This window comes from uncultured Neptuniibacter sp. (assembly GCF_947498015.1).
Lineage (GTDB): Bacteria > Pseudomonadota > Gammaproteobacteria > Pseudomonadales > Balneatricaceae > Neptuniibacter.
On sequence record NZ_CANMIR010000018.1, the window covers coordinates 1 to 46,250 of the forward strand.

The 46,250-nt window shown below is 47.1% G+C and carries 44 protein-coding genes and 1 riboswitch; of the genes, 27 read left to right on the forward strand and 17 right to left on the reverse strand.

The features are described from left to right. Nucleotides 1-115: 115 nt before the first annotated feature. Nucleotides 116-958: an HDOD domain-containing protein gene (locus Q0882_RS16075; protein ID WP_299183814.1), complete on the reverse strand. Its 843-nt coding sequence runs from the start codon at nt 956-958 to the stop codon at nt 116-118. Between the two features lie 140 nt (nt 959-1,098). Here Q0882_RS16075 and Q0882_RS16080 point away from each other — a divergent pair, with 140 nt between their 5' ends. Both Q0882_RS16080 and Q0882_RS16085 read left to right on the forward strand, forming a co-directional pair. Continuing rightward, nucleotides 1,099-1,596: a hypothetical protein gene (locus Q0882_RS16080; RefSeq protein ID WP_299183817.1), complete on the forward strand. Its 498-nt coding sequence runs from the start codon at nt 1,099-1,101 to the stop codon at nt 1,594-1,596. Nucleotides 1,597-1,598: 2 nt separating this feature from the next. After that, entirely contained in the window at nt 1,599-2,291 is a 693-nt protein-coding gene (locus Q0882_RS16085; RefSeq protein WP_299183820.1) for a tRNA-uridine aminocarboxypropyltransferase, read from the forward strand. On the opposite strand, the gene dtd is transcribed toward Q0882_RS16085, so the two are convergent. The 3 genes from dtd to typA form a co-directional block, all read right to left on the reverse strand. Continuing rightward, nucleotides 2,269-2,706 carry a D-aminoacyl-tRNA deacylase gene (gene dtd / locus Q0882_RS16090; protein WP_299183822.1) on the reverse strand — a complete coding sequence of 146 codons (438 nt, stop codon included), beginning with the start codon at nt 2,704-2,706 and terminating at the stop codon, nt 2,269-2,271. The two genes, Q0882_RS16085 and dtd, sit on opposite strands and share 23 nt — an antisense overlap. 23 nt (nt 2,707-2,729) lie before the next feature. Then, entirely contained in the window at nt 2,730-3,680 is a 951-nt protein-coding gene (pip, locus tag Q0882_RS16095) for a prolyl aminopeptidase (protein WP_299183825.1), read from the reverse strand. A gap of 117 nt (nt 3,681-3,797) precedes the next feature. Beyond that, nucleotides 3,798-5,609: a translational GTPase TypA gene (gene typA, locus Q0882_RS16100; RefSeq protein ID WP_299183828.1), complete on the reverse strand. Its 1,812-nt coding sequence runs from the start codon at nt 5,607-5,609 to the stop codon at nt 3,798-3,800. 448 nt (nt 5,610-6,057) lie between these two features. On the opposite strand from typA, the gene glnA reads away from it, so the two are divergent. From glnA to Q0882_RS16125, 5 genes are all read left to right on the forward strand, one after another. After that, nucleotides 6,058-7,464, forward strand: coding sequence for a glutamate--ammonia ligase (gene glnA / locus Q0882_RS16105; protein WP_299183831.1), 1,407 nt, complete (start codon nt 6,058-6,060; stop codon nt 7,462-7,464). Between the two features lie 276 nt (nt 7,465-7,740). Further along, nucleotides 7,741-8,823 carry a nitrogen regulation protein NR(II) gene (gene glnL / locus Q0882_RS16110; RefSeq protein WP_299183834.1) on the forward strand — a complete coding sequence of 361 codons (1,083 nt, stop codon included), beginning with the start codon at nt 7,741-7,743 and terminating at the stop codon, nt 8,821-8,823. Continuing rightward, nucleotides 8,807-10,240 (forward strand): nitrogen regulation protein NR(I), encoded by a 1,434-nt coding sequence (gene glnG, locus Q0882_RS16115; protein ID WP_299183837.1) that lies wholly within the window; start codon nt 8,807-8,809, stop codon nt 10,238-10,240. The genes glnL and glnG overlap by 17 nt, the downstream gene beginning before the upstream one ends. Before the next feature lie 75 nt (nt 10,241-10,315). Beyond that, nucleotides 10,316-10,780 (forward strand): tRNA (uridine(34)/cytosine(34)/5-carboxymethylaminomethyluridine(34)-2'-O)-methyltransferase TrmL, encoded by a 465-nt coding sequence (gene trmL / locus Q0882_RS16120; protein WP_299183840.1) that lies wholly within the window; start codon nt 10,316-10,318, stop codon nt 10,778-10,780. A gap of 47 nt (nt 10,781-10,827) precedes the next feature. Then, nucleotides 10,828-11,160, forward strand: a complete 333-nt coding sequence (locus Q0882_RS16125; protein WP_299183843.1) for a hypothetical protein — start codon at nt 10,828-10,830, stop codon at nt 11,158-11,160. Between the two features lie 63 nt (nt 11,161-11,223). On the opposite strand, the gene secB is transcribed toward Q0882_RS16125, so the two are convergent. Genes secB through Q0882_RS16140 form a run of 3 tightly spaced genes read right to left on the reverse strand, consistent with a single transcriptional unit; the run spans nt 11,224 to nt 12,409 of the window. Beyond that, nucleotides 11,224-11,706, reverse strand: coding sequence for a protein-export chaperone SecB (gene secB, locus Q0882_RS16130; RefSeq protein WP_299183846.1), 483 nt, complete (start codon nt 11,704-11,706; stop codon nt 11,224-11,226). Nucleotides 11,707-11,728: 22 nt separating this feature from the next. After that, entirely contained in the window at nt 11,729-11,986 is a 258-nt protein-coding gene (gene grxC / locus Q0882_RS16135) for a glutaredoxin 3 (RefSeq protein ID WP_299183926.1), read from the reverse strand. A 9-nt stretch (nt 11,987-11,995) separates the two neighbouring features. Continuing rightward, complete coding sequence (locus tag Q0882_RS16140; protein ID WP_299183849.1) at nt 11,996-12,409, reverse strand: rhodanese-like domain-containing protein; 414 nt, start codon at nt 12,407-12,409, stop codon at nt 11,996-11,998. A gap of 225 nt (nt 12,410-12,634) precedes the next feature. On the opposite strand from Q0882_RS16140, the gene gpmI reads away from it, so the two are divergent. Genes gpmI through Q0882_RS16160 form a run of 4 tightly spaced genes read left to right on the forward strand, consistent with a single transcriptional unit; the run spans nt 12,635 to nt 17,580 of the window. Next, nucleotides 12,635-14,185: a 2,3-bisphosphoglycerate-independent phosphoglycerate mutase gene (gene gpmI / locus Q0882_RS16145; protein WP_299183852.1), complete on the forward strand. Its 1,551-nt coding sequence runs from the start codon at nt 12,635-12,637 to the stop codon at nt 14,183-14,185. Between the two features lie 51 nt (nt 14,186-14,236). Further along, a complete protein-coding gene (locus Q0882_RS16150) occupies nt 14,237-15,367 on the forward strand; it encodes a peptidoglycan DD-metalloendopeptidase family protein (protein WP_299183855.1) in 1,131 nt (376 codons plus the stop codon). A 21-nt stretch (nt 15,368-15,388) separates the two neighbouring features. Continuing rightward, complete coding sequence (locus Q0882_RS16155; RefSeq protein WP_299183858.1) at nt 15,389-16,693, forward strand: S41 family peptidase; 1,305 nt, start codon at nt 15,389-15,391, stop codon at nt 16,691-16,693. After that, nucleotides 16,693-17,580, forward strand: a complete 888-nt coding sequence (locus Q0882_RS16160) for a divergent polysaccharide deacetylase family protein (protein ID WP_299183860.1) — start codon at nt 16,693-16,695, stop codon at nt 17,578-17,580. The genes Q0882_RS16155 and Q0882_RS16160 overlap by 1 nt, the downstream gene beginning before the upstream one ends. On the opposite strand, the gene Q0882_RS16165 is transcribed toward Q0882_RS16160, so the two are convergent. The 5 genes from Q0882_RS16165 to coaBC form a co-directional block, all read right to left on the reverse strand. After that, entirely contained in the window at nt 17,527-18,309 is a 783-nt protein-coding gene (locus Q0882_RS16165) for a sulfite exporter TauE/SafE family protein (protein WP_299183863.1), read from the reverse strand. The two genes, Q0882_RS16160 and Q0882_RS16165, sit on opposite strands and share 54 nt — an antisense overlap. Before the next feature lie 63 nt (nt 18,310-18,372). Then, nucleotides 18,373-18,963: a nucleoid occlusion factor SlmA gene (slmA, locus tag Q0882_RS16170; protein ID WP_299183865.1), complete on the reverse strand. Its 591-nt coding sequence runs from the start codon at nt 18,961-18,963 to the stop codon at nt 18,373-18,375. 10 nt (nt 18,964-18,973) lie between these two features. Then, on the reverse strand, nt 18,974-19,873 hold the full coding sequence (gene argB, locus Q0882_RS16175) for an acetylglutamate kinase (RefSeq protein WP_299183867.1): 900 nt from the start codon (nt 19,871-19,873) through the stop codon (nt 18,974-18,976). Nucleotides 19,874-19,937: 64 nt separating this feature from the next. Further along, on the reverse strand, nt 19,938-21,326 hold the full coding sequence (locus Q0882_RS16180; RefSeq protein WP_299183869.1) for a phosphomannomutase/phosphoglucomutase: 1,389 nt from the start codon (nt 21,324-21,326) through the stop codon (nt 19,938-19,940). Nucleotides 21,327-21,372: 46 nt separating this feature from the next. Then, a complete protein-coding gene (gene coaBC / locus Q0882_RS16185) occupies nt 21,373-22,578 on the reverse strand; it encodes a bifunctional phosphopantothenoylcysteine decarboxylase/phosphopantothenate--cysteine ligase CoaBC (RefSeq protein ID WP_299183871.1) in 1,206 nt (401 codons plus the stop codon). Nucleotides 22,579-22,730: 152 nt separating this feature from the next. Here coaBC and radC point away from each other — a divergent pair, with 152 nt between their 5' ends. The 3 genes from radC (at nt 22,731) to rpmG (ending at nt 24,033) form a co-directional block, all read left to right on the forward strand. Further along, a complete protein-coding gene (gene radC / locus Q0882_RS16190) occupies nt 22,731-23,405 on the forward strand; it encodes a DNA repair protein RadC (RefSeq protein ID WP_299183874.1) in 675 nt (224 codons plus the stop codon). A 212-nt stretch (nt 23,406-23,617) separates the two neighbouring features. Continuing rightward, nucleotides 23,618-23,854 (forward strand): 50S ribosomal protein L28, encoded by a 237-nt coding sequence (gene rpmB / locus Q0882_RS16195; protein WP_297310281.1) that lies wholly within the window; start codon nt 23,618-23,620, stop codon nt 23,852-23,854. 11 nt (nt 23,855-23,865) lie between these two features. Further along, entirely contained in the window at nt 23,866-24,033 is a 168-nt protein-coding gene (rpmG, locus tag Q0882_RS16200; protein ID WP_007023004.1) for a 50S ribosomal protein L33, read from the forward strand. Between the two features lie 60 nt (nt 24,034-24,093). Here rpmG and Q0882_RS16205 read toward each other — a convergent pair whose 3' ends face one another. Then, nucleotides 24,094-25,686 carry a cation:proton antiporter family protein gene (locus Q0882_RS16205; protein WP_299183879.1) on the reverse strand — a complete coding sequence of 531 codons (1,593 nt, stop codon included), beginning with the start codon at nt 25,684-25,686 and terminating at the stop codon, nt 24,094-24,096. A 137-nt stretch (nt 25,687-25,823) separates the two neighbouring features. Here Q0882_RS16205 and mutM point away from each other — a divergent pair, with 137 nt between their 5' ends. The 8 genes from mutM to Q0882_RS16245 all read left to right on the forward strand — a co-directional run bounded on the left by mutM (nt 25,824) and on the right by Q0882_RS16245 (nt 35,923). Further along, complete coding sequence (mutM, locus tag Q0882_RS16210; protein ID WP_299183882.1) at nt 25,824-26,636, forward strand: bifunctional DNA-formamidopyrimidine glycosylase/DNA-(apurinic or apyrimidinic site) lyase; 813 nt, start codon at nt 25,824-25,826, stop codon at nt 26,634-26,636. Nucleotides 26,637-26,648: 12 nt separating this feature from the next. Further along, the gene (locus Q0882_RS16215) at nt 26,649-27,581 is read left to right on the forward strand and encodes an alpha/beta hydrolase (protein WP_299183885.1); all 933 of its coding nucleotides are present in this window, start codon (nt 26,649-26,651) and stop codon (nt 27,579-27,581) included. Between the two features lie 104 nt (nt 27,582-27,685). Further along, the gene (locus tag Q0882_RS16220; protein WP_299183887.1) at nt 27,686-28,222 is read left to right on the forward strand and encodes a phosphatase PAP2 family protein; all 537 of its coding nucleotides are present in this window, start codon (nt 27,686-27,688) and stop codon (nt 28,220-28,222) included. Next, on the forward strand, nt 28,174-29,277 hold the full coding sequence (locus Q0882_RS16225; RefSeq protein ID WP_299183889.1) for an MJ1255/VC2487 family glycosyltransferase: 1,104 nt from the start codon (nt 28,174-28,176) through the stop codon (nt 29,275-29,277). Before Q0882_RS16220 ends, Q0882_RS16225 begins: the two co-directional genes overlap by 49 nt. 567 nt (nt 29,278-29,844) lie before the next feature. Further along, nucleotides 29,845-29,936: riboswitch (TPP riboswitch) on the forward strand. 55 nt (nt 29,937-29,991) lie between these two features. Continuing rightward, complete coding sequence (thiD, locus tag Q0882_RS16230; protein WP_299183892.1) at nt 29,992-30,807, forward strand: bifunctional hydroxymethylpyrimidine kinase/phosphomethylpyrimidine kinase; 816 nt, start codon at nt 29,992-29,994, stop codon at nt 30,805-30,807. 43 nt (nt 30,808-30,850) lie between these two features. Then, on the forward strand, nt 30,851-32,749 hold the full coding sequence (thiC, locus tag Q0882_RS16235; RefSeq protein WP_299183895.1) for a phosphomethylpyrimidine synthase ThiC: 1,899 nt from the start codon (nt 30,851-30,853) through the stop codon (nt 32,747-32,749). Nucleotides 32,750-32,812: 63 nt separating this feature from the next. Continuing rightward, nucleotides 32,813-33,046 carry a hypothetical protein gene (locus tag Q0882_RS16240; protein ID WP_299183898.1) on the forward strand — a complete coding sequence of 78 codons (234 nt, stop codon included), beginning with the start codon at nt 32,813-32,815 and terminating at the stop codon, nt 33,044-33,046. A 204-nt stretch (nt 33,047-33,250) separates the two neighbouring features. Continuing rightward, nucleotides 33,251-35,923: an EAL domain-containing protein gene (locus tag Q0882_RS16245; protein WP_299183901.1), complete on the forward strand. Its 2,673-nt coding sequence runs from the start codon at nt 33,251-33,253 to the stop codon at nt 35,921-35,923. Nucleotide 35,924: 1 nt separating this feature from the next. Here Q0882_RS16245 and Q0882_RS16250 read toward each other — a convergent pair whose 3' ends face one another. Both Q0882_RS16250 and Q0882_RS16255 read right to left on the reverse strand, forming a co-directional pair. Continuing rightward, nucleotides 35,925-36,410: a winged helix DNA-binding protein gene (locus Q0882_RS16250; RefSeq protein WP_299183904.1), complete on the reverse strand. Its 486-nt coding sequence runs from the start codon at nt 36,408-36,410 to the stop codon at nt 35,925-35,927. A 234-nt stretch (nt 36,411-36,644) separates the two neighbouring features. Next, nucleotides 36,645-36,908, reverse strand: a complete 264-nt coding sequence (locus tag Q0882_RS16255) for a DUF5062 family protein (protein ID WP_299183905.1) — start codon at nt 36,906-36,908, stop codon at nt 36,645-36,647. Nucleotides 36,909-37,114: 206 nt separating this feature from the next. Here Q0882_RS16255 and Q0882_RS16260 point away from each other — a divergent pair, with 206 nt between their 5' ends. Next, the gene (locus Q0882_RS16260) at nt 37,115-37,744 is read left to right on the forward strand and encodes an MBL fold metallo-hydrolase (RefSeq protein WP_299183908.1); all 630 of its coding nucleotides are present in this window, start codon (nt 37,115-37,117) and stop codon (nt 37,742-37,744) included. Here Q0882_RS16260 and zapE read toward each other — a convergent pair. Further along, entirely contained in the window at nt 37,741-38,895 is a 1,155-nt protein-coding gene (gene zapE / locus Q0882_RS16265; RefSeq protein ID WP_299183911.1) for a cell division protein ZapE, read from the reverse strand. The genes Q0882_RS16260 and zapE overlap by 4 nt on opposite strands. 54 nt (nt 38,896-38,949) lie before the next feature. After that, the gene (gene pfkA, locus Q0882_RS16270; RefSeq protein ID WP_299183914.1) at nt 38,950-39,957 is read right to left on the reverse strand and encodes a 6-phosphofructokinase; all 1,008 of its coding nucleotides are present in this window, start codon (nt 39,955-39,957) and stop codon (nt 38,950-38,952) included. Nucleotides 39,958-40,090: 133 nt separating this feature from the next. Here pfkA and aceK point away from each other — a divergent pair, with 133 nt between their 5' ends. From aceK to Q0882_RS16290, 4 genes are all read left to right on the forward strand, one after another. Further along, nucleotides 40,091-41,827: a bifunctional isocitrate dehydrogenase kinase/phosphatase gene (aceK, locus tag Q0882_RS16275; protein WP_299183917.1), complete on the forward strand. Its 1,737-nt coding sequence runs from the start codon at nt 40,091-40,093 to the stop codon at nt 41,825-41,827. Between the two features lie 234 nt (nt 41,828-42,061). Next, on the forward strand, nt 42,062-43,042 hold the full coding sequence (locus Q0882_RS16280; RefSeq protein ID WP_299183920.1) for a TAXI family TRAP transporter solute-binding subunit: 981 nt from the start codon (nt 42,062-42,064) through the stop codon (nt 43,040-43,042). Nucleotides 43,043-43,183: 141 nt separating this feature from the next. Beyond that, entirely contained in the window at nt 43,184-45,724 is a 2,541-nt protein-coding gene (locus Q0882_RS16285) for a TRAP transporter permease (protein ID WP_299183929.1), read from the forward strand. After that, nucleotides 45,717-46,142: a universal stress protein gene (locus tag Q0882_RS16290; protein WP_299183923.1), complete on the forward strand. Its 426-nt coding sequence runs from the start codon at nt 45,717-45,719 to the stop codon at nt 46,140-46,142. Before Q0882_RS16285 ends, Q0882_RS16290 begins: the two co-directional genes overlap by 8 nt. The last annotated feature ends 108 nt before the right edge of the window (nt 46,143-46,250 follow it).

A 46,250-nucleotide genomic window follows, 5' to 3' on the forward strand; every position in this document is an offset into this window, starting at 1 on the left:
TGAGAGTAGGTCATCGCCAAGCATTTAATTAAGAGAAAGCCCCGGTCACCCAGTGATCGGGGCTTTTTCGTTTTAGGGCTAGAGAACCAAGTGAATGGCTCGTGAGTTGTGTTGGTTATTGCTCAAATGAGAGTTCGTGTAGGATATCTTCTTTGATGTCAGCATATTCATAATCACTAATGCCTAGGAAATTTAACATCGGTTCTAGTTTAACTAGCGGTTCTTTCGTATCTGGTATGCGCCAGAAGTGTCTGTAGATATCACTTATATCTCTAGCTAGCATCAATAGGCAAAGGCTAAATCGCATCTGTTCATTTTCATCTGCGGCCTCTGTGAATGTCGCTTCATAAACAGGCTGGCGTGAAATCGCTTCCGCCATATTGTTGTTTATGTTCCATTTCTTGGCAAGCTCAGCGCATAGGTTGTAATGGCTAATACCATAACGTTCTAGCTCTCTGTTATGAATCTCTGCCAGGCTACGACCGTTCATGCTGCGAAGAAAGTCTTTGAAGTCTGAATTAGATTGAAGCATGAGGGGTATTCCGCAGTCATGCAACATCCCCAGGGTATAGGCATCATCTTGATTGAGCTTCGCGAGTTTTTTTGAGAGCTTTGCGCTGACTTTAGCCACATCAGTGGCGGTATCCCAGAAGCGCTCCAAAGGGCCAATTGCTGATAAGCTGTTTCGTAACGCGGCTAGCTGCACAATATTAAAAATACGTTTAACCCCAAGAATCGAAATGGCACGTTCCACGGAGGTGATCTCAACGCTACGGGCGTAGTAAGCTGAGTTCACAGTCGCAATGACTGAGGTGAATAGTGCAACATCTTGCTTAATCAGCTGTGTTAGCTTGGATTGATCTGGTTCCTTGAGTCTTAGTTCTTCTGTTAGCTGGATAAGTACTTCAGGGCGTGCTGGGATAATGTAGCTAGTGGCTTGAGGGACTACTGATGACATGTTTTTCAATTCCAAATTGCTATCCGTTACAAATTACGGCATCCTTTGGCGGCCCGCAAACCCTGAGGGACTATAATTAGTCTTAGGTTGATCGAAATCGCGATCTGTTCCTATTCATAGCCACTGCTAAGGTTGTATGAGTGCTTAATATAGCTGCGTTTACTTTCACATACGATCACGTGGAAGATCGTATACTTCTGATCGGTAATTTCAGTAATGGGCAGCAGCGCATAGATCTCTGGTTAACCCGAAAATTGGTCCTGCGTTTGCTTAATGCGGCTCCAGAGTTGGTGAGTTTAACTTCTGGGGTTGTCTCTGAAGCAGCAGTTAATCATAAACTTCAGATTGCTCAGTTCCATCACGATCAAGCTCAGCATCAAGCTTCGGTTCAGGCGGAACAACAGCACGTGATAGCTCAAAGCGGTTCATTACTGACCCGCTTGGACATCAGTCACCAATCTGGAAGGTATCGGCTAATGTTTTTTGCCAATACTGATCAGGCAGTTGCCATGAGTATTCTTAGTTATGAAGAGCTGCATCAGATTCTGCACCTGATGCACAAGGGTGCGCAGGAGCTAGATTGGGGAGTTGCGTCTCATCTGTTTGACCATTCCCCATCATCAACTACTGTTCAATAGCTATGTATAAACCTTTTGTTGCCAGGGGATCTCGAGTTTCCCGTTGCCCAGCATGTTTGTTGGCCTCTCGTGTATGTATCTGCAGTTATCGGATTAGATATCCTGCCGTAGCCGATTTCTACCTGCTAATGCACCATAATGAATCATTCAAGCCGACTAATACTGGCCGTCTCATTGAGAATTGCCTTGAGGGTACGCGCCGGTTTATATGGTCACGCACAGCGCCTTGTAATGAGTTTATTGCTGCAATTCAAGCGCCTGATATCGACCCGTATATTGTTTTTCCCGAGGGCGCTGGTTATGAGGAGCGTATGGTTCCATTTGTTAGTAAAGCAGGGAAAAAACCAGTCTTTATCATTCTTGATGGTACTTGGCGTCAGGCAAGAAGGATGTTTCGGCATAGTCGTTATCTGGACGAACTACCGGTAATTCAGCCGGAAGCCAGTGCTAGTTCGATCTATAAGCTTAGGAAGGCCGCTGTGCCAGGGCAGTTGTGTACAGCAGAAGTTGCCAGTGAAATGTTGAGGGTTACTTCTGATATTGAAGGTGCCGAGCTGCTGAGTGCCTATTTTAATGTTTTTAATGAGCACTACCGAGCAGCAAGGCTTCATCGCCCTTTGCTTGAAGATACGGATGAGAAAGTATTGATTCGTACTTACCAGTCTGCTGCAGCTAACTCTCCAGCAGGAACGTGACAGGACCGTCATTGAGTAACGATACTTTCATATCTGCGCCGAATTCTCCTGTTTCAACCTTTGCATGGATCTGTTGTGCTTGGGATACAAAATAGTCATAGAGGTGTTCCCCCTGTTCTGGAGTAGCACCTGATGAAAATCCAGGCCTCAAACCCTTTTGAGTATTAGCAACCAGAGTAAACTGAGAGACGATCAGTAGGCCGCCTTCAGTGCTTTGAACGTCCAGATTCATTTTGCCTTCGTTATCTGGGAATACCCGGTATCCAAGGACTTTTTTTAATAGTTTATCAGCGGAGCTTTGGGTGTCTTTCTTTTCTACACCCAGAAGAAGCAATAGTCCTTTATCGATAGCCCCGATCGTTTGACCATCTACATCAACTGATGCAGAACTTACACGTTGAATGAGTGCTTTCACGCTTTATCCTTAGCTAGCTGCCGTTAAGCCATCGATAGGGCGAACTGTTCGGTTGCCTGAATGAGGTTGTCTGTAATCCCGCGTTCGAAGGCCGAATGGCCTGCATCTCTAACAATGTGAAGCTCTGAATCCGGTAGTGCTTCATAGAGTGCGAGGGCTTGTTCTACCGGACAAACCATGTCATATCTGCCGTGTATGATTGTTGTTTTGATCTGTCTTATCTTATGACAGTTTTTTAGGATCTGGTTGTCTTCGATAAACGCCTTGTTGATAAAATAGTGTGCTTCGATTCTTGCCATCGCCAGTGCGAAATGGGGATCGGCGAAGTGGTCTACTATGTCTTGATTAGGATCTAAGGTTGAGCACCGACCCTCCCAAATTGACCAGGCTTTTGCAGCTGACATTCGTGCAATTTCGTTATCTGATGTCAGGCGCTTATAATAGGCGAGTAGCATATTATCTCGCTCTCTTTCTGGAATTATCTGCTCATAATCCTTCCAGTAATCAGGAAAAATCGCGCTCGCGCCACGTTGATAGAACCACTGAATATCTGCGTCTCTGCAGAGGAATATTCCTCTTAGAATCATGCCAGATACATGCTCAGGGTATGATTGGGCGTACAGAAGGCTGAGCGTAGATCCCCAGGAACCACCAAATAACAACCACTGATCGATATCCAGATGCTCTTTTATTTTTCTGATATCTTCGACCAGTTCAGTTGTGGTGTTTTCTGATAATTCCGAGTGAGGTGTTGATCTTCCACAGCCCCGTTGATCAAAAAGAATGATTCTGTACTTCTCGGGATCAAAAAAACTGCGGTGGGCGGGGGCGCAGCCGCCACCCGGGCCACCGTGAATGAATAGTACTGGTATCCCCTGCGGGTTTCCGCTCTCTTCTACATAGAGATTGTGTGTCGCAGATACCTGCAACCGAAATTCATGGTAAGGGTGTATTTCGGGATAGGGAGCGCGCATATTATCTCCAGAAAGCGGTTATATCCAAGCGAATTAGTATAAAGTGCTTCAAGGAGTGGGGCTATGCTGACAGGCAATAAAAAAGGCAGCGAATGCTGCCTTTTTCTGTAGTGTAACTTACTTGTTTTTAGCGCGTTTGCGCTCGTTTTCTTTAAGTAGCTTCTTACGCAAGCGGATATGGTTTGGTGTAACCTCAACCAGCTCATCATCTTCGATGAAATCCAGTGCTTGTTCCAGAGTGAATTTCACAGGAGGTGTCAGCTGGATGTTTTCATCTGTACCCGAAGCACGCACGTTTGTCAGCTGTTTGCCTTTAATCGGGTTAACTGCGAGGTCATTACTACGGCTGTGAATGCCCAAAAGCATGCCTTCGTACACGTCGATATTCGGTTCGATGCAGAGGCGGCCGCGGCTTTGCAGATTCCATAAGGAGTAACCCAGGGCTTTACCTGTAACCATGGATACAAGTACACCATTATTACGGCTCTCAACTTCACCCTCTTTTACGGGGCCATAGTGATCGAATACCGATGTCATAATGCCTGTACCTGATGTCATTGTCAGGAATAGTGAGCGGAAGCCAATAAGCCCCCTGGACGGGATGATAAAGCTTAGGCGTGAACGACCTTTTCCATCCACCTCCATGTTCGTCATATCGCCTTTGCGCTTGCCGAGCTCTTCAATGATCGCGCCTTGGTGTTCGTCTTCGACATCGATCATTACATCTTCATAAGGCTCGTGGATCTCTCCATCCACCTCTTTTTGAACAACCTCAGGGCGAGAAACGCCAAGCTCGAACCCTTCACGGCGCATGGTTTCAATCAGTACTGACAGATGCAGTTCACCACGGCCGGATACTTTAAATTTCTCGGGAGTATCCCCGTCTTCAACGCGCAACGCTACGTTGTGGATCAGTTCGCGATCCAGACGCTCTTTAATATTACGACTAGTAACGAATTTACCGTCCTGACCTGCAAACGGAGAGTTGTTAACCTGGAATGTCATGGAGACAGTTGGTTCATCAACACTCAAAGCAGGTAGTGCTTCAACGGTGTCGGGATGGCAGATTGTGTCAGAGATGTTGAGTGCATCAATACCTGTGATACATACGATATCGCCAGCCTGAGCAGAATCTACTTCAACACGTTCCAATCCGTGATAGCCCATAATCTTCAGAATACGGCCATTACGAACTTTGCCTTCGCGATCGATAACCTTAACTGGAGCATTTGTCGCTACGTTGCCGCGCTTAATTCGGCCTACACCAATAACGCCAAGGTAGCTATTGTAATCCAAAGCTGAAATTTGCATCTGTAGAGGGCCGTCCAGGTCGACTGCTGGAGGGGCTACGTGCTCGACAATCGCTTCAAATAGCGGTGTCATGTCTTCAGCCATCTCATCCGGCTCAAGACCCGCGATTCCGTTTAACGCAGATGCGTAAACAATAGGGAAGTCGAGTTGTTCATCGGTTGCACCTAAGCTATCGAAAAGTTCGAAAACTTGATCGATAACCCAGTCAGGACGTGAGCCTGGGCGGTCGACTTTGTTAACCACAACGATAGGGCGCAGGCCCTGGTCGAAGGCCTTCTGGGTAACAAAACGAGTTTGAGGCATCGGGCCATCAACAGCGTCAACCAGCAGACATACACAGTCAACCATGGACAGTACGCGTTCTACTTCACCACCGAAGTCAGCATGCCCCGGAGTATCAACAATGTTGATGCGGTAGTCGTTCCATGTAATGGCAGTATTTTTTGCCAGAATGGTAATGCCGCGCTCTTTCTCCTGATCATTGGAGTCCATGATGCGCTCAGTACCCTCATCACGACGGCCCAATGTACCTGATTGGGACAGCAGCTTGTCGACCAGTGTTGTTTTACCGTGGTCAACGTGCGCGATGATAGCGATATTTCTTAGCTTTTCGATCACGTGTGTATACCTGTGAGATATTTTTGCGAATGCGGAATTATACGTGTTTATGGGGAAATTACTGCATATTTCTTAGACAAAAAAGGCAGGTTCTTTTGATTAGTTATTTAATGCTCGGATGGGCTATTGATCTGGGTGACAAATAAGTAGAAAACAGGCGTTTTAAGGTAGGCGTTTTTAAGGTGGTTGGAGTATTATTGAGCGGTGGTGGTGAGAGTGCGAGTTGAAAATCTACGCTCTGCACTATTATGGTGCGCCAATAATTGATGCGCTCTTTTTTGGTGCAGGTGGAGAAGGGTATAAAGAGTAAACAGGCCCTAAAAATCAGTGTTTTACCATGTATAGAACTCTGGCATGCCTGTTGCTTATCTGTTTCACCGATAATTAATTCTGATTTCTCAAGACTGATCATAATCCAGTCTAGTAATTACAAAGTGGAGAAAGTCACATGTCAGAGAAGACTCTGAATCTGATCAAAGAAAGCAATGCTAAGTGGGTTGACCTGCGTTTCACCGATTCTCACGGTAAAGAGCAGCACGTAACTATCCCAGTTTCCGACATGGGCGATGACTTCTTTGAAGAAGGTAAAATGTTCGATGGTTCATCCATCTCAGGTTGGAAAGGTATTAACGATTCCGACATGATCCTGATGCCGGAAGACAGTGCGACTCTGCTGGATCCATTCTCTGAAGCAACAACTGTCATCGTACGTTGTAACATTGTTGAGCCAGCAACGGGCCAGGGTTATGAGCGTGATCCACGTTCTGTCGCTAAACGTGCTGAAGAGTACCTGAAATCAACAGGTATTGCTGACACTGCAATGTTTGGCCCAGAGCCAGAGTTCTTCGTATTTGACGAAGTTAAATGGCATGCTGATATCAGTGGCTGTGGCTACACTATCGCTTCTGAAGAAGCATCTTGGGCATCTAGCCACAAGATCGAAGGCGGTAATACTGGTCACCGTCCACGTGTTAAAGGTGGTTACTTCCCAGTTCCTCCAATCGATTCCCTGCATGATCTGCGTGGCGCTATGTGTGACGCGATGGAAGCAATGGACCTAGAGATTGAAGTGCACCATCACGAAGTTGCTACTGCAGGTCAGTGTGAAATTGGTGTAGGCCCTAACACGCTGACTAACAAAGCGGATGAAGTTCAGGTTCTGAAATACTGTGTACATAACGTTGCACATGCTTACGGCAAAACTGCAACCTTCATGCCTAAGCCTCTTGTTGGCGATAACGGTTCTGGTATGCACGTACACATGTCTCTGTCTAAAGACGGTGTTAACCTGTTCGCAGGTGATGCATATGCGGGCATGTCTGAAACTGCTCTGTACTACATCGGTGGTATCATCAAGCATGCTAAAGCGCTGAATGCTCTGACTAACTCTTCTACTAACGCATACAAGCGTCTGGTTCCTGGCTTTGAAGCTCCAGTAATGCTGGCTTACTCTGCTCGTAACCGTTCTGCGTCTATCCGTATTCCATACGTGACTAACCCTAAAGCACGTCGTGTAGAAGCTCGTTTCCCTGATCCATCCGCTAACCCATACCTGTGCTTTGCTGCACTGATGATGGCAGGTCTTGACGGTATTAAGAACAAGATCCACCCTGGCGATGCTGCAGATAAAGACCTTTACGATCTGCCAGCTGAAGAAGCAGCTGAGATTCCACAGGTTGCTGCATCTCTGGAAGAAGCTCTGGATGCTCTGGAAAATGACCGTGAGTTCCTGACAGCAGGTGGTGTATTCACTGACGACATGCTGGACGCTTTCATTGAGCTGAAGCGTGAAGAAGTTGAGAAGGTGAACATGACTACTCACCCAGTTGAATTTGACCTGTACTACTCTGTATAAGTTAACTTACTGCTGAAAAAAGCCTCCCTTGTGGAGGCTTTTTTTTGCTTTTTTGATAGTGCCTGTGTTGATTGTGAATCGACTATGCTCTCTACAGGTGCTTGCCTGTGCACCGTCTGGTTCTGTGTGCACCAATATAGTGCATTTATGGTTGGGGCCAGCTAGACTAGAGGTGTGGTGGGCCTTTAATTATCGGCTCTGTCATGGATCGGGTCATCTGCTGAAACTTGGTTTGTATTTTGCAGTAGTAAATTCAAGGATAGAGAGTAGCAGCCAATGTCTAAAGTAGAGTTACATAAACAAATACTGGAAAACCTCTCAACTGCGGTGGTTTTGCTGGATCACCATATGGTAGTCAAATACGCTAACCCTGCAGCAGAGATGCTGATGCAAGCCAGTTTGCGTCGTCTGTCACAGGTCTCTGTAACAGATTGGTTCTCTCCTGAGCAGGAGGGCCATAAGGATCTGCAAACATGTCTTGATACCGGGCACCCTTATACCCGGCGGGAAGCGAAATTAGTTACTCAGGGCGGGGATCATCTGACGGTTGATTACAGCATTAACCCGCTGTTTATGTCAGGCGGAAAGCAGTTGCTGATTGAGATTGAAGCCAGGGATCGATTGATGCGAATTGAGCGTGAGGAAGATCTTCTCACACAGCATGCTACTGCTCGTTCTCTGGTGCGGGGGATGGCGCATGAAATTAAAAACCCACTAGGTGGAATTCGGGGCGCAGCGCAGCTTTTAGAGCGTGAGTTGGCAGATCCGTCATTGCACGATTATACCCATGTAATTATTGAAGAGGCCGATCGGCTGCGTAATCTGGTTGATCGTCTGTTGGGACCAAGAAAGTTACCCAAGCTGGAAGCTGTGAATATTCATGCCATTCTCGAACGTGTTTGTCAGCTGGTCGAGGCTGAATCCCGAGGAAAGCTTGATATACAGCGTGATTACGATCCGAGTATTCCTGAATTTACCGGTGACGCTGAACAATTGATTCAGGCGGTACTGAATATCGTTCGGAATAGTATGCAAGCGATGCAGGCAGCGGGTACGGATGATCCCTCAATCAGCATTAAAACTCGAGCATTCCGTCAGATCACGTTGGGCGCCGAAAAGCATCGACTGGTTTGTAGTGTGGAGATCGTAGATAACGGCCCCGGAATTCCTGAAGATATCTTAAGCAAGATCTTCTACCCCATGGTCAGTGGGCGGGCAGAGGGGACCGGACTTGGTCTTTCTATCGCACAGTCAATCATCAATCAACATCAGGGGTTGATTGAGTGTGATACACGACCTGGAGAAACTAAATTTCAACTGTTTATACCATTGGAGCTGAACCATGAATCTGTCAGGTAAAATCTGGATTGTCGACGATGATCGTTCTATCCGTTGGGTGTTAGAAAAGGCGCTCTCCGCTGAAGGTTTTAATACTGAGGCTTTTGAAACTGCAGACGCACTCCTACGACGTATGGAACAGAGTGCACCGGATGCCATTATCAGTGATATCCGTATGCCGGGTACAGATGGATTGCAGCTTCTGGAGAAGATTCAGGAAAGTCATCCAGAGGTGCCGATTATTATTATGACCGCGCACTCGGATCTGGAGTCTGCAGTGGCTTCCTATCAGGGAGGTGCGTTTGAGTATCTGCCCAAACCGTTCGATGTGGATGAGGCTGTTGCTCTTACTAAGCGAGCGTTAGCACATGCTATCGAGCAGCGCGAACAGGTTGTTGAACAGGTACTTGAAGACAGTACTGAAATTATCGGTGAGGCTCCTGCAATGCAGGAAGTTTTCCGGGCTATCGGTCGCTTGTCGCAATCAAACATTACGGTATTGATCAACGGGGACTCTGGAACCGGCAAGGAGCTGGTTGCGCATGCCCTGCATAAGCATAGCCCTCGCAGGGATAAGCCCTTTATACCGCTGAATATGGCAGCAATACCGCATGACCTGATTGAATCTGAATTGTTTGGTCATGAAAAAGGCGCTTTTACCGGAGCTGCAGCGGCACGTCATGGGCGTTTTGAGCAGGCTGATGGCGGAACGCTGTTTCTGGATGAGATTGGGGATATGCCCGCTGATGCTCAAACACGACTGTTGCGAGTTTTGGCTGACAGTGAGTTCTATCGCGTGGGTGGTCATACGGCGGTAAAGGTTGATGTGAGAATTATAGCGGCGACCCATCAAAATCTTGAAAAATTGGTCGAGGAGGGGCGCTTCCGTGAAGACCTGTTCCACCGATTAAATGTGATCCGGGTTCATCTTCCTAAACTTGCAGAGCGACGGGAAGATATTCCGCGATTGGCCCGGCATTTTCTGAATATATCTGCAGAGGAGTTAGAGGTAGAACCTAAAATTCTGGCAGCAGATACAGAGAGTTACATCTGTAATCTTGCATGGCCAGGCAATGTCAGGCAGCTTGAGAATACCTGTCGATGGCTAACGGTGATGGCTACCGGGCGCGAGGTATTAATAGATGACTTACCACCTGAGCTGATGGAGCAGTCTGGCGCCGAGATGGTATTGAGCAGTAACTGGGAACAGGCTCTTAAAAATTGGGCTGATCAGCAGTTAAGTATTGGTCATAAAGCGCTTCTGGATACGGCGGTACCGGCCTTTGAAAAGATTATGATCGAAACTGCTCTAAAGCATACAGCAGGTCGACGTCGTGATGCTTCAGAACTACTGGGATGGGGGCGTAATACACTAACACGTAAAATTAAAGAGTTGGGTATGGATGAGGGTAAACATGAAGATCAGGATGTCGCCTAGTCTCATTTAATCGATCAGTATCCCGGTTTGAATTCCTATATAATCCCCCGAGCATTTTGTGACGGGGATTTTTTTATGCTGCATGTAGTTCTGTTTGAGCCAGAGATACCACCGAATACCGGAAATATTATCAGGCTCTGCGCAAATACAGGGTTTCATCTGCACCTGGTTGAGCCTTTGGGGTTTGATTTTGATGATAAGCGCTTACGCCGTGCAGGACTTGATTATCATGAATTTGCTGCCGTGGAGGTCCATCCTGACCTTTCAAGTTGTCTGGAAAAAATACAGCCTAGAAAAGTGTGGGCTTTGACAACAAAAGGTCAGCGCAGCCATGTTGAGGCTGATTTTGCAGCAGGGGATGTATTGTTGCTTGGGCCTGAAACTCGTGGCTTGCCCGTTGAGGTGAGGGAGGCTTTGCCTGTTGATCAATGGCTCCGTATGCCAATGAGGGAGGGGAGCCGTAGTATGAACCTTTCCAATGCATGTGCTGTTGTTGTCTATGAGGCGTGGCGACAGTTGGATTTTGCTGGCGCTGAGTAAGATTGAAGGGCTATAGTAAATATATCTTTTAGGTGGTGGTATTTTGCATGCAGCATGGCTTTATTATCGTACGAATTGATGCATTTACATCTGAACAATCAGAATCGCTGTTTAAGCTGGAGGCTACAGATCATCTTCACCGCAAGGTTGTATTACTGGGTAATGCTGAGCAGCAAGTGAATATCCAGACGCTCAAGGATCAGATATTGCCTGTCGTGATGTTGTCTGACCAGCTGGAGACCTCATTTGATCAGACCTTTGCTGTGCCTGCGACTTCATTGGTGAGTATTGTGCCTCTGCCATCCGTTAAGCTGAAACATATCATCGATGCTGGCAAGGCAGATCAGATACTGCAAAGCCTCTCTTTGGTCAATGGTTAGCTATTCAGGCTTTAAGCATAAAAAAACGGAGCATGTGCTCCGTTTTTTTTAGCGTGTGCTAAATCAGTGCTGGGCTTCGGCGGCTTCCTGTTGTGCCTGAGCCATCTGCTGAGCATACAAAGCATCAAAATTTACAGGTGCTAGCATAAGAGCTGGGAAGCTTGCTTTAGTCACCATGCTATCGATCGCTTCGCGAGCATATGGGAACAGGATGCTTGGACAGAACGCACCCAGAGTATGATGCATCTCCTGTTCACCCAGACCAGAGATTGTAAAGATGCCAGCCTGCTGTAGCTCAACCAGAAATGCTGTCTTCTCATCGTTCTTAACCGTTACGGTCAGAGTCAGCGTCACTTCAAATGCATTATCACCTAGCTGAGAGGTTTGAGTATTCATCTCAAGGCCAACTTCTGGCTGCCAGGGCGACATGAAAATTTCTGGTGCGTTTGGAGACTCAAAAGATGAATCTTTAATGTAAACACGTTGTACGGAAAATTGTGGTGCTTGAGCTTCCTGGGAAGCGGTGTTCTGTTCATTCTCAGACATGATTTATCCTTATTCTTAGAGATTAGTGGGCGTGAAGCAGCTCATCAAGTTTGCCCTGGCGTTCAAGAGCAAACATGTCATCACAGCCACCGATAGGCGTCTCGCCGATAAATATTTGTGGCACGGTGTGGCCGCCGCTTAGCTTTGCCATCTCCTGGCGTTTCTGAAGATCGCCATCAACCTTGATTTCGTTGTATTCGATCTGTTTCTTATCCAGCAGCATTTTGGCGCGGATACAGAAGGGGCACCAGGTAGTGGTATAGATTGTTACGTCTTTCATCATGGTATCTTACTTAACGATGGGCAGGCTTTGACCTTTCCATTCGGTCATACCGCCAGATAGACGAACAGCGTTTACAAAACCAGCCGCTTTTAATTTCTTTGTAGCTGTGCTGGCAGCCTGACCAAGATTGCAGACCACTATAACAGGGCGCTGTTGGTACTTGCTTAGTTCATCCATACGGCGATCCAGATCGCTGAGTGGAATATGTTTTGCGTTCGTAATATGACCGGTGACCCACTCTTTCTTCGGACGAATATCAACGATCACCGCATCCTCTTTATTGATCAGCTGGGTTGCCTGAGCGGGGGTGACCGCTTTGCCTGCTTTGCTGCGTTCAAAAAGAAGGAACATCACCAGGGTCAACACCCAGGCCGCAACCATAAACGGGTGGTTGCTAATAAACTCGATAGCTTGGTCCATTTCTCATCCAGATTAGGCCATTAGTTGGCCGATAAAATACGATTAATCTACTCTTGAGGCGCCATAGTATACCTTGCGTTTTTTAACGGGATAAGGGGAGGGCAGGAGTAATATGCGTAATTAGGCTGATTTATTCATATCCTCTGTGCAATCGTTAGCCTTAAAGGGGCTTCTCAAGTAAAATCGTCGGTCATTTTACGAAGCTAACGACAGAATCCTACAGATATGACACAAAAGCGCGCAACGAAAGCTCTAATCATTCTTGATGGTTATGGAGTGGAAAGCTCTGAATCCTCCGCAATTCAGGCGGCTAATACCCCCGTATGGGATAGTCTTTTGGCGAATAACCCCAATGCGAAAATTCAGACCTCTGGAATGGCGGTGGGTTTGCCCGATGGCCAGATGGGTAACTCTGAAGTGGGGCATATGAATATCGGTGCCGGCCGGATTGTTTATCAGAACTTTACCCGTATCTCTAAAGCGATCGAGGATGGGGATTTCTATGAAAACGCTGCGCTTGTTAACGCGATGGATAGTGCAATCAGCTCAGGTAATGCCGTCCATATTATGGGGCTGCTTTCTCCGGGTGGAGTGCACAGTCATGAGAACCATCTTTTCGCGCTGATGGAGATGGCTGTTAAACGTGGTGCGGATAAGCTCTATGTGCATGCGATTCTTGATGGCCGTGATATGCCTCCACGTTCGGCTAAAAGCTCTATCGAGCGTACTGAACAGAAGATTACAGAGTTGGGTGTTGGCTCGTTTGCGACAGTTGTCGGACGCTATTTCAGTATGGATCGTGATAACCGTTGGGATCGCGTGCAACTGGGCTATGATGCGATGACTCTGGGTGAAGCGCCCTTTAAGTCTCAGTCTGCGTTGGCGGCACTGGAAGATGCATATGCCCGGGATGAGAATGATGAGTTTGTCCAGGCTACGGTGATTGTTGATGATCAGGGTAATGCCAAAGGCAGAGTCGCTGATGGTGATGCCATTATCTGTGCGAATTTCCGTCCAGACCGGGCGCGGGAGATCACTCGAGCATTTACTGAAGATGATGATTTTTCTGGATTTGATAGAGCTGCTAAGCCTGCATTGTGCAGTTACGTCATGATGACACAGTACGCGGCAGATATTCAGGCTGAGTGTGCTTATCCGCCGCAAGCGATTTCAAATGATCTGGGTGAGTATCTCTCAGGTGCGGGTAAAACTCAGTTGCGTATCGCTGAGACAGAGAAGTATGCCCATGTGACCTTCTTTTTTAATGGCGGGCAGGAAGAGGTGTATCCAGGAGAGGAGCGTATTCTTGTGCCCTCGCCAGATGTTGCTACATATGACCTTCAGCCTGAGATGAGCGCCCCTGAGGTCACCGAAAAGCTGGTAGAGGCGATCAAGAGCGGACAGTTTGATCTGATTGTATGTAACTACGCCAATGGCGATATGGTGGGTCATACGGGTAAGTTTGATGCGGCGGTGAAAGCGTGTGAAGTTGTAGATCATAGCCTTGAACAGGTGCTTAACGCTCTGCGTGAAGTGGATGGGGAGGCGTTGATTACAGCAGATCATGGTAATGTTGAATTGATGGTCAATCCGGAAACGGGGCAACCGCATACTTCTCATACTATCTGGCCGGTAGCTCTGATCTATGATGGCCCTCGTGCTGATGCTCTGAAGCTGAAAGATGGGGCGCTTTGTGATCTGGCTCCAACCCTACTGGAGCTTATGGGCTTAGATCAGCCTGATGAGATGAGCGGAAGCTCTCTGGCTTCTTTCTGAATCTAACGGTAAAAAGGGATAAGTGATTATCCCTTTTTTCTTATTGTGCTTATGCTGCGATCTCTATTCACCTTCTTTCTGCTACTACTTTCTGTGTCACTCTCTGCGGCTGATAAGCAGGGGATGACCGAGAAGCAGTTAAAAAAATTAAACTCCAAAATCTCCACGCTACAGAGCTCTATGCGTAATCAGGAGGGCGAATCTCGTGCGTTGAGCCAGCAGCTTCGGAAAAATGAGGTAAAAATCGGTCAGCTTGCTCGTCAGATCCAGAGTCTGGACAAGCAGCTGTCTGGACTGGGAGTGCATGCCAAAGGGTTGGAAGGAAAGCGGAAAAAGTTAAAAAGTGAGCTTCATAAGCGAGCAGCACTGATTGAAAAGCAGATTGCTCAGCAATATAAAATGGGAAATCAGGCAAGATTGCGGTTACTTCTGACGCAACGTGACCCTGAAACTCTTGATCGCCAGATCCGCTATTATGATTATGTTAATCAGGCCCTCCAGCGTGATATGCGGGCTTATCGTCAAAAACTTTCAGAGTTATCCGGTACTGAACGTGAGTTGACAGAAACTGAGCAGACGATGGTGTCTAAACGTGACCAGCTTCGTGAGGAGGTAAGTTCACTTAGGCGTACCCAGCAGCAGCGGGCAGATACGCTGGCGAAGTTGAAGCAGACCCTCTCTGCAGGGGATAACCAGCTGAAGCAGCTGCGATTAGATCAGGAACGCTTGAAAGCGATCTTGCTTGAGATTGAAGAGAGTCTGAATTTTGCTACGTTGGTCAAAACAGATAAATCCTTCCGCCAGTTAAAAGGAAAGTTACCCTGGCCATTGAAGGGGCGTGTCAGGCAGAATTTTGGTACGGTGACCAATAATATCAGCTATGATGGCATCTGGATTCAAGCCAAAGCAGCCGCTTCGGTCAAGGCAGTTCATCATGGTCGGGTGGTTTTTTCTGATTGGCTACGAGGTTACGGGCTGGTCATTATAATTGATCATGGTGATGGTTATATGAGCCTGTATGGCTATAACCAGAGCCTGCTGTTGGAAACCGGTGACTGGGTCGGGCGTGGTGATCTGATTGCTACGGCTGGAAACAGTGGAGGGCGTGATCAAGATGGTCTCTACTTCGCAATACGCTATAAAGGCAAACCCAGTAATCCTAGGCGTTGGCTGAGCCGATAATTTTGGATAGGGAATGGATTAATGAAGTATGTTCAATACCCCGGAATGATGAAGCGGATGCTGCTTGGGACGGCGCTTTGCTTGTTTGCCTTTCCTTATGCCCTCTCAGCGGCGGAACAAGCTTCAGCTGCAACTGAGGTCGTCGAAGAAAAATCACTTCCGCTCGATGAACTACGTCTGTTTACAGAGGTGTTTCAACGTATTAAGAGTGCTTATGTAGAGCCTGTTGATGACGCTACTCTACTCGAAGATGCTTTAAGAGGGATGATTGCGGGGTTGGACCCCCATTCAACCTATCTGGAACCGGACGAATTTCAGAACCTGCAGGCGCACACCAGTGGTGAATTTGGTGGTTTGGGTATAGAGGTTGGTATTGAGGATGGTTTTGTCAGAGTTATTACTCCGATAGATGATACTCCAGCCCAGCGAGCAGGTGTCAAAGCAGGTGATTTGATCACTAAGCTTGATGATAAGCCTGTACAGGGAATGGAGTTGAATGAAGCGGTCGACCTGATGCGCGGTAAGCCCGGCAGTAAAGTCGTTTTAACGATTGTGCGTGAAGGCGAGGAAAAGCCACTTGAGATTGAAGTCATTCGTGATGTGATTCAGGTTGCCAGCGTCAGAAGTCGCATGCTGGATGATCATTTTGCCTATCTCAGGGTCTCCCAGTTCCAGATCGATTCTGGCAGTGAGGTGAGAAAACATCTGCGCGAATTAATGAGTGATGAGCTCAAAGGGTTGGTTCTGGATTTAAGGAATAATCCAGGAGGTGTTCTGCAAGCTGCTGTGGATATCGGTGATACCTTTTTGAGTGAGGGGCTAATCGTCTACACGAAGGGGCGCTTACCCGAGTCGGAGCAGCGCTTTAGTGCCAAGCGTGAAACGTTGCTCCCCGACTTACCGATGGTGGTGCTGATCAATGGGGGTTCAGCATCGGCTTCTGAGATTGTTGCAGGGGCACTTCAGGATCAGAAGCGAGCTATTATCATGGGGTTGGACAGTTTTGGGAAAGGGTCTGTGCAAACAGTGCTACCCCTAACCAAAGAGCGGGCGCTAAAGTTAACCACCGCACTCTATTACACGCCTAATGGTCGCTCCATCCAGGCTCAGGGGATAAAGCCTGATATAGAAGTGAATGAAGCGGAGTTGACACTGTTAAATAATGCTCCTGAGTTTATTAAAGAGCGCGATCTCTCAGGTCATCTGGAGAACGGTATGGAGGAGAAGGTGAAAGCGGGCGATGAGCCCGATGGCCTTGCGTCTCGCGATTACCAACTTTATGAGGCGCTTAATCTTCTGAAAGCGCTTTCCATCGTGAAAAAATAATGGGTACCTCTCCTGAGGCCGGAATCACCGGGTGGCTATGCAGTATTCTACTGATACTGTCATTTAATGTGCAGGCTGCTGATAAGCCTGAACCTTTGTTGGTGATCGTGATCGATGATCTGGGGGATAATCAGGCCAAAGGGATTGCAGCAATCAATTTACCCGGGGCTCTGACCTATGCCTTCTTACCGCATACGCCCTTCTCTTCAAGTCTGGCCAAAAGAGCATATAAATCAGGAAAAGAGGTGATTTTGCATGCGCCTATGGAGAATAAGGCGGGGTTGAGGCTTGGGCCAGGGGCTCTGACACAGAGTTTAACTACAGCAGAGCTGGCTCAGGTTCTGAATGGCGGTCTGGATGCAATACCTAATGTGGTGGGCATGAACAACCATATGGGGAGCCTTCTGACCGAAGATCGCCAGAAAATGCAGACGGTGATGCGTGTGGCACGTAATCGCGGTCTCTTTTTCCTGGATAGTATGACAACGCCGGCTACTGTTGCCTGGAAGGTGGCTGCCGAGCAGGGCGTGCCAGTCCTAATGCGTGATGTTTTTCTGGATAATAAGCGAGAGCGTGAATATATCCATCAGCAATTTGTGCAGGCTCTGGCACTTGCAGTCACCAAAGGTCAGGCGGTGGCAATAGGGCATCCTTATCCCGAAACAGTGGCCTATCTCGCTGAAGCGTTACCGCAGTTAGCTAAGTTGGGCATTAAACTGGTGACAGCATCGGAGCTGCTCGAACTAAGACCGCAACGAAGCTTGATTCAAAAGAAACCTTCCCTAAAAGGTTGTGATCGCCATGAAGGTCACTGTCCTTCATACCCTTTAGCTTCAAGCAGTAAGCAAAATCCCGGCACCATCACCGATCAGCTTAATACCGACTAATACGGTCAGTACCTCGAATGCATGTTTTACCAGTTTGTTACCCTGGGTGATTGCCAGGTGTGCTCCTAAATATGAACCCAGTGTCGCTCCAATCAGCAGGGCCGGAAGCCACTCCCAGCGGGGCGGTTGTTGTAACGCAACGGTAAATGCGCCTGTAGAGTTCCAAAAGAGTCCAACCAAAATAAGTACATAGGTGACTGCGGTCTTGTAATCCAGGCCAAACCAGCGTACCAGCCATAAAGTGACAAACAGTCCTGTTCCCGAGGTAAGTGAACCATTCAGTGCACCTATGATAAAGAGAACGCAACCTCCGATAATCATGCCTGAGCGGTCACGGTGACGGTGTTCAGCGTGCATTCCCAGCGATTTTTTTCGAAATGAGTATAACCCCAGCCCGGTGGTAAGAAGGCCCAGGCTGAAAATGGTCCATCCCTCGGGAATATGCAGAATAATATCTGCCCCAAGAATTACGCCTGGGAGTCCGCAGATAAGGATAAACCCACAAAAGCGATAATCCAGGTGACCCTCTCTGAGGTGTCTTAATGTGGCGCCTATCCCGAGTGCTACGCTGGCTATCTTATGAGTGGCCAGAGCGCTGCTAAAGCTCAGGCCCAGAAAGAGCAGGACCGGTAGCTGTAATAATCCTGCACCCCCTCCCGCCATGGCTGACAGCGCATTTGCAAAGAGGGAGAGTAGAAACAGGCCTGTTTGTTCGAAAAGAGTATCCATGGAGAGCTGGTGGGTACCGCGCTGGAAAGGGGAACTGAAGCTCCCCTTTGATTATGATCTGGCCTATTTAAACAGGCCGCTTGCCAGGCGTGCCCACTGATCAGACCACTGTTCGGTAGGTTTTTTTCTGAATTCCGTCCGCACAAATTGACGGATACGCCCCTCTGCTGTTGCCAGCATAAGGTTTGCAGTGGCGCCAGCTGTCGTTGCTGTTCGTAATCCCTCTTTAACTTCTGCCTCACGCAGGATCTGTTTAAGCTGGGTTTCCAGGCGCTCAAAAAATTGATTTATCCGCTGGCGCAGGCGATCGGTTTCACCTGCGAGAGCATCGCCGGTCAGTATTCGTGCCATCCCGGGGTTTCGCTCAACGAAGGCCAGTAGCAGCGTTAAAATCTGTTCGCACTGTTTGGTGCTGTCAGACTCTACCTGCGTAATCGTTGTCACACGACTGAATACCGTCTCCTCAATAAAACCGATCAGGCCTTCAAACATTCGCGCTTTGCTGGGGAAGTGGCGATAGAGAGCTGCTTCTGATACGCCTACCTCTTTCGCCAGTGCGGCCGTCGTTATGCGCTGACCAGGATTGCCTTCCAGCATCTTTGCCAGAGATTGCAGAATCTGTTCACGCCGGGAGAGTTTTGTCTTTTCGCTCATCGGTATATCCTTAACCGCGATTGGTGATCAGAGTACCGACACCTTCATCGGTGAATATCTCAAGCAGGCATGAATGTTCAACCCGGCCATCAATAATATGTGCACTGGTTACGCCACCTTTGACTGCGCTCAGTGCACAATCAATCTTGGGTAGCATCCCGCCGTAGATCGTACCATTGGCGATCAACTCATCCACTTCCTGTGTGGAAAGGCCGGTGAGAATATTGCCATCTTTATCCATCAAACCTTCAATATTAGTCAGCAGAATTAGTTTTTCAGCCTGAAGTACCTCTGCGACTTTACCGGCAACCAAGTCAGCATTAATGTTGTAGGATGCACCATCTTTCCCTACACCAATTGGAGCGATGACCGGGATAATGTCAGAGTTCACTAGCATGTCGAGCACTTTTACATTGACGCTGGCGACTTCACCTACGTGTCCGATATCGATAATTTCGGGTGCTGCCATCTCCGGTGTTTTATGTTCAACCCGGAGTTTTCTTGCTTGTAGGAGTTGGCCATCTTTACCTGTTAGTCCGATCGCCTGACCACCATTGTTGTTGATCAGGCCAACAATCTGTTTATTGACCGCGCCACCCAGGACCATCTCGACCACATCCATCGTTTTGGAATCGGTTACACGCATGCCATTGATGAAATGGGACTCAATTTTGAGGTCATTCAAAAGCTGCCCAATCTGTGGCCCGCCCCCGTGGACAACAATCGGATTAATGCCGATCAGCTTCATCATAACAATGTCGCGGGCAAAGCTGTTTTGCAGCTTCTCATCGATCATCGCATTACCGCCATACTTGATGATGATAGTTTTTCCGACAAAGCGTTGAATATAGGGCATCGCCTCACTGAGTACGTGGGCAGTTGTCATGGCTTCTTTACGTGTAAGAGGCATTGTAGTTTCCTTAAATCTTGATCATCACAGGCACCTCTGCAAGGTGTCTGTATTAATAACGGGCTTATTCATCCGGAATGATCAGGCTGCTATCGATCTTATGCAGTTTGCTTTCAAATTCAGTGCGGATGCGTTGTAGCGCTGTTTCTGATTCCGCTTCAAAGCGAAGAACCAGAACCGGAGTGGTATTTGAGGCTCGAATTAAGCCCCAGCCATCCGGATAATCGACACGAACACCATCAATATGATTCGCTTCACCATCAGGGAAGTTCATTTTCTGCAGGGCAGAAACGATATCGAATTTGTTCTCATCAGTGACGGTGATATTCAATTCGGGGGTGCTGATATCCTCTGGGTATTGCGCAAAAATCTCTTCAGCGTTCTGCTCTGTACTAGCTAGAATCTCCAGTAGGCGAGCCGCACTATAAAGTGCATCGTCAAATCCGTACCAGCGCTCTTTGAAAAAGATATGACCGCTCATCTCACCACCCAGCAGAGCGCCGCTCTCTTTAATTTTTTGCTTAATCAGAGAGTGACCTGTTCGCCACATGGTCGGTTTTCCACCGGCTTTCTGAATAACATGAGCAAGCAGGCGTGAGCACTTAACGTCATAGATGATCTCAGCACCGGGGTTTCGTTTCAGAATCTCTTCGGAGAACAGCATCATGACCCGGTCTGGGTAGATGATGTTTCCGTTGTTGGTGATTACGCCCACACGGTCTCCATCGCCGTCAAATGCGAGCCCGAGGTCTGCACCGGTTTCCTTTACTTTAGCAATGGCATCCTGAAGGTTTTTGGGCTTACCCGGATCCGGGTGATGATTAGGAAAGGTGCCATCGACGTCACAGTAAAGCGGGATAATCTCACAGCCCAGGCGTTCGATCAGTTTAGGTGCGAGCTCTGCCGGGATCCCGTTTCCACAGTCCACAACTACTTTCATTTTCTTGGGCAGAGAGATATCACTAAGAATCCGTTCAAGATAGGCTTCACGAAGATCCAGTTCCTTATGTGTACCATGTCCCTCAGTGTATTTTTGATCTACAATCCGGGCTTTTAGCGCCTGAATATCATCCCCCGAAAGAGTATGACCCGCGATCATCATTTTAAAGCCATTGTAATCTGATGGGTTGTGGCTGCCTGTGATCATGACTCCGGTGCACTGGGCATCCTGATGTGCAGCGTAATAGAGAGTAGGTGTTGGAACATAACCAATATCAGTAACATGACAACCTCCGTCCATGAGGCCTTCACTAAAGATCTGTTTTAACTTCGGGCTGGAGAGGCGCCCATCTGCAGCGACATTTACCTGGGTGATCTCTTGAGATTGTGCCTCGGCAGCGAAGGCTCGACCGAGGTGATATACCGTATCATCGGTGAGTGCGGAGCCGACAACGCCTCGAACGTCATAGGCGCGAAAGATCGTATAGTCTAGTGTGTTGAGCGTATAACGCATGATAATCCTTTAATGTTTTATCTGTTGCTGGCAGAGATAGGGCGTGTTATTTCTCAGCATTATATTGTTCCGCTATCCGTGCAATAAGGCGGGTAGCCAGTTGACGTTTGGAGGCCTGAGGAAGTGATTCTGCGGTTGTTTTACTGACAATGGTGACGGCATTCTCATCACTGTTGAAACCGATATCACTGCGCGAAACATCGTTGGCGATAATCAGATCCAGTTTCTTGCGGTCCAGTTTGCCGCGAGCATATTCAAGCACGTCACGGGTTTCAGCGGCAAAACCAACCGTGAACGGGTTGGAGGGGTGTGTAGCGACTGTGGCAACAATATCTGGATTTTTTACCAGATGGAGTTCCATGATCTCTTCAGTTCCTTTCTTGATCTTATGCTCTGATACAGCCGTTGGGCGGTAGTCAGCAACGGCTGCGGCAGCAATAAAGATGTCACATAAATTGAGATCCTGAAGTGAAGCTGTCAGCATATCTTCTGCGCTTTCAACTGAGATGCGCTCCATTCTGGCTGGAGCCGGTAAATTAACCGGGCCGCTGATCAGTTTGACTTTAGCGCCAGCCTCAACCGCCGCTTCTGCCAGGGCATAGCCCATTTTCCCGGAGCTGTGATTCGAGATGTAACGCACGGGATCTAAGGGTTCTCGTGTTGGCCCCGCGGTTATAAACACCGTTTTTCCGCTTAGAGAGCCGCTTTCAAACTGTTCAGCGGATAGCATTGCGATCTGTTCAGGCTCCAACATCCGGCCAGGGCCAGTATCACCGCAGGCCTGCTCGCCTGAGCCAGGGCCAAATAGTGTGACATCGCGTGATTTAAGCAGGTTTACATTATCCTGGGTGCCTGAATCGCGCCACATAGCTTGATTCATGGCAGGGGCCAGGCAGATGGGAGCTTCTGTGGCCAAACAGAGCGTAGTCAGCAGGTCATCACCATGACCTGAAGCCAGTCTGGCCATGAAATTAGCACTGGCTGGGGCGATCAATACAAGATCTGCCCACTTGGCCAGTTCGATATGTCCCATACCGGCTTCCGCATCAGCGTCCAGCAGATGTAGGTGAACAGGGTTTCCCGAGAGTGCTTGAAGAGTGAGAGGTGTGATGAACTCTGTCGCAGAGGGTGTCATGACAACTCGGACATCAGCACCGGCACCTTTGAGTAGACGCGTGAGCTCTGCGCTTTTATAGGCAGCAATTCCGCCGGTTATCCCAAGAATAATCTGTTTGTTAGTAAGTCTCTGCATACTGGCTGGCTGCTGTTATCTGTACGGTTGAGGGTATCGATATCTATTTAATACCCTAGGAATTAAGGGAGGTAACCATATCATTTCCTGCTAAAGTTTCGTAGATTAGAGTGAGCGATTTTACTGATAAATGACATACAAAAGGAGTTGATATGTCTATCACGGATTGGCCTGAATCTGAGCGGCCAAGAGAGAAGCTGCTTCAGCAAGGTGCAGCAGCACTTTCAGATGCTGAGTTGCTTGCTATCTTTTTAAGAACCGGGGTGAAAGGGAAGACGGCTGTTGATCTGGCCAGGGATCTTTTACAGCGATTTGGATCCTTACGAGCTTTGATGGAGAGCGATCAGCACAATTTCTGTCTTGCACGTGGTTTAGGCGTGGCAAAGTATGTGCAGCTTCAGGCAGTGATGGAGATGAGCCGGCGGCATATGCACTCTCACCTTTTAAAGGGAGAGGTGCTGCAGCGGCCTGACCAGGTAAAGCTATTTGTTAAATCTCAGCTAAGACACTTTCGGCAGGAGGTGTTTGGCTGTTTGTTTCTGGATAACCGTCATCAGATTATTAAATTTGAAAAGCTGTTTTTTGGAACTATCAACGCTGCGGCAATCTATCCTCGCGAGGTAGTGGCTAAAGCACTGCTGCACAATGCAGCTGCGGTTATTCTGGCGCATAATCATCCCTCTGGAATAGCAGAGCCCAGTCTCTCCGATCAGCAGATAACGTCAAGACTCTCTGACGCATTGGAGATGATAGATGTACGTGTGCTGGATCATATGGTGGTTGGAGATAGTGAGGTCGTCTCATTTGCGGAGCGTGGGTTGATATAAGCAGCCATTTTTGGTGGTGTATTGAAAAACAGTTGTGTATAATGCGCGACCTTCTATCCACACTTCGGTACGGTATCTTGTCTAGTTACGGGACGCTCCGCCTGAGAGATGGCTTAGTTTTGGGACGTGTAGAGTCGCTCCCACAGCCTGGTGCCATTTCAATAAATAGAGAAAGGATAGATTCGTAACCATAAATTATTAAGGCTTTATCAATGTCTAAAGTTTGCATGGTAACTGGTAAGCGCCCAGTTACAGGAAACAATGTTTCCCACTCACAGCGTAAAACTCGTCGTCGTTTTCTGCCGAACCTGCACTGGCACCGTTTCTGGGTAGAAAGCGAAAATAAATTCGTTCGCCTGCGTGTTTCCTCTAAAGGTATGCGCATCATCGACAAAAAAGGTATCGACGCAGTTCTTGCTGATGTTCGTGCCAACGGCATCAAGGTATAAGGAGCTGAATCATGGCTAAAGGCGCACGCGAAAAGATCAAGCTGGTTTCTTCTGCTGGTACTGGTCACTTCTACACTACTGACAAAAACAAGCGTAACACTCCTGAAAAGATGGTGTTCAAAAAGTATGATCCAGTAGTACGTAAGCACGTTGAATACAAAGAATCTAAGATCAAATAAGATCTTTCTTCTTTAAAAGAAAAACCCGGCAATTGCCGGGTTTTTTTGTGCCTTAATCATCTATGTGGGTCTATCTGTCAGGCCGGCTTGTTGCTGGATTAACTGAAGGCTCTCCTCAGCAAAGCCAAGGCCTGCTTCGGTATAGAAGTTGAACACTTTGTCGATACCGCCCGAAATTAGCTTGTCATGCTCATCAGGAAAACGTGCAATCGCTGCAATTTCCCCTTGATATCCTGCGCAATGAAGCTGTTCAGCAATATTCAGAATATCTTCCATTGAGGGCAGTGCAAGTAGAATTAATCTGATGTTGTGGGTATCCATATTGCTCCATAGGTCGGCATCTTCACCATCACCATAGAATACATGCATGCCTTTCGACTGGAATTTTTTGATACGGCTGCGATCCGCATCCATGCCCCAGACATTATCGCCCACCAAGCCATGAAGGGCCTTAAATGCCCCTTTGCCTACACGGCCTAACCCGATTACGAGTATCTCTGAATCTTTGGGTTGTACGAAGATATCGCTGGCCAGAGGTGTCGCGCTTTCGAATCGCTTGATCGTGACTTTATGTTTGAGAAAGAGAGTATGGGCTGAACGGTAGATTATGCTCGTCAGGATAAATGAGAGAGAGACAGCAAGGGCAAGAATAACCAGCCACTCTTTGCTGAGCCAGCCACTATCAACGCAAAGATAGGCAACGATTAGCCCGAACTCGCTGAAATTGCTAAGCGCCAGAGCGCAAAGGTATGAGGTACGGCCACGCAGGTGTAAACGAGTAAAAATGCCAAAGAACATGATGTACTTCAGCGGGATGAGTATGGCAAGAACAGCAGCCATGCCGAGCATAGGCAGATCAGGGAGTGCTGTGAAACCAATGGATAAGAAGAAGCCTATAAGGAAGAGGTCTTTGAAGCTAAGTAAAGATTTGGTCAGCTCACTGGCTTTAGGGTGAGAGCTTAGCATCATGCCGAGAACAAGCGCACCTAGATCTCCCTTGATACCCACCAGCGTAAAGAGTTCATAGCCTCCCAAAGCGAGGAAAAAGCCTGCCAGAGGGAGTAGCTCTCCATGGCCCGCACGCATCAGCATATGGTTGAGTAGCGGGCGTATAAAGGGTAGGCCGATGAGAATGAATGCCCAAACGGAAGGGATTTTACCTGTAGCTGCGACTAAAAAGAGCACCGCAACAATATCCTGCATAACCAGAACGCCGATAGCGAGTTGGCCATGGCGGGTTTTCATTTCCCCGCTCTCTTCCAGTAGTTTAACGATACATACGGTACTGCTAAAGCTGAGGGCGAATCCAATGAGTGCAGCTGCTTTCAGATCCAGATCGGTGAAGTAGGGTATGGAGAGTGAGGCCAGCAGTAGAAATAGGGAACCGCACAAGAGCGTCCATAAAGTCATATGGGACAGAGAGCTTGCCCAGACTTCGAGTTTAAGCAGATCTCTTATATTCAGCTTAAGCCCAATGGTGAACAGCATTAATGTAATACCGAGGTCCGCAAGCGTGTCCAGGCTTGGAACCGGTTCTACGCCGATGAAATGTAGGAAAAATCCGGCAAAAAGATACCCGATTAGCGGGGGCATCTCGATGAGGCGTAGTGTATAGCCACATACAAAGGCAAATAAGATCCAGATAAAATCCATAATGTCTTTTTTTGTTTCTGATGATTTTGAGGCAAATGTAGCACAGCTTTGCCTCTGAGTGGGGCTTTGCCGCTTTCATGGCGTTTTTTTATGTTAACCTAGCCAGCCAGACCTGAAGTAGATGTCCGCTTGCTGATATGCCTGAATTACCAGAAGTTGAAACGACCTGTCGCGGTATTAGCCCTCATATTAAGAACCGGAAATTGCGTTGTCTTAAGGTGCGAAATCCAAACTTACGCTGGCCAGTCCCCAGTTTTTTGCCTGACCTACTACAAGGGCGTACTGTGACAGAGGTGAGGCGTCGGGGAAAATATATCTTGCTGGTGGTCGAGGGTGGAGCCGTCATGATCCATCTGGGGATGTCCGGGAGCTTGCGTATCGTTGATCTGAATGAAACGGTTCAGAAGCATGATCATATCGATTTCTGCTTTGAGAACGGTATTGCACTACGTTTGACGGACCCCCGCAGATTTGGCTCTGTATTATGGCAACCGGATGGCGAGCATCACGAGCTCCTTTATAACTTAGGTCCTGAGCCCTTGAGTGATGATTTCAGTGCAGAATACCTTAAGCAGCTCTGCGTTGGACGAAAGTCTGCGATTAAACAGGTCATTATGAATAGTAAAGTAGTGGTAGGGGTGGGAAACATCTATGCCACTGAGGCGTTATTTGCTGCAGGTATTGATCCCAGGAGGGCTGCAGGGAATATCTCGCAAACCCGCTTGAACCAGTTGGTTATTGAGATAAAGCGTGTGCTATCTGCTGCTATTGAGCAAGGTGGCACAACGCTGAAGGATTTTGTCGGAGGTGATGGAAAACCCGGCTACTTTAAACAGAAACTTCATGTTTATGGGCGAAAAGGGGAACCCTGTGTTCAATGCCTTTCTCCACTGACAGAGGTTCGGCTGGGGCAGCGATCAACGGTTTTTTGTAAATGCTGCCAGCGATAATCTGAGAATATTATGACTGTACAGATACGACCGCCAATTCTGACTCAGGAAGATTGCAGCTTTCGCATGAATCTGCGTGAAAAGCTTGAGGTGGAACCTTATCTGGATAAGCGCACAGCGTTTTGTGTTGGCGAAAATGCCGTCCACTGTGAACTCTATGAAAGTGGGCCGGATGCGCCGACTATTCTTTTTCTTCCAGGCATTGGAACCTACTGTGAGCTCTATTCTGAACTGCTTTGCAAGCTCTCACAGGAGGGATTCAATGTGGTTGGCATTGATCCCCTTGGCCATGGGTATTCCGGTGGTGGTCGTGGTCACTATACCGTTGAGCAGATGTGCGATTCGATCTCCTCCGTATTGGATGTTTTGCAGCAGCGATTTAAAGGGCCGTTTGGGATCTATGGATACTCGATTGGGGCCTTGCTAGCTGTCGCAGCCGCTGAACAGGATAAACGTTTGTCAGCGGTGTTGTGTGGTACGTTACTAGTACCTGATCTGGCACCGGATTTAAGTTACCGAATGGGGTGGAACTGGACCTGGGCATCCTCTCTATTACTGCCCGGATTTAAAGTGCCGCTTAAATCCTTTGTTGACTTTGAGCAACTGCTCAAAGGCCATCCGGCGGCAAAAGAGATTAATCAGGATCCGTTGATGGTTTTTGATTATCCTTTAAAAACGCTCTCCAGTGTTTTTAATTACCGTTGTGAGATCGTCAATAATCGATATGACTTTGCAGCGGCGATCCTGCATGGGGATAAGGATGAGGTGCTTCCAGTCAGTTATTCTAAACGGGTGATGAGTTACTGTGAACAGCCGATGGAGCTGTTGGTAATGGAGCGGCAGGGACATATGGCTCCCTTTCTTAAGCCTGACCTGGTCGTGAAGCTTGCCGCTCAGTGGTTTGAGCAGAAATTCACCAAAGAGATGGCAGCAGCATTAATTTAGGGCTGCTCCTGCCTGTAATATAATTGTCAATCCGTATTCATCTGACTGTCACCAGTGTCTCTCATTATGGCAATGCATAATTGAGACAATCTGGAGGCGGGACGATGGGTGCCCTAAAGATTCTGACTACGTTTGATCTGTTTGCGTTTCATTGGTGTTTAAATTTACCGCGAGCACCTGAAATTGCAATGATAAGTCGCCAGATATCCCGTTTGGGAGATGGTGGGCTCTATCTTCTTTTGGGGGTGCTGCTGGCGATCTATGAGCCTGTGAATGGGCTTTTATTTCTTATAGTAGGTCTGATCGCATATTCAATCGAACTTCCTTTATATCTTCTCCTGAAAAATACAATCCGACGTGATCGGCCCTGCGAATCTCTTCCAATTGACGCCTATATTGTTCCCTCGGATAAATTCAGCTTTCCATCAGGGCATGCGGCCGCAGCATTTGTGTTTGCGACACTCGTGGCGCACTTTTATCCCGCCTTCTCTGAGTTTGCTTACGGTGTGGCGATACTGGTCGGTTTCTCTAGGATCGCTTTAGGCGTGCACTATCCAACTGATATTGTTGCGGGTGCTATTCTTGGGGGCAGTTGTACTATGCTTACTTTGAGTCTGTCCTCCCTGATCGAATTATTCTGAAGATGAAGGTTTTATACGGTGTACAGGCCACGGGTAATGGACATATAACGCGTGCCAGAGTGATGGCGCCAGCGCTTCAGCAAGCAGGGGTAGACGTTGATTTTCTTTTCAGCGGCCGCGAACCGGGAAAGCTCTTCAATATGGAGCCTTTTGGTGATTACCGGTGCCGTAGAGGGCTGACCTTTTACATGGATGGCAGTCGAGTCGACCAATGGAAAACCGTGACAAGAAACGCACCGTTTAGATTGCTTCGGGATATATTCTCACTAGATCTGAGTAGCTATGATCTGGTTATTACCGATTTTGAGCCGGTGTCAGCCTGGGCTGCTAAATTACAGGGTGTTCCCAGTGTTGGGATCGCTCATCAGTATGCTTTTCTTCACCCCCTTCCAGACAGTAAAAGCGATTTTCTTCTACGGAACCAGGTCAGGCTTTTTGCTCCGGCCACTAAGATGCTAGGGTTGCACTGGCATCATTTTGATAAACAGATCTTCCCTCCATTGATACAGGCCCCATTATTCGAAGTGAGCGAGATTGAGAATAAAATTGTGGTCTACCTACCTCATGATGATCTAGAAAAGATCGGCCACGCTCTAAGCATTTACCCAGACTATGATTTTTATATCTATGCTGCTGTGAGCGAGCCGCAGGAGCTTGGCAATCTACATATTCGGCCGTTTTGTCGTGAGGGCTTTCATCGTGATCTGGCCAGTTGTCATGGCGTGATCTGTAATTCAGGGTTTGGGTTGCTGAGCGAAGCGATGCAGTACGGGAAAAAAATTCTATCTCTGCCTCAGAAAGGACAAGCGGAGCAGGAATCAAATGCTGAACTGTTATCCTATTTGGGGTTGGGTATAGTAGTGGAAAGTTTAGATTCGGAGCAGCTTGCTACCTGGTTAGAACTGCCAGCTGTAGAAAAACAGAGCTTTCCGGATCTGGCAACCCTTCTCGCAGAGTGGATCGCTTCAGGGTGTGAAACAAAAGTCGATGAGCTTGTAGCAACTGTTTGGGACGATTCTAAAAAAACTGCTGAATCCTCTCTGCAGCTTCAGTAGTGCAAAAGAGTTGAGTTGGGATTTGAAGTGAGAGTTTATCGGTGGGGTTGAGGGAATGCTTCGTTCCATGAAACATCCCCATCATTGGCTTCCATAATCCTTGCGGGCTTGTCCTAGGGCATCAATGCCATCCTTTCCGCTTATCGAGGCCGTCCTTGTTATTCGTTCCATGAACAGGAGATCCACGTGTTCAATTATGGCTTCTGTAGATTCGATTGATATAAGAAAAATTCTTAATTTCTTAAATTAATTGAATCTTGATGACTCGGTTACAATAAAAAGGGCGCCTCATCCCATGAGGCGCCCTTTTCATTGGCATCCATATTCCCTGCAGTTCCCGCATGCGGGTGTCCCTAGTGCATCCTGCATCCCAGCTGCTTTATCGAGGCCATCCTTGATATTCGTTCCATGAACAGGAGATCCATGTGACTAATTATGGTCACTGCGGTGTAAAAAAAAATAAGAAAAATTCTTAATTTCCATACTTCAACGGATTTTTCTATCAAAGTGCTCAAAGGGAAGCTGCTTTTCTGGACAGTGGGGTAGCAGAGAAATTAAACTACAGGCTTGTCTTGGTCGGGGTGCCCAGTAGGGCTGAGAGTATACCCGTTGAACCTGATCCGGTTTGTTCCGGCGTAGGAAATCGAGATCTCTACTCTATGAAACTACAGCTGCTGACACCTTCTTTCATTGTTTATGTCCAAGGGGGAAGTTGTGTCTAAAAATCCTCAATCTAATATTTCCAATGTTTTGACCATTGCTGGTTCCGATTCAGGTGGTGGTGCCGGTATACAGGCGGATCTGAAGACCTTTTCTGCTCTGGGGGTCTATGGCGCCTCTGTTATAACGGCGTTGACAGCCCAGAATACTAGCGAAGTCAGAGGGGTCTTTCCTGTTACGCCTGATTTTATCCGACTACAGTTGGAGACTGTATTTGATGATATTGAGATCAAAGCAGTGAAGACAGGTATGTTGGGCAGTGCAGATGTGGTTTCAGAAGTGGCTAAAGACCTTCGTCGTCGAGACATACTTTTGGTTGTGGACCCGGTCATGATCTCAAAAAGCGGTAACGCCCTGCTTCAAGCGGATGCGGTTACCACGGTGATTGAGCAACTTTTTCCATTGGCTGAACTGATCACGCCCAACCTTCCCGAGGCTGCAGCGATTCTCAAGATGGAGGAGCCTGGCAGCCTTGAGGGCATGCAGGAGATGGCAAGGTTGCTTCATCGGTTGGGACCCGCCAATGTGTTACTGAAAGGAGGGCACTTAATGGGTGAAGAGTGCCCAGACATCTTTTTTGATGGTGATCAGTTTGAAATATTTCAACAAGTCAGGATCAATACACAGAATACCCATGGAACAGGCTGCTCATTAGCATCGGCAGTTACAGCTTATTTGGCGAAGGGTGAAAGCGTCACAGAAGCGGTGTCACATGCTAAGCAGTATATAACGTCCGCAATCGATAACGCAGACAATCTCAATGTGGGCGCAGGTCATGGCCCGGTAAATCACTTTCATGCGTACTGGTAGCCGTATTTCAGGGCCATGCAAAGCATCTATAACAACAGGTTGAATGATGGTAGATAAGACAACAGAACAAGAAACGCAGGCGTTAAGTCAAACCGCTACAGTTGACCAGGATTCTGTTCAACCCTTTCCAAAGTCTCGTAAGGTTTATGTAGAGGGATCCCGTCCGGATATCCGTGTGCCTATGCGGGAAATTACACTGGATGATACCCCGACAGGTTTTGGAGGGGAGAAGAATGATCCTCTGTATGTCTACGATACTTCAGGACCGTACACCGATCCGGAGGTTTGCATTGATATTCGTAAAGGGTTAGCTCCGTTGCGCGAGAAATGGATTCTTGAAAGAGATGATACAGAGCAGTTAGAACAGCTGACTTCGGAGTATGGCAGAGTACGTGAAGCCGATCTGCGCCTTGATGACCTGCGCTTTGAACTGACGCGCAAGCCTCGTCGCGCAGCTGCGGGTAAGAATGTCACTCAGATGCATTATGCCCGTCAGGGAATTATTACGCCTGAAATGGAATATATCGCTATTCGCGAGAATATGAAGTTGGCTAAGGCAAAAGCGGAAGGGAATGTTGTGTCTGAGCAACATCCTGGATATGGCTTTGGTGCAAACCTGCCGGAAGAGATTACCCCTGAGTTTGTACGTAAAGAGGTAGCTGAGGGGCGCGCGATTATTCCTGCTAACATCAACCATCCAGAAGTAGAGCCAATGATAATCGGGCGTAATTTCCTGGTTAAGATTAACGGCAATATTGGCAACTCTGCTGTCACCTCTTCGATTGAAGAAGAGGTAGAAAAGATGACCTGGGGAACGCGCTGGGGTGCAGATACCATCATGGATCTCTCAACGGGTAAAAATATTCACGAAACCCGTGAGTGGATCATGCGTAACTCACCAGTGCCAATCGGCACCGTGCCTATCTATCAGGCATTGGAGAAGGTGAACGGGGTTGCTGAAGACCTAAACTGGGAAGTGTTCCGTGATACGTTGATTGAACAGGCAGAGCAAGGTGTGGATTATTTCACGATCCATGCAGGGGTTTTACTGCGTTACGTGCCTATGACGGCTAAGCGTATGACGGGTATTGTTTCCCGTGGTGGCTCCATTATGGCGAAGTGGTGCCTTGCTCATCATGAAGAGAACTTCCTGTATACCCATTTCCGTGAAATCTGTGAGATCTGTCGTGACTATGATGTGTCTTTCTCTCTAGGGGATGGGTTACGTCCGGGGTCAGTTTATGACGCCAATGATGAAGCTCAATTTGCGGAACTGGAAACGCTTGGTGAACTGACCAAAGTTGCCTGGGAATATGATGTACAGGTGATGATTGAAGGGCCTGGGCATGTGCCGATGCATATGATCAAGGAGAATATGGATAAGCAGCTTAAAGAGTGTCATGAAGCGCCATTCTATACGCTGGGCCCATTGACTACGGATATTGCTCCTGGCTATGACCATATCACCTCTGGGATCGGTGCCGCTATGATTGGCTGGTATGGCTGTGCCATGCTCTGCTATGTAACCCCTAAAGAACATCTGGGTTTGCCAAACAAAGATGATGTTAAAGAGGGGATCATCACATATAAAATTGCTGCCCATGCCGCAGATCTGGCCAAAGGGCATCCAGGGGCGCAAATTCGTGACAATGCGATGTCTAAAGCGCGTTTCGAATTCCGCTGGGACGATCAATTCAATATTGGCTTGGATCCTGACACTGCGCGTTCATACCATGATGAAACACTGCCAAAAGAATCAGCTAAAGTGGCGCATTTCTGTTCTATGTGTGGACCAAAATTCTGCTCTATGAAAATCTCCCAGGAAGTTCGTGAATTAGATGCGGATGAAGTGGCGGCAATCAATGCTAAAGCGGATCAGGGGATGCAGGAAAAATCGGCAGAATTTAAAGAGACGGGTGCCGAGATCTATCATAAGGTCTGATAAGGTCTTATTCTGATAAAGCCGCCAATGTGCGGCTTTTTTTATTTGATGGAGAAGATTGAGATGAGTGATGAGTGGCTTAAATATCTCCTGGTATTCGGCTTGGTACTGTTTGCGTTTATTCCCGTGACGCTAAATGCTTTAAAGCGTAGAGGTGAAAACCCACCTCCGATGGCTGCCAATGATCGCAAGTTGTATCGCCTTTGGCGATCTGACCCGGAGGCGTATGAGCGCCAGTATGGTGATATGGATAAACAATATATGGAGGCTCAGAAAAAGAAACAGGAGCATGATTGATCGGTGATCACTGCAGTTCGGTTTTTATTGATATAGATCAATATCCCTGGACAGCTTTAATCAGTTCAGCCAATGGAGTCAGGGTGCATTAGTGGTTAATATTTGCCCTTGTATTTATTAAGGGAATTTTAAGGGTAATGGACTACATTTCTTGGAGCGGTTTTAGTAAATTCCAAACCGGTTGGTCGGTAGAGGTGGCCTGAGTTGACAAGCGGAATCATTTTTACACTGGTCAACAATGTTGCTCTACTACTCGCTATGGGGGTGCTGTATGACGCATTCTCCTTTCATCAGGGGCGTCCCTCTCCGGTTAAAAAGCTACTGACGGGTATCTTTATCGGTCTGATCGGCATCTCTCTGATGTCGGTTCCTCTCTCGTTAGTCAGTGGTGTCATTATTGATGCCCGCTCAATTCTGCTTTTTATCTCTGGTCTGTTTTTTGGCTTAATTCCAACGATCACCGCCGTTGTTATGACAGTGGGCTTTAGGGTTGTCGAAGGTGGACAGGGAGTTGTTGCTGGCATTTTAATCATTCTCACTTCAGCAGCTATAGGCGTAGGTTACCGCCTATGGCGTGAAAAATGGCGTTCTGAGCAGAGAGTTCATTGGTCCCAGCTGTATCTTTTGGGTGTTGTGGTTCATGCAGTAATGCTCGCCTGCCTGTCTGTGCTGCCAAACAGCACAGTGGATTCACTCCTGAGTGTACTTGCTTTGCCACTTATGCTGATTTTTCCGCTTGCAACGGTTTTGTTGGGAAGGCTAATTACTCATCAGATTGAGCGTCGTGAAACTGAAGATGCGCTGATCGAGAGTGAATGTAGAAGTGAAATTGCCCGAAAAAAGCTAGAAGCTACCTTCGCTGCTATTCCCGATCTGTTGTTTGAGATGGATATTGATGGGCGATATCTGGAATGTCATGCTTCTGATCCAAATGATCTGGTTCTTCCTAGGGAGGAGTTGATCGGTAAAACCGTTTTCGATGTGATGCCCTCTGATGCTGCATCAGTGGTGATTGATGCATTAAAAGAGGCTTGGGCAGCAGGTGTTTCCAGAGGCCATCAAATCCACCTACAACTTGGATATGTGGAAAAAACATTTGAACTTTCTGTTTCGCGGAAGGCCAGCGATGAGGAGAGATTGCATTTCATCGTGTTATCCCGCGATGTAACCGAACGTAAACTTGCTGAGAAGGAGCTGCATATAGCGGCAACTGCGTTTGACTCTCAGGAAGGGATGCTGATCACGGATGAAAATCATAAAATTCTTAGGGTTAACAACGCGTTCACTCGTGTGACAGGGTACGAACCAGAAGAGATCATCGGGAAAACACCCGCTTCGCTGCAGTCAGGTCATCACAATGAAGAGTTCTACTCGAAGATGATGAGTGTGTTAGCTAAAGAGCGATTTTGGCAGGGTGAAATATGGAATAAACGTAAGTCCGGTGAGATCTATCCGCAACAGCTAACTATCACAGCGGTTGAAGCGGAAGCCGGGAGAGTCACCAACTATGTGGGGTCCTTTACCGATATTACCCAGCGTAAAAAGAGTGAAGAGGATATCCATAAGCTGGCGTTTTATGATCCCTTAACGGGCTTGCCGAATCGTAGATCCTTACAAGAGAGGATTGATGGTGCCTTGCGCTCTGCACGTATTACAGAGCAGGTCAGTGCGCTAATGTTTATCGATCTGGATAACTTTAAAAAGCTCAATGATACTCAGGGGCATGATCGAGGCGATATGTTGCTGATTGAGGTGGCTGAGCGTTTAGATCGTTGTGTCCGCAATGCGGATATGGTGGCTCGCCTCGGAGGCGATGAGTTTATCATTATCCTTGAAAATCTAGGGTGTGAAGAGACCCAGGTGCTTTCTCAGATTCAAAAAATTGCCGAGAAAGTGATCACCTCAGTTGAAAAAGTATTTGTACTGGATGGGCTGTCATATCACAGTGGCTGTAGTGTCGGAATTACCCTGTTCAATGCTTATGATCGGCCTGAAGAGATCATGAAACGTGCAGATATGGCGATGTATCAGGCTAAGGAAGCGGGGAAAAATACCTATCGTTTCTTTGACCCTGACGCAGAGGCTTCCCTGTGCTCTATGGCAAAAATGGAATCTGATCTGAGAAAGGCCCTGCCTTTAGGTCAATTTGAACTTTTCTATCAGCCTCAATGTCGTGGGGGGGATGTGTTTGGGGCAGAGGCTCTGTTGCGCTGGTTTCATCCGGAGCGGGGGATGGTTTCACCCGCTGATTTTATCCCTTTGGCTGAAGATACCGGATTGATCATACCTATAGGTGAATGGGTAATCAGTCAGGCCTGTCAACAGATAGAGCGTTGGCAGCAATCCGAGGAGGCGCGTCATCTGTCTGTATCCGTTAATGTCAGTGCCAAACAGTTTGTGCAGGATAACTTTGTTACAAATGTTAAGAACTGTCTGAACTTATTTAACATTCCATCCGGAAAACTGGAACTTGAGCTAACTGAGAGCCTGGTTTTAATCGATATCGAAGATACAATCGAAAAAATGCAGCAGCTCAGAGATTTGGGGGTTACGTTTGCTCTGGATGATTTTGGTACCGGTTACTCATCACTGTTGCATCTGAAAAAACTACCGTTAGACAAGATTAAAATCGATCGCTCGTTTGTTCAGGATATTATGTTAGACCCTGATGATGCTGAGATCGTACAGACAATAATTCTAATGGCTCAGAACCTTGGGTTAAATGTGATTGCTGAAGGTGTTGAAACAGAAGAACAACAGACGTTTTTAAATGCTAAAGGGTGTGAATGTATTCAGGGCTATCTAATGGGTAAGCCAAGCCGCGTGGAACAGTTTGAGCAGCTGCACTGCAAAGGTGGCAGTGCAGTGATTGTATAGATCAGTAACAGCCGATCTGCTGATCCCAGAAGCTTTCAAGTTGGCGAAGTTGTGAACGTATATTGCTTAACTCTTCCATGGTAATCCGTTGCTCAGCGTTTATCTGCTCAAGCTGTTGGTCAAATAGTTCGGCAATAAGGTGGTGGATCGCAAGGCCTTTCTGGCTGAGTTTAATTCTCACCGAGCGTAGATCATGTTCGGAACGCTCCTGTTTGATGTAGCCATTCCCGACCATCTTTTTCAGATTGTAAGAGACATTGGAACCAAGGTAGTAGCCACGTGTGCGTAGCTCTCCGGCATTCATTTCGCGGTCACCGATATTGTGAAGCAGCAGTGCTTGCACACTGTTGATGTCTGCATAGCCAAGGGCTTCAAGCCTGAATTTTAAAATATCCAGGATACGTCGATGCAAGCGCTCGATCAGGCGTAAACACTCAATAAAATCCGTTCTGTGCGTATTTGAGTTTTCAGTTTCTTGTAAGTCCATAAAATCTAAGCCTTAATTACAGATAGCGCCCTCAAGATATTAATCTCAAACTACCGTTTAAAGCAAAAAAAACTGAGGCCCAAGGGAGTTCTATCAGTGATCCAAATCATAATATTTGAGATTTGGTTGTTTCCAACGATTAGGCTCTCTCCCGAAAAGTTGAACCTGAAGTCATCCCTGTGTGGAAAGCTACTGCTCCTTCAACGGATAACCGGGCTACTCTAGGAAAGTTCTCTATCCCTTACGTAATGGATGATCTTCTGGCAACTGTCGCTCCATCCAAAGAGCGAGTTTATGTCTCATATTGGGTTCACTGTCCTGACCTTTTGCTAAGGCCTGAATCAAGCCATCTTTCACCAGAAGTCGGTAGATTGCGGTCACTTTGTTGGATGCGCTATCTGTCTGTTCGAACCTGCCGGCTCCCCGTTTTTCAAAGTAGATCGCGCCTATACGCAATGCTTCTTTAACCAGCTCAGCTTCATGCTTGTTTTTTTTCATCGTTACTTCCTGGCCTTCCTATAACTTATTTTCACGCGTGTTGCTCTTCTACTGTGTCCTTAAATAGTTTGGAAAACAAGCCGGTTTTATTAGATTTTGTGGCTGTTTTTTTCGTTTGCCGATGTGTCAGACTCTGCACCCCTGCTATCCCTCAGTCGTGACCCTGATATACTAGAGCGGTCTTTTAGAGCCTATTTGAGATTGTTATGAAATACAGAATTATCCCCGTGACCCCTTTTCAGCAAAACTGTTCACTCATCTGGTGCGAAGCAAGCAATAAAGCGGCGATTGTGGATCCGGGTGGTGATTTGGAAAAAATTCTCGCTGTGGCTCAGGAAGAGGGAGTGGAGCTGGAAAAAATTCTACTAACACACGCTCATATTGACCATGCCGGGGGTACTGCTGAGCTGTCAAAAAGCAAAGTGTTACCGATTGAAGGGCCCCATAAAGGTGATCAGTTTTGGATAGATGGTATGGCTCAGCAGTGTGCAATGTTTAATTTTCCTCACTGTGAAGGGTTTGAGCCGGATCGTTGGTTGGAAGATGGGGATCAGGTTAAAGTGGGTGATACTGCTCTGGATGTGATCCATTGCCCTGGCCATACCCCAGGTCATGTTGTGTTTTATAACCCTGAGGATCAGGTGGCAATAGTGGGAGATGTTCTGTTTAACGGATCCATTGGGCGCACTGATTTTCCACAGGGGAACCATCAGGAATTAATATCTTCAATTAAGGATAAACTCCTTCCCTTGGGAGACGACGTAGAGTTCATCCCAGGTCATGGTCCCGGATCAAGCTTTGGACAAGAGAAACAGACAAACCCTTATCTGCGTTAAAAACGTATATTTGGTAGTGTCTGGTACTCTTTTGAAGACATCTCTTTTAGACGACTGATAGTGCGTTTAAAAGAGGTGCTCAATAGGTCACCCTTATAGAGCTCTTCAGCTTTGGCTTCCGCACTCAGGTATAGATTGATCCGGCAGTCATAGAGCTCATCAACCAGGCTGATAAAGCGCCTGGCCGAGTCATCCTGATGGCTTTGAATAATCTGGCGCAGACCTGTGCTGTTGACAGCTGCGTGCCCATCTTCCGTCCCAGGGGCTTTAATCTGTTCTTGGCCTTTACCCGCAAAGCGGGGGATTTCACTAAGCAAAATGTGAGAAAAGTCTTGAGCCAGCGCTATATAGTCTCTGGCTGAACGTGGGCCTTCGCACAGCTGCGAAAATGTAAACCAGGCGACATCGCCCTGACTGGCTTTGCAGGGTATCAATCGGCTGCATATCTCAACCCGAGTAACAGTCTCCGAAGTACTTGCTAATGTAAGCTGTTGATAGAGCTCTGCTAAGGCAGACTCCTGATCAATAAAGTAGGCGGAGGAGTGTTCTAGTTCTCTATGGCGATGATCGGTTCCGTTATCTAGTGAAATAATCTCCATATGTCGCTTGATGGCTTGAATCGAAGGCAGGAACCGGTCGCGGTGAAGTCCTCCAGCATAAAGATTATCTGGCTGTGTATTGGATGTACTGATGATGGTTACGCCCCGTTGGAAGAGTGCATCAAATAATCTGCCAAGTAGCATGGCGTCTCCAATGTCGGAAATATAGAATTCGTCAAAACAGATAACGGAGTATTGCTTGGCTAGCTTTTCTGCCAGGTATTGAAGAGGCTCAGGGTGACCGCTGTGCTCGAACAGTTGCTGGTGGATCATCGCCATAAAACGATGGAAATGTAGCCGCAGGTGTTGATGCTCATTCAGGCATTGGCAGACTAGGTCCATGAGCATCGTTTTTCCACGACCGACCGGGCCCCATAGATAGATACCTTTTATCGGTTTTGGCTTTCTAAAGAGAGGTTTCGGGCGGGAAAGCTCATTCAGCAGAGTGTGAAGCCTGTAAACAGTCGACCACTGAGATGCATCTTCAGCTAGGTTTTCGTTGGATAGTTTACGTTGGTACTGCTCGATCAGGTTTGAGGTGACTAAATTCATTCCGGGAGTATAACGTCCTGATGAGCAGCGACAACAGACTAGGATCGAATCTGACTATTTGTGAAGTAGTAGTGCTCTCTGGAATAGGTCTGGGTCAAGTTGTTTGGATTTTTCAATTACTTGTTGCAGAGGTGTTTCGGTAATGACTCCCCCCCTGACGCCGATCATCACATCATTATATCCGGCACAGAGATAATCGATGGCGGATGCACCCAGGCATGATGCCAGAACGCGGTCATGACCAGACGGTCTGCCGCCACGTTGGATATGACCGAGGATGCATACTTTGGGTTTTTGCTCATGTTGTTCCAATTGTTTCGCCAGATTATACGTCAGACCGGGTGTTTGGCCCTCTGCTACCACTATTATGCCGCTGGATCCTTTGCCCTGAGCGCGGTTATTAGCAAGCTGGAAGGATATTGCATCAATCTGCACCTCGTATTCAGGTACAACGATCATTTCAGCACCACATGCAATACCTACATGGGTGGCAATGAAACCTGAATTTCGGCCCATCACTTCAACCAAAAAAAGGCTTTCATGGGAGAGAGCCGTATCCCTAATCTTATCTATTGCATCCAAGGCTGTGTTGACGGCAGTGTCGAAACCTATGGTGTCATCGGTGCCGTAGATGTCATTATCGATGGTGCCCGGAAGACCGATAACCCGGATATCACTCTCGGAGGCCAGCAGGTGGGCACCGGTCAATGAACCATCGCCGCCGATGACAACCAAGCTATCAATACCTTTCTCTTTTAGTACCTCTGAGGCTTGATGCCTGACCGCCGGGTCTTTGAAGGCAAGGCAACGATCACTTTTTAGTAGTGTGCCTCCACGCTGGACAATATTGGTGACCGATGCTGAATTCATCTCGCCTATATCGCCGATGATCAAGCCGCTATAGCCTTTGTTTACGCCGTATACCTTAATACCCCGATGTAATGCCGCACGAACTACGCCACGGATAGCGGGGTTCATACCAGGGGAGTCTCCGCCACTGGTTAAAACAGCTATTGCCCTTGGTTTGTTACTCTCTGCAGAAAGTGTTGGGATTGTATACATCAGCAGCCTCGCTCCAGATAAACATGCTTATACAGTTCAGAATAGTCGTACTATGATCAATCTATATTACGATTCTAGAATGGCAGAAACGTTTAGCGTGCGCATTATCATATGCAAATAATAGGATAAATCGATGAGACGGCAGACACACCAACGGATCGCTGCACAGGTGATGGTTTTTTTTGCAGAGTACCGTCTCAGTTTTCAGGAGATTACTGATTGCGCTCAGAAATATTTTGAAACGGCCAGTTGGAATGAACTGCAGCAACTTTCTGCTGAGCGTATTGAATTATATGAAGAGATGGTCGCAGAAGCAGCGAACGCTCTTGAGCAACTGCTGGGGGATGAGATCTATCAACCTGAGCTTTGGCATCAGGCTAAGGCGTATTACAGCAAACTCATACGTCAACGGACTGATCCAGAGCTGGCAGAGACGTTTTATAACTCGGTCTACTGTCATCTGTTTCAGCATCACCTGATCGATAGTGAAAATATGTTCATCCTGACGACGCGATCGGGAGAGGTTTTTCAATCGGGGGAGCCGATTTACTGGACCTATTCACTTTCAGATTACGGTCTGGTGCATCTGCTATCTAAGGTGATGGATGATTTTGCATTTGCAATTCCCTGGGAGAATAAACGCAGGGATATACGAAATCTTATCTACTATATCCGAGAGCACCTTTCCGCTGGGGTAACCGCAAACCAGAATACAAAAGTAGATATCGTAAACCGCGTGTTTTTTCGAAATAAGGCAGCGTATCTGGTTGGCAGGATTCATATGCCTCACGGAGAGCAGCCGTTTGTTCTTCCTGTGCTGAATAATGAAAATGGGGCTGTGTATATTGATACGGTTCTAAGCGATGAGGATGATGTTTCGATCGTATTTAGTTTTACACGTAGTTATTTTCTGGTTGATATTGATATTCCATCCGAGTTCGTTCGGTTTTTACAGTCCTTAATCCCGCAAAAATCACATGCGGAGCTATATAGCTCAATTGGCTTTTATAAACAGGCAAAGGCTGAATTCTACCGTGATTTTTTAACGCACCTGAATCGCTCAGGGGATCAGTTTGAAGTCGCCCCCGGAATCAAGGGGATGGTTATGACTGTCTTTATGCTGCCCTCACATCCATTTGTATTTAAGGTCATTAAAGATCAGTTCTCATCATCCAAGCACGTGACAAGGGAGATGGTTAAACAGAAATATCACCTTGTTAAAAAGCATGATCGTGTCGGGCGGTTGGCTGATACACAGGAGTTTACTAACTTCTCATTTCCACTTAACCGGTTTTCACCGGCTCTGATAGAGGAGCTTCAAGCCGTAGCCGGGTCCTCAATCTATTTATCAGGCGATGAGATTATCATTCGCCATCTCTGGGTGGAGCGCTATATGACGCCGCTGAACATATTTATTGATGAAGCCAGGTTACGTGAAGATGAAACAGCGCTGTTTCATGCGGTCAATGAATATGGGAAAGCGATTAAGCAGTTAGCTGCGGCAAATATCTTTGCCGGGGATATGTTATTCAAAAATTTTGGAGTCACCCGTCATGGCCGGGTCGTGTTTTATGATTATGATGAGATTATGTATTTGACCGAGTGTAATTTCAGGGAGATTCCCGAGGCGCTTTATCCAGAACAGGAAATGTCTGATGACCCATGGTACTCGGTAGGGCCTAACGATGTTTTTCCTGAAGAGCTTTCGATGCTGACTGCGTGTGATCAAAATATCCGTAGTTTGTTTAATAAACTGCATGGTGATCTTTTGAGTGTGGCTTTCTGGAAGGATATCCAGAATAAGGTGAGCTCGGGTGTTGTTGTTGACGTTTTTCCGTATAGGAAAATCCACCGTTTTAAACGGCATTAATAGCAGAATCAAATAAAGGTATTTAGCAGGAAGTTTATCTGAAGAGTGGCTGTTGTCGGTGTAAGCAAAAACGTGTTATCTAGTTGATGTTGCATGTTATTTATCAATTAATTTAAGGGTATTTATCGTATAAATTTTGAAGCTTGACGTTTATGGGTCTAGTCTTTTGAGTGATATGTGTAAATATCTGAGGCTCAATTCATAGCCTGATAATAAAATCATAGGGAGTTTGTTATGACGTTTCGTAAGACGGTTACCTCTGGCTTGTTGGCAATGGGCGTTGGTCTTGCTGCAATGGGAGGTGCAACAACTGCCACGGCACAGGAATTTATTACCATCGGCACGGGTGGTGTGACGGGTGTTTATTATCCGACAGGTGGAGCGATCTGCAGGCTGGTGAATAAAAACCGTAAAAATCATGGCATTCGATGTTCTGTGGAGTCGACTGGTGGTTCGGTTTATAACCTGAATACTATCCGAGCTGGAGAGTTGGATATGGGTGTGGCTCAGTCTGACTGGCAGTTCCACGCTTACAACGGTACAAGCAAATTTGAAGATAAAGGCGCTAACAAAGATCTGAGAGCGGTCTTTTCGGTTCACCCTGAACCTTTCACTGTCGTGGCACGGGCTGATTCTGGTATCAAGTCTTTCAACGACCTCAAAGGTAAGAGAGTCAATGTTGGTAATCCTGGTTCAGGGCAGCGCGGCACGATTGAGGTGTTGATGGCTGCAAAAGGTTGGAGTATGGATGACTTTTCCCTGGCATCGGAATTAAAAGCCTCAGAGCAGGCAAGTGCGCTTTGTGATAACAAAATTGATGCCATGGTTTATGTGGTTGGTCACCCAAGTGGTGCGATCAAAGAAGCGACCACCTCCTGTGATAGCGTGTTAGTCAATGTTAATGACGCAGATGTAACTAAATTAATTGCAGATAACAGCTATTACCGTACGGCTACCGTTCCAGCGGGGATGTATCGAGGAAATGATGCTGATACTGAAACATTCGGTGTTGGCGCTACCTTTGTCTCCTCGGTAAATGTCCCTGAAAAAGTGGTCTACGAGGTTGTGAAGGCTGTGTTTGAGAACTTCGATACTTTTCGTAAGTTACATCCAGCGTTTGCAAACCTTAAGAAAGAGCAGATGGTAAAAGATGGTCTTTCTGCGCCACTGCATCCGGGGGCAATGAAATATTATAAAGAAGCGGGTCTGCTGTAAGGCTCTTTGCTAATAGATACGGGGACTTATGTCCCCGTTTTTGTACGGTATGAAAATCAGTCTCTATTATAAAAATACGGTGATGTTGTGACGGATAATACGAGTCATTCAGCTTCTGCTATCTCTCAAGAAGTTCAGGAGATGGTTGCGCAGGCAGATTCAGGAGCCCGATCTCCAGATGGAATTTCGGGAAAGTTTCTATGGCTTGTGGCATTAGGTTGGGCGCTTTTCCAGCTTTGGTATTCATCTCCTTTACCGTTTATATTTGATTTTGGTGTTTTTAACGATACGCAGGCTAGAGCGATCCATCTGAGTTTTGCAATCTTTCTGGCATATACTGCGTTTCCTGCATTTAAGCATTCTTCGCGTACCCATATTCCCTGGCATGATTGGATATTTGCTGCGATAGCGGCCTTCAGTGCCAGCTATCTCGTTGTCTTTCATCGGGAACTGGCTGACAGAGCCGGTGCCCCTATCACTGCAGATATTGTTGTCGCGGTAACTGGAATGTTGTTGCTACTTGAGGCAACCCGTAGAGCATTGGGGCCTCCACTGATGGTGGTGGCTTCAGTTTTCCTTCTTTACACATTTGCCGGACCCTACATGCCCGAGGTGATCTCTCATAAAGGAGCAAGCCTAAATAAAGCGATGTCACATCAATGGCTGACATCAGAGGGTGTGTTTGGTGTGGCTTTGGGTGTTTCAACGAGTTTTGTATTTCTTTTTGTCTTGTTTGGCTCTCTATTGGATAAGGCCGGAGCAGGAAACTATTTCACGCAGGTCGCTTTCTCGTTGTTGGGACATATGAAAGGGGGGCCTGCGAAAGCCGCGGTTGTTTCGTCCGGATTGAGTGGCTTGGTCTCAGGCTCATCTATCGCGAATGTTGTAACGACCGGTACATTTACCATCCCTCTTATGAAAAGGGTGGGTTTTCCCGGGTATAAAGCGGGTGCAGTTGAAGTTGCAGCATCAACGAATGGCCAGCTCACTCCACCCATTATGGGGGCTGCTGCATTTCTGATGGTGGAATATGTTGGTATCTCTTACATCGAGGTAATTCAACATGCAATTTTACCAGCTTTAATCTCCTATATTGCACTGATCTATATCGTGCATCTTGAAGCGCTTAAGGCGGGTATGGAGGGGCTGCCAACGCGAAATACAGCTACATTGGCGCAAAAGCTAAGTGTCTGGGCGATGATTGTCGCCGGGGTCTGCATTATCTCGATGGTGGTGTACTACGGGTTAGGGTGGACAAAAGATTATATTGGGAACTGGTCCTACCTGATTGCGGGTTTAGTGATCCTGGTGGCCTATATCTGGTTGGTGAAATTTTCTGCAGGTTACCCTGATCTGCATATGGATGATCCTAATTCAGATGTGGTCGTATTACCGGAAACAGCTCCGACAGTGAAATCAGGACTTTATTACCTTCTTCCTGTGGTGGTTCTGGTTTGGTGCTTAACAGTCGAGCGTTTTTCACCAGGGTTGTCAGCATTCTGGGCAACCTTATTCATGGTCTTCATTGTTGTAACGCATAGGCCATTAAAAGGATTGTTCAGATCGGATAATGATTGGGGGCAACAGGTCAAGTGTGGCGTCGAGGATCTGTTTAATGGTCTGGTTTCCGGTTCGAGAAACATGATCGGTATTGGTGTTGCAACTGCGGCGGCGGGTATTGTTGTAGGTACAGTGACACTGACGGGTATCGGGCTTGTAATGACGGAGTTTGTTGAGTTTATCTCAGGAGGTAGCGTGCTCCTGATGTTGCTCTTTACTGCGGTGATTAGCTTGATTTTAGGAATGGGGTTACCAACGACTGCAAACTATATTGTGGTTTCAACATTGATGGCTCCGGTAATAGTCACTTTGGGGGCTGAGCATGGCTTGATCGTGCCGTTAATCGCTGTGCATCTGTTTGTATTTTATTTTGGTATTCTGGCGGATGACACGCCTCCTGTTGGGTTGGCGGCATTTGCCGCTGCGGCAATAGCTCGTTCAGATCCAATCCGAACTGGTATTCAGGGGTTTACCTACGACATTCGAACAGCTGTACTGCCTTTTATGTTTATTTTCAATACGGAGCTTATTCTCATAGGGATAGAGAGTGTCAGTCATCTTCTGATGACAATTTTTGGTGCGTTAGTTGCGATGCTGGTGTTTGCGGCAGCTACACAGGGGTTCTGGTTTGTAAAAAACAGATGGTACGAAACAGTATTATTGCTTGTCGTAGCATTTTTGATGTTTAGACCAGGTTTTGTCTGGGATGAGATCTATCCACCAATAGAGAACTTGCCACCGAATCAGATAGAGAGCGTAGCAGAGAAACTTCCTGAGGGGTTGCCATTAAGAATGAGAGTGGCGGGAGAAACGATTGACGGTAACTTTGTTAATCGAACAGTAGAGCTTCCGCTATCTGCTGCTGGCCAAGGGAAGGAAAGATTGGATTCAGCGGGTTTAGTCTTACGTCAGGAAGAGTCTCGCACGATTGTGGATATGGTAGCGTTTGATAGCGCCGCACAAAAAGTGGGAATAGATTTTGACTGGGAGATACTATCACTTGAAGTACAAGCTGATCGGCCGCCGAAACAGCTTGTTTGGATTCCGGTGATTATGTTGCTAATTGCGATCGCTTGGATGCAAAGACGTAGAAGAATTTTTGCGGGTGAATCAGATGTTTAAAAATATAGTAGTTCCAATTGATTTACAGGATCGTAAAGGTACAGAACGTACGCTAACTGCAGTGGATAAGTATTTCGGTAATGATGTACAGATATGCTTGATCTCAGTATTACCAGGTTACCAGATGTCGGTCGTAGCTTCGTATTTCCCTAAAGACGCTGTAACGGATGCCTTAGGAGCGATGGAGGGTGAGTTAAGTGCTTTAGGGAGAAGATGCCTCAAAGATAAAACCGTGACGGTTAAAGCTAGCGAGGGCAATACGTATAAAGGGATTGTTAAGCACGCAGAATCCATTAGTGCGGATCTAATAGTCATAAATGCACAAAAACATGGAAGAGTAGAAAAAATGGTGCTGGGATCTGTAACCGCTAAGGTGACAGAATCAGCCAGCTGTTCGGTGCTAGTTTTGAAGGGTTAGAGAAGAGATAAAAAAAGCGCCGTCAGGCGCTTTTTTTATGGTTATTGATCAGGGATTAAACAGCGCTGATTGCTGAGTGAACAGGTTGGGGGTGTTTTTAGCTTTTTT

Bases quoted from the DNA above. Each gene is read 5' to 3' on its own strand.
- Q0882_RS16075 (WP_299183814.1), bottom strand. From the start codon at position 958: ATGTCATCAGTAGTCCCTCAAGCCACTAGCTACATTATCCCAGCACGC.
- Q0882_RS16085 (WP_299183820.1), top strand. From the start codon at position 1,599: ATGTATAAACCTTTTGTTGCCAGGGGATCTCGAGTTTCCCGTTGCCCA.
- pip (WP_299183825.1), bottom strand. From the start codon at position 3,680: ATGCGCGCTCCCTATCCCGAAATACACCCTTACCATGAATTTCGGTTG.
- glnA (WP_299183831.1), top strand. From the start codon at position 6,058: ATGTCAGAGAAGACTCTGAATCTGATCAAAGAAAGCAATGCTAAGTGG.
- glnL (WP_299183834.1), top strand. From the start codon at position 7,741: ATGTCTAAAGTAGAGTTACATAAACAAATACTGGAAAACCTCTCAACT.
- glnG (WP_299183837.1), top strand. From the start codon at position 8,807: ATGAATCTGTCAGGTAAAATCTGGATTGTCGACGATGATCGTTCTATC.
- trmL (WP_299183840.1), top strand. From the start codon at position 10,316: ATGCTGCATGTAGTTCTGTTTGAGCCAGAGATACCACCGAATACCGGA.
- Q0882_RS16125 (WP_299183843.1), top strand. From the start codon at position 10,828: ATGCAGCATGGCTTTATTATCGTACGAATTGATGCATTTACATCTGAA.
- secB (WP_299183846.1), bottom strand. From the start codon at position 11,706: ATGTCTGAGAATGAACAGAACACCGCTTCCCAGGAAGCTCAAGCACCA.
- grxC (WP_299183926.1), bottom strand. From the start codon at position 11,986: ATGAAAGACGTAACAATCTATACCACTACCTGGTGCCCCTTCTGTATC.
- Q0882_RS16140 (WP_299183849.1), bottom strand. From the start codon at position 12,409: ATGGACCAAGCTATCGAGTTTATTAGCAACCACCCGTTTATGGTTGCG.
- gpmI (WP_299183852.1), top strand. From the start codon at position 12,635: ATGACACAAAAGCGCGCAACGAAAGCTCTAATCATTCTTGATGGTTAT.
- Q0882_RS16150 (WP_299183855.1), top strand. From the start codon at position 14,237: ATGCTGCGATCTCTATTCACCTTCTTTCTGCTACTACTTTCTGTGTCA.
- Q0882_RS16155 (WP_299183858.1), top strand. From the start codon at position 15,389: ATGAAGTATGTTCAATACCCCGGAATGATGAAGCGGATGCTGCTTGGG.
- Q0882_RS16160 (WP_299183860.1), top strand. From the start codon at position 16,693: ATGGGTACCTCTCCTGAGGCCGGAATCACCGGGTGGCTATGCAGTATT.
- Q0882_RS16165 (WP_299183863.1), bottom strand. From the start codon at position 18,309: ATGGATACTCTTTTCGAACAAACAGGCCTGTTTCTACTCTCCCTCTTT.
- slmA (WP_299183865.1), bottom strand. From the start codon at position 18,963: ATGAGCGAAAAGACAAAACTCTCCCGGCGTGAACAGATTCTGCAATCT.
- argB (WP_299183867.1), bottom strand. From the start codon at position 19,873: ATGCCTCTTACACGTAAAGAAGCCATGACAACTGCCCACGTACTCAGT.
- Q0882_RS16180 (WP_299183869.1), bottom strand. From the start codon at position 21,326: ATGCGTTATACGCTCAACACACTAGACTATACGATCTTTCGCGCCTAT.
- coaBC (WP_299183871.1), bottom strand. From the start codon at position 22,578: ATGCAGAGACTTACTAACAAACAGATTATTCTTGGGATAACCGGCGGA.
- radC (WP_299183874.1), top strand. From the start codon at position 22,731: ATGTCTATCACGGATTGGCCTGAATCTGAGCGGCCAAGAGAGAAGCTG.
- rpmB (WP_297310281.1), top strand. From the start codon at position 23,618: ATGTCTAAAGTTTGCATGGTAACTGGTAAGCGCCCAGTTACAGGAAAC.
- rpmG (WP_007023004.1), top strand. From the start codon at position 23,866: ATGGCTAAAGGCGCACGCGAAAAGATCAAGCTGGTTTCTTCTGCTGGT.
- Q0882_RS16205 (WP_299183879.1), bottom strand. From the start codon at position 25,686: ATGGATTTTATCTGGATCTTATTTGCCTTTGTATGTGGCTATACACTA.
- mutM (WP_299183882.1), top strand. From the start codon at position 25,824: ATGCCTGAATTACCAGAAGTTGAAACGACCTGTCGCGGTATTAGCCCT.
- Q0882_RS16215 (WP_299183885.1), top strand. From the start codon at position 26,649: ATGACTGTACAGATACGACCGCCAATTCTGACTCAGGAAGATTGCAGC.
- Q0882_RS16220 (WP_299183887.1), top strand. From the start codon at position 27,686: ATGGGTGCCCTAAAGATTCTGACTACGTTTGATCTGTTTGCGTTTCAT.
- thiC (WP_299183895.1), top strand. From the start codon at position 30,851: ATGATGGTAGATAAGACAACAGAACAAGAAACGCAGGCGTTAAGTCAA.
- Q0882_RS16240 (WP_299183898.1), top strand. From the start codon at position 32,813: ATGAGTGATGAGTGGCTTAAATATCTCCTGGTATTCGGCTTGGTACTG.
- Q0882_RS16250 (WP_299183904.1), bottom strand. From the start codon at position 36,410: ATGGACTTACAAGAAACTGAAAACTCAAATACGCACAGAACGGATTTT.
- Q0882_RS16255 (WP_299183905.1), bottom strand. From the start codon at position 36,908: ATGAAAAAAAACAAGCATGAAGCTGAGCTGGTTAAAGAAGCATTGCGT.
- Q0882_RS16260 (WP_299183908.1), top strand. From the start codon at position 37,115: ATGAAATACAGAATTATCCCCGTGACCCCTTTTCAGCAAAACTGTTCA.
- zapE (WP_299183911.1), bottom strand. From the start codon at position 38,895: ATGAATTTAGTCACCTCAAACCTGATCGAGCAGTACCAACGTAAACTA.
- pfkA (WP_299183914.1), bottom strand. From the start codon at position 39,957: ATGTATACAATCCCAACACTTTCTGCAGAGAGTAACAAACCAAGGGCA.
- aceK (WP_299183917.1), top strand. From the start codon at position 40,091: ATGAGACGGCAGACACACCAACGGATCGCTGCACAGGTGATGGTTTTT.
- Q0882_RS16280 (WP_299183920.1), top strand. From the start codon at position 42,062: ATGACGTTTCGTAAGACGGTTACCTCTGGCTTGTTGGCAATGGGCGTT.
- Q0882_RS16285 (WP_299183929.1), top strand. From the start codon at position 43,184: ATGGTTGCGCAGGCAGATTCAGGAGCCCGATCTCCAGATGGAATTTCG.
- Q0882_RS16290 (WP_299183923.1), top strand. From the start codon at position 45,717: ATGTTTAAAAATATAGTAGTTCCAATTGATTTACAGGATCGTAAAGGT.